The organism is Ectopseudomonas khazarica (assembly GCF_004521985.1).
Classification (GTDB): Bacteria; Pseudomonadota; Gammaproteobacteria; order Pseudomonadales; family Pseudomonadaceae; genus Aquipseudomonas; species Aquipseudomonas khazarica.
On the sequence record NZ_SBHZ01000006.1, the window covers coordinates 1 to 54,375 of the forward strand.

General features: G+C 65.0%; 54 protein-coding genes, 2 tRNA genes and 1 pseudogene (1 of these 57 only partly in view). 26 read left to right on the forward strand and 31 right to left on the reverse strand.

What is annotated here, in order from left to right; genetic code table 11:
• The 4 genes and pseudogenes from EPK82_RS08950 to EPK82_RS08965 form a co-directional block, all read right to left on the reverse strand.
• A pseudogene (locus EPK82_RS08950) lies at positions 1–125 on the reverse strand (C4-dicarboxylate ABC transporter); the annotation flags it as partial.
• A 134-nt stretch (positions 126–259) separates the two neighbouring features.
• Positions 260–1,252, reverse strand: a complete 993-nt coding sequence (gene dctP / locus EPK82_RS08955; RefSeq protein ID WP_037055351.1) for a C4-dicarboxylate TRAP substrate-binding protein DctP — start codon at positions 1,250–1,252, stop codon at positions 260–262.
• Positions 1,253–1,558: 306 nt separating this feature from the next.
• On the reverse strand, positions 1,559–2,944 hold the full coding sequence (locus EPK82_RS08960; protein WP_037055349.1) for a sigma-54-dependent transcriptional regulator: 1,386 nt from the start codon (positions 2,942–2,944) through the stop codon (positions 1,559–1,561).
• Positions 2,941–4,752 carry a sensor histidine kinase gene (locus EPK82_RS08965; RefSeq protein ID WP_134676359.1) on the reverse strand — a complete coding sequence of 604 codons (1,812 nt, stop codon included), beginning with the start codon at positions 4,750–4,752 and terminating at the stop codon, positions 2,941–2,943. The genes EPK82_RS08960 and EPK82_RS08965 overlap by 4 nt, the downstream gene beginning before the upstream one ends.
• 232 nt (positions 4,753–4,984) lie before the next feature.
• On the opposite strand from EPK82_RS08965, the gene EPK82_RS08970 reads away from it, so the two are divergent.
• Positions 4,985–6,610: a methyl-accepting chemotaxis protein gene (locus tag EPK82_RS08970; protein ID WP_134676360.1), complete on the forward strand. Its 1,626-nt coding sequence runs from the start codon at positions 4,985–4,987 to the stop codon at positions 6,608–6,610.
• A 45-nt stretch (positions 6,611–6,655) separates the two neighbouring features.
• On the opposite strand, the gene rfbD is transcribed toward EPK82_RS08970, so the two are convergent.
• The 14 genes from rfbD to EPK82_RS09040 form a co-directional block, all read right to left on the reverse strand.
• Positions 6,656–7,519 carry a dTDP-4-dehydrorhamnose reductase gene (gene rfbD, locus EPK82_RS08975; protein ID WP_037055342.1) on the reverse strand — a complete coding sequence of 288 codons (864 nt, stop codon included), beginning with the start codon at positions 7,517–7,519 and terminating at the stop codon, positions 6,656–6,658.
• Entirely contained in the window at positions 7,516–8,064 is a 549-nt protein-coding gene (rfbC, locus tag EPK82_RS08980; protein ID WP_037055341.1) for a dTDP-4-dehydrorhamnose 3,5-epimerase, read from the reverse strand. The genes rfbD and rfbC overlap by 4 nt, the downstream gene beginning before the upstream one ends.
• A complete protein-coding gene (gene rfbA / locus EPK82_RS08985) occupies positions 8,061–8,933 on the reverse strand; it encodes a glucose-1-phosphate thymidylyltransferase RfbA (protein ID WP_134676361.1) in 873 nt (290 codons plus the stop codon). The genes rfbC and rfbA overlap by 4 nt, the downstream gene beginning before the upstream one ends.
• 9 nt (positions 8,934–8,942) lie before the next feature.
• On the reverse strand, positions 8,943–10,004 hold the full coding sequence (rfbB, locus tag EPK82_RS08990) for a dTDP-glucose 4,6-dehydratase (protein WP_134676362.1): 1,062 nt from the start codon (positions 10,002–10,004) through the stop codon (positions 8,943–8,945).
• Between the two features lie 122 nt (positions 10,005–10,126).
• Positions 10,127–10,202 (reverse strand) — tRNA-Thr (locus EPK82_RS08995).
• A gap of 293 nt (positions 10,203–10,495) precedes the next feature.
• A complete protein-coding gene (locus tag EPK82_RS09000; RefSeq protein ID WP_134676363.1) occupies positions 10,496–11,710 on the reverse strand; it encodes a methyltransferase in 1,215 nt (404 codons plus the stop codon).
• A gap of 49 nt (positions 11,711–11,759) precedes the next feature.
• Positions 11,760–12,449, reverse strand: coding sequence for an ABC transporter permease (locus EPK82_RS09005; RefSeq protein ID WP_134676364.1), 690 nt, complete (start codon positions 12,447–12,449; stop codon positions 11,760–11,762).
• Positions 12,446–13,141 carry an ABC transporter permease gene (locus EPK82_RS09010; RefSeq protein WP_134676365.1) on the reverse strand — a complete coding sequence of 232 codons (696 nt, stop codon included), beginning with the start codon at positions 13,139–13,141 and terminating at the stop codon, positions 12,446–12,448. Before EPK82_RS09010 ends, EPK82_RS09005 begins: the two co-directional genes overlap by 4 nt.
• A gap of 54 nt (positions 13,142–13,195) precedes the next feature.
• Positions 13,196–13,948 (reverse strand): ABC transporter substrate-binding protein, encoded by a 753-nt coding sequence (locus tag EPK82_RS09015; RefSeq protein ID WP_047586557.1) that lies wholly within the window; start codon positions 13,946–13,948, stop codon positions 13,196–13,198.
• A gap of 15 nt (positions 13,949–13,963) precedes the next feature.
• Positions 13,964–14,737, reverse strand: a complete 774-nt coding sequence (locus tag EPK82_RS09020) for an ABC transporter ATP-binding protein (RefSeq protein ID WP_037055322.1) — start codon at positions 14,735–14,737, stop codon at positions 13,964–13,966.
• 247 nt (positions 14,738–14,984) lie between these two features.
• A tRNA-Phe gene (locus EPK82_RS09025) sits at positions 14,985–15,060 on the reverse strand.
• Positions 15,061–15,234: 174 nt separating this feature from the next.
• Positions 15,235–15,507 (reverse strand): oxidative damage protection protein, encoded by a 273-nt coding sequence (locus EPK82_RS09030; RefSeq protein WP_037055319.1) that lies wholly within the window; start codon positions 15,505–15,507, stop codon positions 15,235–15,237.
• On the reverse strand, positions 15,504–16,571 hold the full coding sequence (gene mutY, locus EPK82_RS09035) for an A/G-specific adenine glycosylase (RefSeq protein ID WP_134676366.1): 1,068 nt from the start codon (positions 16,569–16,571) through the stop codon (positions 15,504–15,506). The genes EPK82_RS09030 and mutY overlap by 4 nt, the downstream gene beginning before the upstream one ends.
• Positions 16,568–18,793 carry an AsmA family protein gene (locus EPK82_RS09040; protein ID WP_134676367.1) on the reverse strand — a complete coding sequence of 742 codons (2,226 nt, stop codon included), beginning with the start codon at positions 18,791–18,793 and terminating at the stop codon, positions 16,568–16,570. Before EPK82_RS09040 ends, mutY begins: the two co-directional genes overlap by 4 nt.
• A gap of 411 nt (positions 18,794–19,204) precedes the next feature.
• Here EPK82_RS09040 and EPK82_RS09045 point away from each other — a divergent pair, with 411 nt between their 5' ends.
• The 9 genes from EPK82_RS09045 (at position 19,205) to EPK82_RS09085 (ending at position 26,752) form a co-directional block, all read left to right on the forward strand.
• A complete protein-coding gene (locus EPK82_RS09045) occupies positions 19,205–20,863 on the forward strand; it encodes an OFA family MFS transporter (protein WP_134676368.1) in 1,659 nt (552 codons plus the stop codon).
• A gap of 154 nt (positions 20,864–21,017) precedes the next feature.
• Positions 21,018–21,611 (forward strand): imidazoleglycerol-phosphate dehydratase HisB, encoded by a 594-nt coding sequence (gene hisB, locus EPK82_RS09050; RefSeq protein ID WP_017675949.1) that lies wholly within the window; start codon positions 21,018–21,020, stop codon positions 21,609–21,611.
• On the forward strand, positions 21,612–22,250 hold the full coding sequence (hisH, locus tag EPK82_RS09055) for an imidazole glycerol phosphate synthase subunit HisH (RefSeq protein WP_037055309.1): 639 nt from the start codon (positions 21,612–21,614) through the stop codon (positions 22,248–22,250).
• A complete protein-coding gene (locus EPK82_RS09060) occupies positions 22,250–22,504 on the forward strand; it encodes a DUF2164 domain-containing protein (protein WP_037055307.1) in 255 nt (84 codons plus the stop codon). Before hisH ends, EPK82_RS09060 begins: the two co-directional genes overlap by 1 nt.
• A gap of 37 nt (positions 22,505–22,541) precedes the next feature.
• Positions 22,542–23,279, forward strand: a complete 738-nt coding sequence (hisA, locus tag EPK82_RS09065) for a 1-(5-phosphoribosyl)-5-[(5-phosphoribosylamino)methylideneamino]imidazole-4-carboxamide isomerase (protein ID WP_037055305.1) — start codon at positions 22,542–22,544, stop codon at positions 23,277–23,279.
• Positions 23,280–23,357: 78 nt separating this feature from the next.
• A complete protein-coding gene (hisF, locus tag EPK82_RS09070; RefSeq protein ID WP_037055302.1) occupies positions 23,358–24,128 on the forward strand; it encodes an imidazole glycerol phosphate synthase subunit HisF in 771 nt (256 codons plus the stop codon).
• 158 nt (positions 24,129–24,286) lie between these two features.
• A complete protein-coding gene (locus tag EPK82_RS09075) occupies positions 24,287–25,021 on the forward strand; it encodes a substrate-binding periplasmic protein (protein ID WP_134676369.1) in 735 nt (244 codons plus the stop codon).
• Positions 25,022–25,106: 85 nt separating this feature from the next.
• On the forward strand, positions 25,107–25,862 hold the full coding sequence (locus EPK82_RS09080) for a substrate-binding periplasmic protein (RefSeq protein WP_037055296.1): 756 nt from the start codon (positions 25,107–25,109) through the stop codon (positions 25,860–25,862).
• Positions 25,863–25,996: 134 nt separating this feature from the next.
• Positions 25,997–26,752: a substrate-binding periplasmic protein gene (locus EPK82_RS09085; protein WP_037055293.1), complete on the forward strand. Its 756-nt coding sequence runs from the start codon at positions 25,997–25,999 to the stop codon at positions 26,750–26,752.
• A 124-nt stretch (positions 26,753–26,876) separates the two neighbouring features.
• Here the strand turns inward: EPK82_RS09085 and EPK82_RS09090 are convergent, their stop codons facing one another.
• From EPK82_RS09090 to gpmI, 3 genes are all read right to left on the reverse strand, one after another.
• Complete coding sequence (locus EPK82_RS09090) at positions 26,877–28,193, reverse strand: S41 family peptidase (RefSeq protein WP_134676370.1); 1,317 nt, start codon at positions 28,191–28,193, stop codon at positions 26,877–26,879.
• A 28-nt stretch (positions 28,194–28,221) separates the two neighbouring features.
• Positions 28,222–29,451 (reverse strand): murein hydrolase activator EnvC family protein, encoded by a 1,230-nt coding sequence (locus EPK82_RS09095; RefSeq protein WP_134676371.1) that lies wholly within the window; start codon positions 29,449–29,451, stop codon positions 28,222–28,224.
• Positions 29,452–29,632: 181 nt separating this feature from the next.
• On the reverse strand, positions 29,633–31,165 hold the full coding sequence (gene gpmI, locus EPK82_RS09100; RefSeq protein ID WP_134676372.1) for a 2,3-bisphosphoglycerate-independent phosphoglycerate mutase: 1,533 nt from the start codon (positions 31,163–31,165) through the stop codon (positions 29,633–29,635).
• A 146-nt stretch (positions 31,166–31,311) separates the two neighbouring features.
• On the opposite strand from gpmI, the gene EPK82_RS09105 reads away from it, so the two are divergent.
• From EPK82_RS09105 to secB, 3 genes are read left to right on the forward strand one after another with little or no spacing between them, the layout of a single operon-like run.
• On the forward strand, positions 31,312–31,725 hold the full coding sequence (locus tag EPK82_RS09105; protein WP_134676373.1) for a rhodanese-like domain-containing protein: 414 nt from the start codon (positions 31,312–31,314) through the stop codon (positions 31,723–31,725).
• 1 nt (position 31,726) lies between these two features.
• Entirely contained in the window at positions 31,727–31,987 is a 261-nt protein-coding gene (grxC, locus tag EPK82_RS09110; RefSeq protein WP_037055283.1) for a glutaredoxin 3, read from the forward strand.
• A gap of 28 nt (positions 31,988–32,015) precedes the next feature.
• Complete coding sequence (secB, locus tag EPK82_RS09115; protein ID WP_037055281.1) at positions 32,016–32,507, forward strand: protein-export chaperone SecB; 492 nt, start codon at positions 32,016–32,018, stop codon at positions 32,505–32,507.
• Between the two features lie 56 nt (positions 32,508–32,563).
• On the opposite strand, the gene trmL is transcribed toward secB, so the two are convergent.
• Entirely contained in the window at positions 32,564–33,028 is a 465-nt protein-coding gene (trmL, locus tag EPK82_RS09120) for a tRNA (uridine(34)/cytosine(34)/5-carboxymethylaminomethyluridine(34)-2'-O)-methyltransferase TrmL (protein ID WP_047586526.1), read from the reverse strand.
• Between trmL and EPK82_RS09125 the strand changes: the two genes are divergently transcribed.
• The gene (locus tag EPK82_RS09125; RefSeq protein ID WP_047586524.1) at positions 33,027–33,470 is read left to right on the forward strand and encodes a hypothetical protein; all 444 of its coding nucleotides are present in this window, start codon (positions 33,027–33,029) and stop codon (positions 33,468–33,470) included. The genes trmL and EPK82_RS09125 overlap by 2 nt on opposite strands.
• Before the next feature lie 495 nt (positions 33,471–33,965).
• Here EPK82_RS09125 and EPK82_RS09130 read toward each other — a convergent pair whose 3' ends face one another.
• The gene (locus EPK82_RS09130) at positions 33,966–36,344 is read right to left on the reverse strand and encodes a penicillin acylase family protein (protein ID WP_134676374.1); all 2,379 of its coding nucleotides are present in this window, start codon (positions 36,342–36,344) and stop codon (positions 33,966–33,968) included.
• 123 nt (positions 36,345–36,467) lie between these two features.
• Here EPK82_RS09130 and EPK82_RS09135 point away from each other — a divergent pair, with 123 nt between their 5' ends.
• A complete protein-coding gene (locus EPK82_RS09135; protein ID WP_134676375.1) occupies positions 36,468–37,472 on the forward strand; it encodes an AraC family transcriptional regulator in 1,005 nt (334 codons plus the stop codon).
• Between the two features lie 76 nt (positions 37,473–37,548).
• Here the strand turns inward: EPK82_RS09135 and EPK82_RS09140 are convergent, their stop codons facing one another.
• Positions 37,549–38,130, reverse strand: a complete 582-nt coding sequence (locus EPK82_RS09140; RefSeq protein ID WP_134676376.1) for a DUF6436 domain-containing protein — start codon at positions 38,128–38,130, stop codon at positions 37,549–37,551.
• Between the two features lie 125 nt (positions 38,131–38,255).
• Between EPK82_RS09140 and EPK82_RS09145 the strand changes: the two genes are divergently transcribed.
• Positions 38,256–39,197 (forward strand): alpha/beta hydrolase, encoded by a 942-nt coding sequence (locus EPK82_RS09145; protein ID WP_134676377.1) that lies wholly within the window; start codon positions 38,256–38,258, stop codon positions 39,195–39,197.
• On the opposite strand, the gene EPK82_RS09150 is transcribed toward EPK82_RS09145, so the two are convergent.
• Positions 39,194–39,961, reverse strand: a complete 768-nt coding sequence (locus EPK82_RS09150) for a hypothetical protein (RefSeq protein WP_134676378.1) — start codon at positions 39,959–39,961, stop codon at positions 39,194–39,196. The two genes, EPK82_RS09145 and EPK82_RS09150, sit on opposite strands and share 4 nt — an antisense overlap.
• A 124-nt stretch (positions 39,962–40,085) precedes the next feature.
• Between EPK82_RS09150 and EPK82_RS09155 the strand changes: the two genes are divergently transcribed.
• Positions 40,086–40,709, forward strand: a complete 624-nt coding sequence (locus EPK82_RS09155; protein ID WP_037055264.1) for a 2OG-Fe(II) oxygenase — start codon at positions 40,086–40,088, stop codon at positions 40,707–40,709.
• 394 nt (positions 40,710–41,103) lie between these two features.
• On the opposite strand, the gene EPK82_RS09160 is transcribed toward EPK82_RS09155, so the two are convergent.
• Together EPK82_RS09160 and EPK82_RS09165 are read right to left on the reverse strand one after the other, a co-directional pair.
• Entirely contained in the window at positions 41,104–41,718 is a 615-nt protein-coding gene (locus tag EPK82_RS09160; RefSeq protein ID WP_134676379.1) for a hypothetical protein, read from the reverse strand.
• A 221-nt stretch (positions 41,719–41,939) separates the two neighbouring features.
• Complete coding sequence (locus tag EPK82_RS09165; RefSeq protein ID WP_037055262.1) at positions 41,940–42,476, reverse strand: DUF6160 family protein; 537 nt, start codon at positions 42,474–42,476, stop codon at positions 41,940–41,942.
• Between the two features lie 199 nt (positions 42,477–42,675).
• Between EPK82_RS09165 and EPK82_RS09170 the strand changes: the two genes are divergently transcribed.
• Positions 42,676–43,170, forward strand: a complete 495-nt coding sequence (locus tag EPK82_RS09170; RefSeq protein WP_134676380.1) for a DUF523 domain-containing protein — start codon at positions 42,676–42,678, stop codon at positions 43,168–43,170.
• A 72-nt stretch (positions 43,171–43,242) separates the two neighbouring features.
• Here EPK82_RS09170 and serA read toward each other — a convergent pair whose 3' ends face one another.
• The gene (gene serA, locus EPK82_RS09175) at positions 43,243–44,472 is read right to left on the reverse strand and encodes a phosphoglycerate dehydrogenase (RefSeq protein ID WP_037055255.1); all 1,230 of its coding nucleotides are present in this window, start codon (positions 44,470–44,472) and stop codon (positions 43,243–43,245) included.
• 182 nt (positions 44,473–44,654) lie between these two features.
• Here serA and EPK82_RS09180 point away from each other — a divergent pair, with 182 nt between their 5' ends.
• The 5 genes from EPK82_RS09180 to EPK82_RS09200 all read left to right on the forward strand — a co-directional run bounded on the left by EPK82_RS09180 (position 44,655) and on the right by EPK82_RS09200 (position 49,321).
• Positions 44,655–46,046 (forward strand): FAD-binding oxidoreductase, encoded by a 1,392-nt coding sequence (locus tag EPK82_RS09180; RefSeq protein ID WP_037055252.1) that lies wholly within the window; start codon positions 44,655–44,657, stop codon positions 46,044–46,046.
• A gap of 123 nt (positions 46,047–46,169) precedes the next feature.
• The gene (locus EPK82_RS09185) at positions 46,170–46,835 is read left to right on the forward strand and encodes a fumarylacetoacetate hydrolase family protein (RefSeq protein ID WP_037055251.1); all 666 of its coding nucleotides are present in this window, start codon (positions 46,170–46,172) and stop codon (positions 46,833–46,835) included.
• 134 nt (positions 46,836–46,969) lie between these two features.
• A complete protein-coding gene (locus EPK82_RS09190) occupies positions 46,970–47,896 on the forward strand; it encodes an SdiA-regulated domain-containing protein (protein WP_134676381.1) in 927 nt (308 codons plus the stop codon).
• A 92-nt stretch (positions 47,897–47,988) separates the two neighbouring features.
• Positions 47,989–48,336 (forward strand): NirD/YgiW/YdeI family stress tolerance protein, encoded by a 348-nt coding sequence (locus tag EPK82_RS09195; RefSeq protein WP_037055246.1) that lies wholly within the window; start codon positions 47,989–47,991, stop codon positions 48,334–48,336.
• A gap of 70 nt (positions 48,337–48,406) precedes the next feature.
• Positions 48,407–49,321, forward strand: a complete 915-nt coding sequence (locus EPK82_RS09200; RefSeq protein ID WP_047584790.1) for an SdiA-regulated domain-containing protein — start codon at positions 48,407–48,409, stop codon at positions 49,319–49,321.
• On the opposite strand, the gene EPK82_RS09205 is transcribed toward EPK82_RS09200, so the two are convergent.
• Positions 49,318–49,653: a YegP family protein gene (locus EPK82_RS09205; RefSeq protein ID WP_037055242.1), complete on the reverse strand. Its 336-nt coding sequence runs from the start codon at positions 49,651–49,653 to the stop codon at positions 49,318–49,320. The genes EPK82_RS09200 and EPK82_RS09205 overlap by 4 nt on opposite strands.
• A gap of 106 nt (positions 49,654–49,759) precedes the next feature.
• Positions 49,760–50,212, reverse strand: a complete 453-nt coding sequence (gene cadR / locus EPK82_RS09210; protein ID WP_037055241.1) for a Cd(II)/Pb(II)-responsive transcriptional regulator — start codon at positions 50,210–50,212, stop codon at positions 49,760–49,762.
• 80 nt (positions 50,213–50,292) lie between these two features.
• Between cadR and EPK82_RS09215 the strand changes: the two genes are divergently transcribed.
• Both EPK82_RS09215 and EPK82_RS09220 read left to right on the forward strand, forming a co-directional pair.
• Complete coding sequence (locus EPK82_RS09215) at positions 50,293–52,521, forward strand: heavy metal translocating P-type ATPase (protein ID WP_134676382.1); 2,229 nt, start codon at positions 50,293–50,295, stop codon at positions 52,519–52,521.
• A gap of 11 nt (positions 52,522–52,532) precedes the next feature.
• On the forward strand, positions 52,533–52,880 hold the full coding sequence (locus EPK82_RS09220; protein WP_134676383.1) for a DUF3703 domain-containing protein: 348 nt from the start codon (positions 52,533–52,535) through the stop codon (positions 52,878–52,880).
• A 78-nt stretch (positions 52,881–52,958) separates the two neighbouring features.
• Here EPK82_RS09220 and rpiA read toward each other — a convergent pair whose 3' ends face one another.
• A complete protein-coding gene (gene rpiA / locus EPK82_RS09225; protein WP_037055230.1) occupies positions 52,959–53,630 on the reverse strand; it encodes a ribose-5-phosphate isomerase RpiA in 672 nt (223 codons plus the stop codon).
• A 162-nt stretch (positions 53,631–53,792) separates the two neighbouring features.
• Between rpiA and ilvA the strand changes: the two genes are divergently transcribed.
• A protein-coding gene (gene ilvA, locus EPK82_RS09230) for a threonine ammonia-lyase, biosynthetic (protein ID WP_037055227.1) crosses the window boundary here: on the forward strand, positions 53,793–54,375 show its beginning. 932 nt of this gene lie beyond the right edge of the window; the window shows 583 of its 1,515 coding nt (coding positions 1–583); its start codon is at positions 53,793–53,795; its stop codon lies beyond the right edge, outside the window.

Below are 54,375 nucleotides of genomic sequence, written 5' to 3' on the forward strand. Positions count from 1 at the left end.
CAGTAGAACAGGGTGTAGAAGTTGTTGAGGATCACGTAGACGAAGGTGATCAGGGTCATGGCAGCGAGAAGAAAGGCGATGAAGCCTTCCTCGAAGTGCTCCCAGGCGCGCCGCAAGGCGTTCATGGTCGGGTCTCCCGAATGGAAAGGGCGTAGGGTGGGGCGGTCGTGGCCGACCCACCATGTGCAGCATGTCGGCGTACAGGACGCCGAGGTGGGTCAGTATCTGGCGATACTGCCCACCCTACGGCTCTCCGGCCTTACTGCTGGTTGGCGGCTTGGGCGGCCTTGATCAGGTCGGCACCGATTTCGCCTTCGAACTTCTTCCACACCGGCTGCATGGCGTCGCGCCATTGGCCACGTTGCTCGGGCGTCAGGGTCAGGATCTCGGTGGTGCCGGCGTCCAGGATGCGCTGCTTGTCACCCTGGTTGAGGGCGTCAGCCTGCTTGTTCACCTCGACGGTGACCTCGGCGATGATCTTGTCCAGCTCTTCGCGTACGTCAGCCGGCAGACCGTCCCAGAACTTGGTGTTGGTGATCAGCATGTAGTCCAGCAGGCCATGGTTGGACTCGGTGATGTACTTCTGTACTTCGTGCATCTTCTGGCTGTAGATGTTCGAGTAGGGGTTCTCGGCACCGTTGACCACGCCAGTCTGCAGGCCCTGGTAGACCTCGGCGAAGCTCATCTTGCGCGGGTTGGCGCGCACGGCCTTGAACTGCTCTTCCAGTACGGCGGAAGCCTGTACGCGGAACTTCAGACCACGGGCGTCCTTCGGCTCGCGCAGCGGCTTGTTGGCCGACAGCTGCTTGAGACCGTTGTGCCAGTAGGCCAGGCCGGTGATGCCCTTGTCGGTCATGGAGGTCAGCAGCTTCTGGCCTTCCGGACCTTTCTGGAAGCGATCGACCGCAGCCATGTCGTCGAACAGGAACGGCAGGTCGAATACCTGCAGTTGCTTGGTGTAATGCTCGAACTTGGCCAGGGACGGGGCAATGATCTGCACGTCACCGAGCAGCAGCGCTTCCATTTCCTTGCCGTCGCCGAACAGCGAGGAGTTCGGGTAGACCTCGACCTTGACCTTGTCGCCCAGGCGCTCTTCAGCCAGTTGCTTGAACAGCATGGCACCCTGGCCCTTCGGGGTGTGCTCGGCAACGACGTGGGAGAACTTGATGACGATCGGGTCGGCGGCGTGAACGACGCCAGCGATGGACAGGGACAGGGCGCAAGCCAGCGCCTTGGCAGTCAGTTTGAACATGCGGATGCTTCCTCTTGTTGTGTTTATCGCATTGGCGCCGGGGCGCTGCTGACGAACGGACAAGAGCAAGTCTAGGCGGCTTGGAGAAAAACGCCGGTGGCGTCAGCGAGGCCTGGACTTGTACTTGTGGGTTCGCTTGGGGCAAGTCTAGAGCAACCCTTGTGCCAGGCCTCTGTGGCAGGCGCATGACAAGCGCGCAGAAGCCCATCGCTAGCGGCCTCGATGGCCTCTGGCCAAGCGTGGTCGGGGGCTTTCGAGGCGCTTGCGGCGCTGTCGGGACGGACGAATCTGGCGGTTTGCCGCCAGTCAGTCGAAATCCTCTGGCGAGCTTCCGCCAGCGCCGGAGAAATTCAGGCCGTGCTTGCGCAGTTTGTCGTGCAGGGTCTTGCGCGGCACGCCCAGGGCTTCGGCCAGGCTGCGCAGCGAACCGTGCGGGCGGCTCAGCTCGGCGGCGATCAAGGCACGCTCGAAGGCTTCCACCTGTTCGCTGAGGCCGCCGTTGACCGGTGGCAGGTTCGGCGCGTTGCTGTCCAGCGCCAGCTCCAGGCCGAGGGCGAAGCGTTCGGCGGCATTCTGCAGTTCGCGCACGTTGCCCGGCCATGGATGCCTCAGCAGCAGCGCGCGCTGCCCGGGCTGCAGCTCGCGCGAGGCCAGGGCGTGGCGTGCGGCGGCGCCATCGGCGAAGTGCTGGAACAGCAGCAGGGCATCTTCGCCGCGCTCGCGCAGTGGCGGAATGGACAGCGGTGCGACATTCAGGCGGTAGTAGAGGTCGGCCCGGAAACGCCCGGCATCGGCGGCCTGGCGCAGGTCTTCCTTGGTCGCGGCGATGACGCGGATATCCAGCGGGATCAGCTGGTTGCCGCCGAGGCGTTCGACCACGCGTTCCTGCAGCAGGCGCAGCAACTTGACCTGCACGTCCAGGCTCATGCTCTCGATCTCGTCGAGGAACAGGGTGCCGCCGTTGGCGAACTCGAACTTGCCGATACGGCGTTTCTGCGCCCCGGTGAAGGCCCCGGCCTCATGGCCGAACAGCTCGCTTTCGACCACCGATTCGGCCAGCGCCCCCGCGTTGATGGCGACGAAGGGGCCGTTGCGGCGGTTGGACAGGTCGTGCAGGGCGCGCGCCACCACCTCCTTGCCGGCACCCGTCTCGCCGAGGATCAGCACATCGGTGGCGATGCCGGCGAGGGCGCCGATCTGTTCACGCAGGCGGTGCATGGCCGCCGACTGGCCAACCAGGCGGCTGGCCAGCTGCTGGCGGTCGGTTAGCGCCATGCGCAGGCTGCGGTTGTCCAGGACCAGGCGGCGCAGCTCGAGTGCCCGGCGCACGCTGTCGAGCAGGTCATCGTTGGCGAATGGCTTCTCCAGGAAGTCATAGGCGCCCGCGCGCATCGCCTGCACGGCCAGCGGCACGTCGCCGTGGCCTGTAATCAGCAGCACCGGCAGTTCGGCATCGCGTTCACGCAGTTGCTGCAGCAGCTCCAGGCCATCGATGCCGGGCATGCGGATGTCGCTGACCACCACGCCTGGCCAGCCGGCCGGAATGCGCGCGGCCAGGCCCTGGGCATGGCCCAGGCTGAGGACCTTGAACCCGGCCAGATCCAGCGTCTGGCTGAGTGCCTGGCGCAGATGGGCGTCGTCGTCGATCAGCAATACCTGGATGCGGCTGTCGATGGCGCTGTCGCTGGTCATGGCGAGGGGTCCTCTGAAGGTTGCAGGTTGACGCCTGGGCTGGCCAGGCGCAGGCGCAGGGTGATCAGCGCGCCGCCAGCCGGATGATTGGCCAGCAGCAGCTCGCCGTCCAGGGCGCGTACCAGGCTTTCGCAGATCGCCAGGCCGAGGCCCAGGCCCTGGGCGCTGGTCTTGGTGGTGAAGAAGGGTTCGCGGGCACGCGCCAGGGATTCGGCGGAGAACCCCGGGCCGTTGTCGCGCAGCAGCAGGTCGAGATGATCGGCCTGCTGCTCGACGCTGATCCAGATCCGCCGTGGCGGCGCCTTGTCGACCAGGGCATCGAGGGCATTGCCCAGCAGGTTGCCGAGCACCTGGCGCAGCCGGGTCTCGCCGGCCTGGACCCACAGCGTGGCGTCCGGCAGGTCGCGTATCAGCTCGACATCCATGCTTCTGCGCCGCTTGGCCAGCAGCGATAAGGCATCGTCCAGCGCGGGCTGCAGGGCGACGCGCTCGGGCGCATGACGGTCGCGCCGGGCGAAGGCGCGCAGGTGGGCGATGATCGACGCCATGCGCTCGGTCAGTTCGCTGATCAGCCTGAGGTTGGCGCGGGCGTCGTCACTGCGCTGGTGGTCGAGCAGGGTGCTGGCGTTCTCGGCATAGCTGCGGATGGCGCCCAGCGGCTGATTGAGTTCGTGGCTGATGCTGGCGCTCATGGTGCCGAGCGCGGACAGCTTGCCGGCCTGCACCAGTTCGTCCTGGGCGCGTACCAGCTCCTGCTGGGCGTGCTCGCGCTCCAGCACTTCCTGCTTGAGGCGGCTGTTGAGCAGTTCCAGGTCCTGGGTGCGTTCGGTCACCCGTTGCTCCAGGTCCGCCTTGGTCTGGGTGTCGAAGGCGATGCGTTCGAGGTAGTGGCGACGGCGCTGCATCATCAGGCCGAGCAGCAGCAACAGGGCCAGCAGGGCGGCGGCGCCGACGGCCACGGCAGTACGCACCGGGCGGTCGAGCAGGATGTGCGGGGCGAGGATGCTCACTGTCCAGCCGGTCTCCTCGAGGGCACGGCTCTGCGTCAGCCAGGCGCCCGGGTCGAGGTCCAGCACCGGCGGCGCCTGCGTGGGGTAGGGCTGGTTGGCGGCGATCGCCAGTTGCTCGGCGCGGTCCAGCGGGCGGCTGGCGTGAAAGCGCCAGTCCGGGCGCGAGGTGAGGATCACCACGCCATTGATGTCGGTCACCATCAGCTGCTCCGGGGTGTTGCCCCACAGCGTTTCGGTGTGGTCCAGGTCGACCTTGACCACCAGTGCGCCGATGTTGCGCTCGCCATCGCGTACCGGGTAGGCGAAGTAGTAGCCGCGCTTGCCGGAGGTGGTGCCCAGGCCGAAGAAACGCCCCAGGCGCCCGGCCAGTGCCTCGCGAAAATAGGGGCGGAAGGCGAAGTTGCCCGCGACGAAGCTGTCGGACTGGTCCCAGTTGGAGGCTGCCAGGGTGATGCCGCGCGGATTCATCAGGTAGATCACGTCGGCCCCGGTCTGCTTGCGGATGCGCGCCAGCAGGCGGTTGGCGTCGTCCAGCGCGGCCGGGTCCTGCGGTGCATAGAGGGCGGCGCGCAGCCCCGGCAGGTCACCGAGGATCTGCGGCAGCACCTCGTAGCGGCGCAGGGTGCCGAGCAGGTTGGCCACGTACAGGTCCAGCGTCTGGCGGTTCTGCTCGGTGAGCACGCCGCGGTAGTAGCGTTCGGCGAGAAAGTGCACCGGCCACAGCAGGGGCGCCAGCAGCAGGGCCAGCAGCAACAGGCTGCGCCAGCGGAGACGACGGGGATGGGGAGGCCTGGGCATGGAAGATGACTGTTGAAGGTGGGCGGGCGATGGTCGGTGCAGAATTCAGGATATGGTCGATACTGTAACGTAGCGCCATCGGTAAGTGCGCGTGTTCGTGGCCCGGCGAGGTCGGGTCGCGTGCATCTGCTGCCGAGAGGATGCCTGTTGTCTGGTGGTGCCAGGGATCCATGGGCCACCCGTTGCGCTCCGCAGGGACGATACATGCGCGTTGTCCTGCAGGAGAACAGCCATGCTGTCACGACTCACCGTTCGTATGCGTTTGTTGTTCCTCGCGCTGCTGCCATTGGTGGTGCTGGTGTTGGTGATCGGCATGGCGGTGAACAACGCCAGCCGGCTGAACCAGAGCTTCGAGGAACTGTTCAAGGACCGGATGCAACCGGTCAGCCAGCTCAAGGTCTTCGCCGACGCCTACGCGGTGACCATCGTCGACTCCCTGCACAAATACCGCGCCGAACTCTTCGACGAGGCCAAGCTGCGCGAGGCCCTGGCCTCGGCCCGCCAACGCGGCGACCAGGCCTGGAAGGCCTACCTGGCGACCAACATGACCGCGGACGAAAAGGCCAGGGTCGAACGGGTGCGCGTCGACCTGCAGCAGGTGCAGCAACTGGTGGACCAGTACATGGGCAAACTTGATGGCGGCCAGCTGCGGGCGATCGAGCCGCGCAGCTTCAACCGCGAGCTGTACGGCACCTTCGATCCGCTCGGCAGCGAGCTGGAGCAACTGATCGCCCTGCAGCTCAGCGAGGGGGAAAAGCTCGGGATTCGTACCGGTGAGCTGTACCAGTCGATGCGCAATACCTTCATCGGCATCGGTGTGGTCGCGCTGCTGCTGGTGCTGCTGGTGGCCCTGGTGATCGGCCTGTCGATCATCCGTCCACTGTCGGCCCTGCGCGGTGTGATCAGCGAGGTGCAGGAGAACGCCAACCTGACCCTGCGGGCCAACGCCGATGGTCGCGACGAGGTCGCCGACACGGCGCGGGCCTTCAATACCCTGCTCGAACATCAGCAGGCGTTGATCCGCCACCTGACCGAGACCGCCACCCAGCTGGCTGCGGCTGCCGAGGAAATGAGCGCGATCAGTGCCCAGGCCAGCCAGGCCGCGACCAGCCAGGGCGACCAGACCAACATGGTGGCCACGGCGGTGCACGAGATGAGCGTGGCGGTGCAGGAGGTGGCGCAGAATGCCCAGAGCATGGCTGGCGCAGCGGCGGGTGCCAACCGCGAGGCGCGCCAGGGGCGCGATCTGGTACAGGCCAACCTGAACGCCATTCGCGGCCTGTCCTCGTCGGTGGACGAGGCCGGCAAGGTGATCGACAGCCTGCACAGCCAGAGTGACGAGATCAGCAAGGTGCTGGGCGTGATCCAGAGCATTGCCGAGCAGACCAACCTGTTGGCGCTCAACGCCGCCATCGAAGCGGCGCGTGCGGGCGAGGCCGGGCGTGGCTTCGCCGTGGTGGCCGACGAGGTGCGGGCACTGGCCAGCAATACCCAGAAGGCCACCGAGTCGATCCGCAGCATGATCGAGGGCTTGCAGAGCGGCGCACGCAGTGCGGTCAGCGCCATGCAGCAGTCGCGCGAGCAGGCGCAGAACAGCGTCAGCCACGCCAAGGAGGCCGACGAGGTGCTCAATCACATCGCGCTCGCCATCGAGGGCATTGCCGACGGCAACGTGCAGATATCGGCCGCCACCGAGGAGCAGACGGCGGTGGCCAGCGAGATCAGCCAGAACATCAACGGGCTCAACGACAGCATCGGCGAGGTGGTCAACGGTGCCGAGCAGAGCTCACTGGCCAGCCGCGATCTCGCGCAACTGGCCAGTGGTCTGCAGCAGCAGATTCAGCGCTTCACCGCCTAGGGCAGGGGTGACTGGGCCTGTGCTGGGTGGCCTTGCGCAGAAGGTCTAGGGCGTTTCACCCAGGCACTGTTGCAGTGCCTGGCGCCAGTCGGCCAGGCGCAGGTTCCAGTCGCGCGCCAGGCGCGTGCCGTCCAGGCACGAGTTGAGCGGGCGGCGGGCCGGGGTCGGGTAGTCGCTGCTGGGGATCGGCAGCAGCCTGGCGCAGGGCTTGCCGGCGGCGCGCAGGTGCTCGGCGATGGCCTGAGCGAAGCCGAACCAGCTGGTCTGGCCCTGGTTGGTCAGGTGATAGGTGCCCCAGTGGCGATTGCCCTGCTGCCAGGCCTGGATCAGCTCGGCGCTGGCTGCCGCGATGCTGCCGGCCCAGGTCGGGGCGCCGATCTGATCGTCGACCACCTTCAACTCCTCGCGCTCCTGCAGCAGGCGCTGCATGGTCAGCAGGAAGTTGCGCCCGTGGCGCGAGTAGACCCAGCTGGTGCGCAGGATCAGGTGCTCGCAGCCGCTGGCGGCCACGGCCTGCTCGCCGGCCAGCTTGCTTGCGCCGTATACGCCGAGCGGATTGCTGGCATCGTCTTCCTGGTACGCGCCGTTCTTGCTGCCATCGAAGACGTAATCGGTAGAGTAGTGGATCAGCGGGATACCCAGCTCTGCGCAGGCCTTGGCCATGGCGCCGGGGGCTTCGGCGTTGACGGCGAAGGCGCGTTCGGGCTCCTGCTCGGCCAGATCCACGGCCGTGTAGGCGGCGGCATTGATCAGCAGTTGCGGGCGTTCACGCAGGATCGTCTCGCGCAGGCTGGCGGGTTGTTCCAGGTCGAATGCCTGGCGTCCCAGACTCAGCAGCTGGTGATCGGCGAGTGCGTGCTGCAGGGCTTGGGCAACCTGGCCGGTGTGGCCGCTGAGCAGAATCTTCATGCGAAGGTCTCGGCCTCGCTCAGGCTCACGCCCTGCTGGTCCTTGAGCGACAGCTGTGGCGTCAGGCCGTCGAGCGGCCAGTCGATGGCCAGTTGCGCGTCATCCCAGTAGATGCAGCGTTCGTGGGCCGGTGCGTAGTAGTCAGTGGTCTTGTAGAGGAACTCGGCGTAGTCGCTCAGCACCAGGAAACCGTGGGCGAAACCCTCGGGTACCCAGAGCTGGCGCTTGTTCTCGGCCGACAGGTGTACGCCGACCCATTTGCCGAAGTTCGCCGAGCTGCGGCGCACGTCCACGGCCACGTCGTAGACCTCGCCGGCGCTGACCCGCACCAGCTTGCCCTGGGCCTGCTGCAGTTGATAGTGCAGGCCGCGCAGCACACCGCGCGCCGAGCGCGAGTGATTGTCCTGCACGAAGTCGCGCTGCAGGCCGGTGGCCTCGGCGAAGCGCCTGGCATTGAAACTCTCGAAGAAGAAGCCGCGTTCGTCACCGAACACCTGGGGCTCCAGGATCAGCACTTCCGGCAGTGCGGTCTCGATCACCTTCACTGCGATTCCTCCGCCAGTTTGTACAGGTATTGGCCGTAGCCGGTCTTGCCCAGCGCCTTGGCGCACCTCAGCAGCTGGTCCCGGTCGATCCAGCCCTGCTGGTAGGCGATCTCCTCGAGGCAGGCGACTTTCAGACCCTGGCGCTTTTCCACCGTCTGCACGTACTGCGAGGCGTCGATCAGGCTGTCGTGGGTGCCGGTGTCGAGCCAGGCGAAGCCACGGCCGAAACGCTCCACGCGCAGATCGCCACGGGCCAGGTAGGCGTTGTTGACGTCGGTGATCTCCAGTTCGCCACGTGCCGAGGGTTTGACGGCCTTGGCGATGCGCACCACGTCGTTGTCATAGAAGTACAGGCCGGTCACGGCGAAGCTCGACTTCGGCTTGGCCGGTTTCTCCTCGATCGACAGGGCGTTGCCAGCGGCATCGAACTCCACCACGCCGAAGCGCTCGGGGTCGCTGACCCAGTAGCCGAACACGGTGGCGCCGCTGTCGTGGCTGGCGGCACGCAGCAGCATCTCGGTGAAGTGCTGGCCGTGGAAGATGTTGTCGCCGAGGATCAGGCACACCGAGTCACTGCCGATGAACGACTCGCCGATCAGGAAGGCCTGAGCCAGGCCATCGGGCGAGGGTTGTTCGGCGTACTGCAAGGTGATGCCGAACTGGCTGCCGTCGCCGAGCATCTTGCTGAAGTTCGGCAGGTCCTCGGGGGTGGAGATGATCAGGATCTCGCGAATGCCGGCGAGCATCAGCACCGACAGCGGGTAGTAGATCATCGGCTTGTCGTAGATCGGCAGCAGCTGCTTGGACACGCCGAGGGTAATGGGGTGCAGACGCGTGCCGGAGCCGCCGGCGAGGATGATGCCTTTCATTGAGACTCCTTAAAGTGCGCCGAGCCGCTGGCCCTGATAGCTACCATCCTGCACGCGGCGGCACCAGTCGAGGTTGTCCAGGTACCACTGCACCGTCTTGCGCAGGCCGCTGGCGAAGGTTTCCTCTGGTACCCAACCCAGCTCGCGCTCGATCTTGCTGGCGTCGATGGCGTAGCGCAGGTCATGACCGGGGCGATCTTGCACGTAGGTGATCAGCTCCTCGTAGCGGGCAATGCCGGCCGGTTTCTGCGGCGTCAGTTCTTCCAGCAGCGCGCAGATGGCATGCACCACGTCGAGATTCTTCTGCTCGTTGTGCCCGCCAATGTTGTAGGTCTCGCCCACCTGGCCCTCGCTGACCACCTTGAGCAGCGCGCGGGCGTGGTCTTCGACATAGAGCCAGTCGCGCACCTGCTGGCCATTCCCGTAGACCGGCAGTGGCTTGCCGGCCAGGGCGTTGAGGATCATCAGCGGGATGAGCTTCTCGGGGAAGTGGTACGGGCCGTAGTTGTTCGAGCAGTTGGTGATCAGCACCGGCAGGCCATAGGTGCGCAGCCAGGCGCGCACCAGGTGGTCGGACGCCGCCTTGCTGGCCGAGTACGGGGAGCTGGGTGCGTAGGGCGTGGTCTCGCTGAACAGGTCGTCGACGCCGTGCAGGTCGCCGTACACCTCGTCGGTGGAGATGTGGTGGAAGCGGAAGGCGGCCTGGCGTTCGGCATCGAGCCCGAGCCAGTAGCTGCGGACACTTTCCAGCAGGCTGTAGGTGCCGACGATGTTGGTCTGGATGAATGCGGCCGGGCCGTCGATGGAGCGGTCGACATGCGATTCCGCGGCCAGGTGCATCACGGCATCCGGCTGGAACTCGGCCAGCGTCGCGGCGACCTGCTCACTATCGGCGATGTCCGCCTGCACGAAACGGTAGCGCGGGCTGTCGGCGACTGTCTCCAGCGACTCCAGGTTACCGGCATAGGTCAGCTTGTCGAGGTTGAGCACCTCGTGATCAGTCTGCCGGATCAGGTGGCGAATCAGGGCCGAACCGATGAAGCCGGCACCGCCGGTGATCAGGATGCGCATACATCTACCTCGTGCTCTTGCGGCCGCTCCCGCCAGCTGCATGTGGAGCCGAAGCCGTTCTAGAAGACTGGTCGCTGTAAAAACAAAAAAGGCCTGCATGAGAGCAGGCCTTTGATACTAAATGGTGCCGGCACCAGGAGTCGAACCCGGGACCTACTGATTACAAGTCAGTTGCTCTACCAGCTGAGCTATACCGGCTTAGTGGGGGCGCCATTATATCCATTCATCGGCACGAGTAAAGCCACCTTCAAGCCGCATGTTTACGGGCCTGGCTATCAGCAGCGGTTCTTTTATGCACAAAGAGAAGGCATCGCCGAGCAGTACGCACCGCTGCTGTGCGCTTCGTCACGGTTTTTCGCAAGTCTTTGTTTTTCTGCAACTTATTTTTGTGGTCGAAAAATAGCCAGATGTCCGCAGGGCAATTCCCTCGGGTGCTGGGTGCTTTTGCCCAGAAAGCATCAACAGAGTTATCCACAGCTTCTGTGTGCAACTCAGGCGTGCTCGGCGACCAGCAGCAGGTTGCGTGGAGTCAGCTGGTAGTCGCAGAAGCTGCCCAGCTTCACGTCATAGCCCTGCTCCTGCAGGTACAGGGCGCGATCGAGCAGCAGCCAGAGCTCCAGCGGGCGACGGAACAGGTTGCGCAGCAGTTCGAGGTTGCGCACCTCGGCCAGGCGTTGCCAGCCGCGGGCCTCCAGCGCCTGCCAGTCCTGCTCGCCGGGAGCGGGCACCTCACGCAGTGCGGCCAGGTCCTGGCAGAAGCTGGCGAACGGCTTGCTGAACCACTCACTGGGCAGCGAGGGGGTCGGCAGGTACTCGTCGACGTCCCTGAGCTGGCGTTGCAGTAGGTCGAAGGCCAGGCGCCAGGCCATCGACTGATTGCGCTGGCGACGTACGCGGGCGCCCGCCGTTACGGTTTCGCTGAGCGGCAGGCCGAGGTCGTCACGTGACAGGCGCAGCGCCGATGCCTGCGCCAGCTGCGACAGGGCCTGGTAGTGCGAGGCGGCAATGCGGTTGTAGCAGCAGGGCGCGACCGCCAGCTGTGTACAGCCTTTCTGCCTGGCCAGTTGCAGCAGGCGTACGTGGAGGTCGCCGCAGGCATGCAGGGCGACGGGCGTCTGTCCGGCATCGAGTCGCTCGGCGACGTCGTCGCGGAGCACATCCTGATGCAGATGCGCCGCCTGCACGCCCAGGCGGCGGCTGAGCAGGTCACCGGCCTGCACCAGCGCCGGGTCGTACTCCAGGCACGTCAGTCGTTGCTCGTCCTGGGTCAGCCAGCGACCGAGATGGCCCTTGCCCGAGCACCAGTCGAGCCAGTGGCGCGGGCGCTGGTCGAACGACAGGTGGCTGGCGAAGGCCTGGATCTGCGCCATCTTGCGCCCGGGGACATCGACGCCGAACGCGTGCGAGCGCTGTGTGCCGGCTGCGTTCGGCAGTTCGCCCAGGGCGCTCAGCTCGCGCGCCTGGCGCGCCAGCTCGGCGAAAGGCGCGGGTGCTGCGAGCTGATAGGGGGCATTGTCGGCGGCCTCTGCCTGCTCCAGCGAGCGGCCGCGCAACCAGTTGGCGAGCTCGGGGAGCTGGCTCTCCCAGGGCAGTTGCAGGTGATGAAACGGCCTGGGGCGCCACAGGTCCTGGTGCTGCAGGAGGAAGCCGTCCAGCGCCTGGAAGCGGATGAGCAGATCGCCGGAGGTGAGGAAGGGCTCTGACATGATGCTCGTGACGGGCGAGGGGCCGTCCGCAAAGGACGGCCCGAACGGCTCAGCGACCCTGGCAGGCGTCGACGCGCAGCCAGCGTTCCAGCAGGCGGAAGGCCCTTACCAGAACAAAGGCGATGGCCAGGTAGAACAGGCCGGCCGCGAAGAAGATCTCGACCGGCAGGTAGGTGCGGGCAATGATGGTGCGCGCCATGCCGGTCAGTTCCAGCAGGGTGACGGTGCTGGCCAGGGCGCTGGCCTTGAGCATCAGGATCACTTCGTTGCTGTAGGCCGGCAAGCCGATGCGCGCGGCGCGCGGCAGGATGATGTAGAACATCGCCTGCGTCCGTGACATGCCCAGTGCACGGGCGGCCTCGACCTCGCCCTGCGGCACGGCCTGGATGGCGCCGCGCAGGATCTCGGCAATGTAGGCTGCGGTATGCAGGGTCATGGTGATGATTGCGCACCAGTAGGGGTCACGCAGGTAGGGCCACAGCGGGCCATGGCGCACGGCATCGAACTGCGCCAGGCCGTAGTAGACCAGAAACAGCTGCACCAGCAGCGGCGTGCCACGGAAGAAGAAGATGTAGCCGTAGGGTAGGGCGCGTACATACCAGTGCTTGGACGCGCGGGCGATGCCCATGGGCAATGCGACGATCAGGCCGGCCACGACGGCAATGGCCACCAGTTCGAGTGTCAGCAGCGCGCCTTCGGACAGGCGCGGCAGCCATTTGATGATGACTTCCCAGTTCATGAGGCGCTCCGGACGAAGCCACGGCTAGCGCGCTTCTCGAGGAAATGCAGGCCGATCATGGCGAGAACGGTCAGGCCCAGGTAGATGAAGGCGGCGACCATATAGAAGGTGAAGGGCTCCTTGCTCGCGGTCACGGCGATCTGCGAGCGGCGCATGATCTCTTCCAGGCCGATCACCGAGACCAGCGCGGTGTCCTTCATCAGGATCATGAACAGGTTGCCCAGGCCGGGCAGGGCGATGCGCCACATCTGCGGCAGGACCAGCTTCCAGAGAATCCGCCCGCTGGACATGCCCAGTGCCTGGCCCGCTTCGCGGTGGCCTTTGGGGATGGCGAGGATGGCGCCGCGGAACACTTCGGTGGCATAGGCACCAAAACACAGGCCGAGGGCGATGGTGCCCGCAGCGAAGGCGGAAAGCTCGAGGCTCTCGACGCCAAGCAGGTCGGCCAGGCTGCGCATCAGGCCGACGGTGCCGAAATAGATCAGCAGCACCCAGAGCAGCTCGGGCACGCCGCGCACGATGGTGGAATAGCTGCCGCCGAGCCACTGCAGTGGCTTGTACGGCGAAGTCTTGGCCAGCGCACCCAGCAGGCCCAGCACCAGACCGACCGACAGCGCGGACAGCGCCAGTTTGACGGTCATCAGGGTGCCGGCGGCCAGGGCGGGGCCGAATCCGTGGAGTTCGAAAATCATCGGAGGGCTCGGGCAGTTGCGCCGCCGCGTGGGCGGCGCAATGCCTTCAGGTCATCAATAGATGCTGAATGGGAAGTACTTGTCGTTGATCTGCTTGTAGGTGCCGTCTTCGATGATGGCTTGCAGAGCGGTGTTCAGCTTCTCGCGCAGCGGGTCGCCCTTGCGCACGGCGATGCCGATCTTGTCGTTGTCGAATACCGGGTCGCCCTTGAACTCGAAGTCCTTGCCGGCATCGCTCTTGAGCCATTCCCAGTTGACGAAGGTGTCGGCCAGCACGCCATCGAGACGGCCGGAGGCCAGGTCGAGGTAGGCGTTTTCCTGGGTGTCATACAGCTTGATGTCGACGACCTTGCCGAGGTTGTCTTCCAGCCAGGTGCCGGCGATGGTGGCGCGCTGGGCACCAATCACCTTGCCCTTGAGGCTGGCTTCGTCGGTCTTGAAGTCGGCGGACTTGGGCGCGATGAACTGCAGCTTGTTGGTGTAGTACGCATCGGTGAAGTCGACGGCCTGCTTGCGTTCGTCGGTGATCGACATGGAGGCGATCAGGAAGTCGAACTTCTTGGCGTTCAGGGCCGGGATGATGCCGTCCCAGTCGGAGGTAACCACTTCGCACTCGGCTTTCATCTTGGCGCACAGTGCCTGGCCGATTTCCACGTCGAAGCCGGTGACCTTGCCGCTGGCGTCGATCAGGTTGAAGGGCGGGTAGGCGCCTTCGGTGCCGAGTTTCAGTTTGTCAGCGGCGACAGCGCTGGTGCCGAAGGCCAGAGTGGCGGCCGCGGCCAGCAGGATCTTCTTATAGTTCTGCATGCATGTTGCTCCGTGTTAGCGATTGCTGGACATGAATTGTTTACAGCGTGCCGATTGCGGGTTTTCGAACACCTGGGCGGGTGGCCCCTGCTCCTCGACCAGGCCCTGGTGGAGGAACACCACCTCGCTGGACACCTGGCGAGCGAAACTCATTTCGTGGGTAACCAGCAGCATGGTGCGACCCTCGTCGGCAAGCGCGCGAATCACATTAAGCACTTCTTGTACCATCTCCGGGTCGAGGGCCGAAGTCGGTTCATCGAAGAGGATCACCTTCGGTTGCATGGCCAGGGTGCGGGCGATGGCTGCACGCTGCTGCTGGCCGCCGGAAAGCTGGTTGGGATAGACATGACGCTTGTCGGCGATGCCGACCTTGGCCAGCAGCGCCTCGGCCACCTCGGTGGCTTCGGCCTTGCTCTGGCCCAGTACGCGGCGCGGCGCCTCGATGATGTTGTCGAGCACGCTCATGTGCGGCCACAGATTGAAATTCTGGAAGACGAAGCCGATCTCGCTGCGCAGGCGGTTGATCTGCTTGTTGTCGGCGGCGATCAGGTCGCCGTTCTTCGCGGCCTTGAGCTTGAGCTCCTCGCCAGCGACGAAGATCTGACCCTCGTGCGGGTTTTCCAGCAGGTTGATGCAGCGCAGGAAGGTGGACTTGCCGGAGCCGGAAGAACCGAGGATGGAGATGACGTCACCGTCCCTGGCCGTCAGGGAAATGCCCTTGAGCACTTCGAGATCGCCGTAGCGTTTGTGCAGGTTGCGGATTTCCAGCGCGGGCGTCGCCTCGGCCATGGGGTGTGATCCTCTTCTTCTTCGAATGCGCTCCGGCGTACGGCGGGCCATCCTGGCTGGCGGCCAAGCTAGCATAGCGTTTCCGTGACCGCCAAGCCGTTTGCCGGGCGATAGCAGGTCGCCGGGTCGCAGGTGTCGCCTGGTTACAGTTGCTTGTCGCGCAGGCGAAACAATGGCACGAGAAATTTGCGGGAGGCAGAAAGCAAAAAGCCCCAGCACGTGGCTGAGGCTCTTTGTCATGTATCAGTGGTGCCCAGGGACGGAATCGAACCGCCGACACGGGGATTTTCAATCCCCTGCTCTACCAACTGAGCTACCTGGGCCAACGGGGCGCTATTAGACGGATTTGCAGGATCAGTGTCAAGCGCGAGTTGGAAAAATATTTAAATATTTCGGGCGCTTAGGTTCGTGAGCGAGAAAAGCGGGGAGGGCCGGCCGGGTCGCGCGTGGGCAACGTGCGAAGGTTGCCGTGGCCAAGGCCCCTCCCTCCAGCATGCTTATTCGCTGGGCGGCACGTAGCCTTCGGCTTGGGCGTATTCCTCGCCGGAGAGGAACTTGTCCATCTCGGCCTGGAGGAACTTGCGATCCTCGGCGTTCATCATGTTCAGGCGACGCTCGTTGATCAGCATGGTCTGGTGCTTCTGCCACTCGTCCCAGGCCTGCCTGGAGACGTTGTTGAAGATGTCTTCGCCTTTGGCGCCGGGGTAGGGCGCGCGATCCAGGCCGGGCAGTTCCTGTTTGTATTTGCGGCACAGCACGGTGCGGGTCATGTCGGTTCTCCAGCGGTAATGGCTTGCGCCGCGCGTTTCAGCAGCTTCTTCACCGGGGCAGCAAGGCCCAGGCGCGGCGGGGTGGCGAGGTTATACCAGAGCCAGTCGTCCTCGGCCACGCGGCTCGGCTGCTCGGTCACCCGCACCAGCCAGGGTTCGATCGCCAGCTGGAAGTGGCTGAAGGTGTGGGTCAGGCCTTCCAGTTCACGGCGTGTGCCGAGGTCGAGCTGGCGCTGCTGGCCGAGCGCGCCGAGCTGCTCGAGGTCGTCCAGTTCCGGCAGGCTCCACAGCCCGCCCCACAGTCCCGTCGACGGCCGGCGATAGAGCAGGATGTCGCCGTCAGCGTTGACCAGCAGTGGCATCAGGGTGCGTTTCTGCGGCAGGGCCTTGCGCGGCTTGGCCACCGGGTAGCGGATTTCCAGGCCGAGCAGGTGCGCCTGGCAGCCGCTGCGCACCGGGCACAGCAGGCAGGTCGGCTTGCTGCGGGTGCACAGGGTGGCGCCGAGGTCCATCATCGCCTGGGTGTAATGGTTGACGCGCTCGTGCGGGGTCAGGCGCTCGGCCACGTCCCACAGCTGCCTGGCCACCTTCGGCTCACCGGGGTAGCCCTCCTGCGCCACGTAGCGTGCCAGTACCCGCTTGACGTTGCCGTCGAGGATCGGCGCGCGCAGGCCCATGCTCAGGCTGGCGATGGCACCGGCGGTGGAGCGGCCGATGCCGGGCAGTTCGCTGAGGGCGTCGACACTGCGCGGAAACTCGCCGCCGTGCTCGCGCATGATGATCTGCGCGGTCTTCTGCAGGTTGCGTGCGCGGGTGTAGTAGCCCAGGCCGGTCCACAGGTGCAGCACTTCGTCTTCCGCCGCCTCGGCCAGGTCCTTCACGGTCGGCAGGGCGGCCATGAAGCGGTCGAAGTAGCCGAGCACGGTGCTGACCTGGGTCTGCTGCAGCATGATTTCCGACACCCAGACACGGTAGGGCGTGATGCCCTGCTGCCAGGGCAGGTCCTTGCGTCCGTGCTGGTCGTACCAGGCCAGCACGGCGCCGTTGAACTGCTCGGGGCTCATCGGTTGAACAGGCCCTTGAGTGCGTCTTTCAGCTCCGGGCTGACCTTGTCGCCGAGTTTCTCTTCGAGTTTCTCGGTCAGCTTGTTGCCGGCCAGGCGCGCAGCGATCTTGCCGAGGCCGTCCTGGTCAAGGCGACAGGCCTTGGCGCCAAGCTCCAGCGGGCCACGGCAGCGCAGCGGCCATTCGATGCCGACATAGCGCTCGTTGACCTGGCAGGCCGGGTCGGGCATCTCGCGTTGGTCGCCTTCGATGGTGATGCCGACCTGGTAGTCGATGCCGAGCACGCGCAGGTCGAGGTCGCCCTTGCCGCTTACCGCCAGGCCCGGGATCTGCGCCTTCATGTCCGGGTTGTGCGCTACGCCGTTGCGCACGCTCAGGCTGCCCTTGAGCTCGCGGAAGGGGGTGTCCTTGCCGGTCGGCGGGTTGCTCATGGCCTTGCGGTTGAGGGTGGCGATGCCACGGCAGAGCTGCTGCTCGAGGTTGGCATCGACCAGCACGCCATCGTTGAGCACGAAGCTGGCGGTGCCGTTGAGCGCTTCGACCCAGGCCTTCTGGCTGTTGCCACGGGTGTTGAACTTGGCGTCGAGGTCGAGCAGGCCACGGATCGGCGCGGGCTGGCCGTCCTTCTTCAGGAAGGGTTCGACGGGCATGCGGCTGAGGCGTTTCTCCACGCTGAGCATGGGCTCGGCCTGGCGCACGTCGATGCGGCCATTGCCGCTGAAGCTGCCGCCCTGCAGCTTGCCGCGAACCTCCTGCAGGGTGATCAGGCCGCCGCGACCGTTGGCTTTCAGGGTCACGTCGGTGAAGGGCTGCTGGTCGAAGGTCAGTTGCCCCAGGCTCAGGGCCAGCTGCAGGTCGAGCTTGCGCAGTTGATCGACCGGCAGGACCTTGTCGTCGCTCCAGGCCTGCTGGGTCGGCGCATTGGGCAGTGGTGTGCTGCCGTCCTTGCCGGCGCTGGAGATGCTGTCCTTGACCTCGGCCTGGCGCGCGGCTGCGGCCTTGTCCTTGGTCTCCGGCGGCAGGTAACCGTCCAGGTTGAGCGTGTCGCCCTTGAGGTCGGCGCGCAGCGCCTGACGGGCGAAGTCGGCCACGCCCAGGCTGCCGGTGAAGGTGCTGCCGTCGAGCTTGAGGGTGAGGTCTTCGAGCATCATGCCGTTGCTCGATCCATTCAGGCGGCTGACCAGTTCGAACTGGTTGAGGCTGTTGGCGTCACGGGTCTTCGGCAGCTCCACGCCGATGCCATCGAGGAACTCGCGCAGGTTGAGCGGCGCGATGGACAGGCCGCCGGACAGCTTGGCGTCCTTGTCCAGCTCGCGGGCCTTGAGTTCGCCCAGGGCGCGCAGCTGGTTGGCGGAGAGCTTCAGGCTGTTCCATTCGGCGATGTTGGCCGCCAGATCGACCAGCAGCTGGCCTTGTGCGGAGAAGTTCAGGGTCTTGCCCTTGAGCGGTTCGCCCGAGACTTCGCCGGCCAGCTTCAGGTCTTCGAACTGGTAGCGCTTGAGGGCCCGGTCGAAGCGCAGTTGGCCTTCCACTTCGCTGCGCGCACGCAGCACCGGTTGGTTGGTGCCGAAGAAGGCGCTGAGCGTGAGCGGAATGCTCGCGCCTTCGCGGATGGCGCCGGTCTTCAGTTCGATGTTCTCCAGGGTGAACTGCTGGCCTTTCTGTGCATCGCTGTAGTCGATGCGCGAATTGCTCAGGCTCAGGCTGTCGATGTCCAGCTTCAGCGGTTGGCCGGCGGGTTTTTCCCCCGGCTGCTCGGCGGGGGTGTCTTCGCTCGGGGCGGGTTCGCCAGGCGCTTGCTGCGCCACGGTGGTCTCGGCGGGGCGGCCAACGCCTTCCCAGTTGCCGTGGCCCTTGTCGTCACGCTGCAGGTTGAGGTTGAGGCCGTCGATGCGGATATCGCTCATCTGCACTTCCTTGCGCAGCAACGGCATCACGCGCACGGAGAGCCCGATCAGGCGCAGGTCGGCGAAGGGTTTGTCCGGCGTATCGGCGCTGGCCAGGGTGGCGTCGGTCAGCTCCAGGCCCAGCCAGGGGAACAGGCTCCAGCCGATGTCACCCTTGAGTTGCAGGTCGAGGTTGGCCTTGTCGTGGGCGATCTGGCGAATCTCGTCCTTGTAGTCGTTGGGGTCGAACAGGTGGGTCAGGGCAAACAGCAGCGCCACTATGATCAGTAGCAAGCCGAGAAAGAAAAGGCCCAGGATCTTGCCTAGCGCTTTCATGAGCGGGGTCCTTGGTTTCGATGGCTGGAATGGCGGGAAACAGACGGTCGCCGATTATAGCCTCATGTGCAGTCGCGAGGCGTTCGCAGTGGGCGGGTCGCGGTGCTCGGCTGGGTGTTGGATAGAAAACCCGGCAAGCGGTTCCCGCTGATCATGCGGGCCTGGTCGTCGTCGAGTGATCGGCCTGGCGTTCGTGGCGGAAACGGCAGGGGCATCGACGCCATCTATCGGTCGATAGATGCGGCCTTTTGCTTTTTTGCTGAAATCACATGAAAAGTGCGTGAAACGCTAAAAAAACTTCAGCTGCGCGGCGATTTGTCGCGCCTGGGTGCTACTCTCTGCAAACTTTGGCTGCGGTGCATTGTCGCGCCTGCCTTGGTTCGCTTGCCAACATAAAAAGAGAAACTCCCTATGACTGACGCCTTTGCATTGGACGGTGTTGCGGCAAAGCCTGCATTTCTGTCCAAGGAACGCATCATCGCGAAAACCGGTTTCAACCGCTGGCTGGTTCCGCCTGCTGCCCTCGCCATCCACCTCTGCATCGGGATGGCCTACGGCTTCTCCGTCTTCTGGCTGCCGCTGTCCAAGGCCGTGGGCATCACCGCTGCCACGGCCTGTGCGCCCGACATGGGCTTCTTCGAGCAGGTGTTCGCCAGCAACTGCGACTGGCAGATCTCCATGCTCGGCTGGGTCTACACCCTGTTCTTCGTCTTTCTCGGTTGCTCGGCTGCCATCTGGGGTGGCTGGCTGGAGCATGCCGGCCCGCGCAAGGCTGGCATCGTGTCCGCGCTGTGCTGGTGCGGTGGTCTGCTGATTTCCGCGCTGGGCATCTATACCCACCAGATCTGGCTGTTGTGGCTGGGCTCCGGGGTCATCGGCGGTATCGGCCTGGGACTGGGCTACATCTCTCCGGTGTCGACCCTGATCAAGTGGTTCCCGGACAAGCGCGGCATGGCCACCGGCATGGCGATCATGGGCTTCGGCGGTGGTGCGATGGTCGGTGCGCCGCTGGCGGCGATGCTGATGAACCACTTCGCCACGCCGGACAGCGTCGGTGTCTGGCAGAGCTTCGTGGTGATGGCGGCGATCTACTTCGTCTTCATGATGGGCGGCGCCCTGGCGTACCGCGTACCGCCGACCGGCTGGAAACCGGCTGGCTGGACCGCCCCGGCGGCCAAGGCCAACAACGCCATGATCACCAAGGGTCACGTGCACGTTAATACCGCCTGGAAGACGCCGCAGTTCTGGCTGGTCTGGGCCGTTCTGTGCCTGAACGTTTCGGCGGGCATCGGCATCATCGGCATGGCTTCGCCGCTGCTGCAGGAAGTCTTCGCCGGCAGGCTGATCGGTGTCGACCTGGCCTTCAACGAACTCAGCGCTGCGCAACTGGCGGAGATCGCCGCCATCGCCGCCGGTTTCACCGGCCTGCTCAGCCTGTTCAACATCGGTGGGCGCTTCTTCTGGGCGTCCTGCTCGGACTTCATCGGGCGCAAGGGCACCTATTTCGTGTTCTTCGGCCTGGGGCTGGCGCTCTACGCCTCGGTGCCGATGCTCGGCCACCTGGGCAGCCTGGCGCTGTTCGTCCTGGCATTCTGCGTGATCCTGTCGATGTATGGCGGCGGCTTCGCCACCGTGCCGGCCTACCTGGCCGACCTGTTCGGCACGCAGAACGTCGGCGCCATCCATGGCCGCCTGCTGACCGCCTGGGCCGTGGCCGGCGTGCTGGGTCCGGTGCTGGTCAACTACCTGCGCGAGTACCAGCTGAGCATCGGTGTGGAGAAGGCCGCGGCCTACGACATCACCCTGTACATCCTCTCCGGCCTGCTGGTGCTGGGCTTCATCTGCAACGCCCTGGTGCGTCCGGTGGCGCCGAAGTACTTCATGAACGAAGCCGAGCTGGCTGCCGAGCGCGCCCATGGCGAGAAGTCGGCGCCGGCGGCGAGCGAGCTGGAGTGGGCGGCTGATCCGTCGAGCAAGCCGGTGGCGGTGTTCGCCTGGCTGGTGGTCGGCGTGCCGCTGGCCTGGGGTGTATGGATCACCCTGCAGAAGACGGTCGTGCTGTTCCAGTAACCCGTCCTGGTAACGAAAAGCCCGCGCCGGTCTGCGACCTGCGCGGGCTTTTTCGTTTGCCGGTTGTACCCGCCCGACCATCGCCGGTAGCCGTTGCGCCCCCGGCACGCCTATAATATCGGCCTTTTTCCGTTGGTAATTCGTGGAGCTGGTGATGGCCGAACGTACGGCATTCGTCGAGCGCAACACCCTCGAGACCCAGGTCAAGGTCTCGATCAACCTGGATGGCACCGGCAAGGCGCGCTTCGACATCGGTGTGCCCTTTCTCGAGCACATGCTCGACCAGATCGCCCGTCATGGTCTGATCGACCTCGATATCGAGTGCAAGGGCGATCTGCACATCGACGATCACCACACCGTCGAGGACGTCGGCATCACCCTGGGCCAGGCCTTCACCAAGGCCATCGGCGACAAGAAGGGCATGACCCGCTATGGCCATTCCTATGTGCCGCTGGACGAGGCGCTGTCGCGCGTGGTGATCGACTTCTCCGGTCGTCCCGGCCTGCAGATGCACGTGCCGTTCACCCGCGCGGTGGTCGGCAACTTCGATGTCGACCTGTTCCAGGAGTTCTTCCAGGGCTTCGTCAACCACGCGCTGGTGTCGCTGCACATCGACAACCTGCGTGGGCACAACACCCACCACCAGATCGAGACCGTATTCAAGGCCTTCGGCCGCGCGCTGCGCATGGCCGTCGAGCTGGACCCGCGCATGGCCGGGCAGATGCCGTCGACCAAGGGTTGCCTGTAAATGCAGACGGTAGCCGTAATCGACTATGGCATGGGCAACCTGCACTCGGTGGCCAAGGCGCTCGAACACGTCGGCGCTGGCCGCGTACTGGTGACCAGCGATGCCAAGGTGATCCGCGAGGCGGATCGCGTGGTATTCCCCGGTGTGGGGGCGATCCGCGATTGCATGGGCGAGATCAGACGCCTGGGCTTCGATGCGCTGGTGCGTGAGGTCAGCGCCGACCGGCCGTTCCTGGGTATCTGCGTCGGCATGCAGGCGCTGCTCGAACGCAGCGAAGAGAACGACGGTGTGGATTGCATCGGCCTGTTCCCCGGTCAGGTGCGTTTCTTCGGCAAGGACCTGGCCGAGGACGGCGAGCGCCTGAAGGTGCCGCACATGGGCTGGAACGAAGTCAGCCAGGCGGTCAAGCACCCGCTGTGGCACGACATTCCCGACCAGGCGCGCTTCTACTTCGTGCACAGCTACTACATCGAGGCCGGTAAGCCACAGCAGGTGGTCGGCCGTGGCCACTATGGCAAGGACTTCGCCGCCGCGCTGGCCGAGGGTTCGCGCTTCGCCGTGCAGTTCCACCCGGAGAAGAGCCACACTCATGGCCTGCAGTTGCTGCAGAACTTCATCGCCTGGGACGGTCGCTGGTAATGGCGCGGGCCAAGGTCCCCAGTCTGGCGCTCGAACCAGCCCAGGAGCAGGCGGCGCTGTTGCTGTTGCAGCGTTTTCTCGATGAACGTTTCGAGCTGCAGTTGGGCACCTTCGAGGTTCAGGAAGTGCTGGACCTGATCACCCGCGAGCTGGCACCGCACTACTACAACAAGGCCATTCTCGATGTGCAGGCGCACCTGAAAGACAGGTTCGAGAGCATCGAGAGCGACCTCTGGGCGCTCGAGAAGAACTGAGCGCCTTATCGAATTCAAACTTGAGCAGGTTCAACCGATGCTGATTATCCCCGCTATCGATCTGAAGGACGGCGCCTGCGTGCGCCTGCGCCAGGGCCGCATGGAAGATTCCACGGTGTTCTCCGATGACCCGGTGAGCATGGCGGCCAAGTGGGTCGAGGGCGGCTGCCGCCGTCTGCACCTGGTCGACCTGAACGGCGCCTTCGAAGGTCAGCCGGTCAATGGCGAAGTGGTCACCGCCATCGCCAAGCGCTACCCCAACCTGCCGATCCAGATCGGCGGCGGCATCCGTACCCTGGAAACCATCGAGCACTACGTGCGCGCCGGCGTCAGCTACGTGATCATCGGCACCAAGGCAGTCAAAGAGCCCGAGTTCGTCAGCGAAGCGTGCAAGGCCTTCCCGGGCAAGGTCATCGTCGGCCTGGATGCCAAGGACGGCTTCGTCGCCACCGACGGCTGGGCCGAGGTCTCCAGCGTGCAGGCCACCGACCTGGCCAGGCGTTTCGAGGCAGACGGCGTGTCCGCCATCGTTTATACCGACATCGCCAAAGACGGCATGATGCAGGGCTGCAACGTCGAAGCCACTGCCGCACTGGCTGCCGCCAGCAAGATCCCGGTGATCGCCTCCGGCGGCATCCACAACCTCGGCGATATCGAGAAACTGCTGCTGGCGCGTTCGCCAGGCATCATCGGCGCCATCACCGGGCGTGCCATCTATGAAGGCACCCTGGACGTGGCCGAGGCGCAGCGCTTCTGCGACGGCTTCAAGGGCTGAACCGTAGGGCGGGGTGAAACCCGCCGCAACTGACGCAATCTTTATCGGTGGGTTGCACCCACCCTACGGGAGCACCGTATGGCACTGGCTAAACGCATCATCCCCTGCCTCGACGTCGACAACGGCCGCGTGGTCAAGGGCGTCAAGTTCGAGAACATCCGCGATGCCGGCGATCCGGTGGAGATCGCTCGCCGCTACGACGAGCAGGGCGCCGACGAGATCACCTTTCTCGACATCACCGCCAGCGTCGACAACCGCGATACCACGCTGCATACCGTCGAGCGCATGGCCAGCCAGGTCTTCATTCCGCTGACCGTCGGCGGTGGCGTGCGTACCGTGCAGGACATCCGCAACCTGCTCAATGCCGGTGCCGACAAGGTCTCGATCAACACCGCCGCGGTGTTCAACCCCGAGTTCGTCGGTGAGGCAGCCGCGCGCTTCGGCTCGCAGTGCATCGTCGTCGCCATCGACGCCAAGCGCGTATCGGCGCCGGGCGAGCCGGGACGCTGGGAGATCTTCACGCATGGCGGGCGCAAACCGACCGGCCTCGATGCCGTGGAGTGGGCGCGCAAGATGGAAGGGCTGGGCGCCGGGGAAATCCTCCTCACCAGCATGGACCAGGATGGCGTGAAGAGCGGCTACGACCTGGGCGTGACCCGTGCCATCAGCGAAGCGGTACGCGTGCCGGTGATCGCCTCCGGTGGTGTCGGCAACCTGCAGCACCTGGCCGATGGCATCCTCGAAGGCAAGGCCGATGCCGTGCTCGCCGCGAGCATCTTCCATTTCGGCGAGTACACCGTGCCGGAAGCCAAGGCCTACCTGGCCAGCCGCGGTATCGTCGTACGCTGATTGCCGTCACTTCGACCTGCCCGCTGCGCAAAGCTGCGGGCGAGTCGACGGCAAAGTGCCAGCGATCCAGCTAGCATTAATCATCATCTCTAAAACCCTGACTCTCTGCCCTTGGTGGAGGGTTGCCCTTTGTCGAACATCTTCGACATGGAGTCTTCATGTTCCTTCTTCGATTCGTGACTATTTTCGTCCTGTCGTGTGGTCTCAGCATTGCGCGTGCCGAGCCGCTGGTGCTGCTCACGGAAAACATGCCGCCCTTCAACATGTCGGTCTCCGGCACCAACTACGCCCGTGACGACGGGATCACGGGTATCAGCTCCGACATCCTGCGCGCGGTATGCGAGCGTGCCGAGGTCGAGTGCCAGCAGATCCTGCGCTTCCCTTGGCAGCGCGTGTACCAGCAGACACTGGACGATGCGGGTTATGGAGTGTTTTCCACCGCGCGTACCGCCGAGCGTGAGGGGCTGTTCAAATGGGTTGGGCCCATCGCCAGGTACGACTGGGTGCTGTTCGCCAAGGGCGATAGCCCGATCCAGCTGGCCAGCATCGAAGACGCGCGGCGTTATCGGATCGGGGGCTACAAGGGCGATGCCAAGACCCAGTTCCTGCTGGACAGGGGCCTGGAGGTAACGACCGCGCTGCGTGATGCGGAAAACGTCAGGAAGCTCGACAAAGGTCAGATCGATCTGTGGATTGCTTCCAGCCAGGCCGGGCCGCTTACCGCCCGTCAGGAAGGCGTCGAGAACCTCAAGGTGGTTCAGCACCTGAACTCGGTCGACCTCTACCTTGCGCTGAATCTGCAGACGTCGGACGAGCTGGTGCAGAAGTTGCAGAAGGCATTGGAGTCGCTGCGTGCGGAAGGTGCACTGAAGAGCATCGAAGCGCGCTATTGAGGCAATCGGCCAGTAATCGCTGGGCCGGGGAGGGCATGGCGGTTATCCTGATGCAGTCTGCCTTATTCACAGAAAGAGAAACGCCATGCTCAAACGCCTGCTGATCGCAATGGCCGGCACCCTTGTGGTGCTGTCTGGCGCTGCGCGCGCCGAAGTGGACCCCGACTACAGCGTGGTTCTGCTGACCGAGAACTTCCCGCCCTACAACATGGCCATCAATGGCAAGAACTTCGCCCAGGAAGACAATATCGACGGTATCGCCGTGGATATCATCAAGGAGATGTTCAAGCGTGCGGGCGTCAAGTACAGCCTGACGCTGCGCTTCCCCTGGGATCGGATCTACAACCTGGCGCTGGAAAAACCGGGCTACGGTGTGTTCGTCGCCGCCCGCCTGCCCGAGCGCGAGGAGCTGTTCAAGTGGGTGGGGCCGATCGGCCCGGACGATTGGGTCCTGCTGGCCAAGGGCGACAACCCGATCAGCCTGACCAGCCTGGACCAGGCCAAGAAGTACCGCATCGGCGCGTACAAGGGCGATGCCATCTCCGAGTACCTGACCGAGAAGGGCGTCGAGCACAGCACCTCGTTGCGTGACCAGGAAAATGCTCGCAAGCTGATGGCCGGGCAGATCGACCTCTGGGCCACGGGTGATCCCGCCGGGCGCTACCTGGCCAAGCAGGAAGGTATCTCCGGCCTGAGGACTGTCCTGCGTTTCGACAGTGCCGAGCTGTATCTGGCGCTGAACAAGGATATCCCCGACGAGATCGTCAGCAAGCTGCAGGCTGCGCTGGATCAGATGCGCGCCGAAGGCTTCGTCGACGACATTCTCAACAGTTACCTGTAAGTACCGAACATGCGTCCGGCCATGAGCCGGGCGCTCGCCATGGATGGCAGAGCCACTGAGTGCCAATGACCGGGCTCGGTCCCATGCAAGGATGCCGCTAGCCATAACCAAAAATCATGCGAGCGGTACGTCTTATGCTGAAAACTCTGAAGAAAAGCCTGTTTGTCGCCCTGTTTCTCGCTTGCGGTTCCGTGCACGCGGAACTCCCGCAGGATTACAAGGTGGTGCTGCTGACCGAGAATTTCCCGCCCTTCAACATGGCGGTGGACGACAAGAACTTCGCCCGTGACGACGGCATCGACGGCATCAGCGCCGACATCGTGCGTGAGATGTTCAAGCGCGCCGGCATCGAGTACACCCTGACCCTGCGCTTCCCCTGGGACCGCCTCTACCGCCTGACCCTGGACAAGCCCAACTACGGCCTGTTCTCCACCACCTACACGGCCGAGCGTCAGCCGCTGTTCAAGTGGGTCGGCCCGATCGCCAAGACCGGCTGGGTACTGCTCGCCGCGCCGGGTAACGACATCAAGGTGTCGAGCCTCAAGGATGCCGCCAAGTACCGCGTCGGCGCGTACAAGAACGATGCGGTCAGCCAGCACCTGGAGAGCCAGGGCCTGCAGCCGATCAACGCCCTGCGTGATCAGGAGAACGTGAAGAAGCTGGTGCGCGGGCAGATCGACCTGTGGGCCACCACCGATCCGGTGGGCCGCTACCTGGCCAAGCAGGAAGATGTCAGCGGCCTCAACACCGTGCTGCGCTTCAACGATGCCGAGCTGTACCTGGCGCTGAACAAGGACACGCCCGACGAGGTCATCGAACGCTTGCAGAAGGCGCTCGACGAACTGCGCAACGAAGGCTTCATCGACGATATCACCAACAGCTATCTGTAAGCCGGCCGGTTCGGGCGGTCGTTCGCACCGCCCGCCAGCTGCGCCTGGCGGCCGCTGTTTCTGGCAGCAATGAAAACGCCGCAGTTTCGCGAGAAGCTGCGGCGTTCTTGCATCACGACCCGCTTCAGTCGCCGCGGGTGACGCTCAGCCCCTTGAGCAGGTTGAGTGCCTGGCTCAGCTGGTAGTCCTGATCCTGCGGGCGGTCCGTGCGTGCGGCCTGTGCGCCCCGGCTCGGGCGGTCCGCGCCGCCATTGCCGTTGCCCAGGTGGCCTTGCAGGTCGGCTTCCTTGACGCCTTCGTTGTCCTGCTCGCGGGTGAGCTTGGCGCGTGCCACCTCGATGTCCGGGATGATGCCCTGAGCCTGGATCGAGCGGCCGTTCGGGGTGAAGTACAACGCGGTGGTGAGCTTCAGCGCGCGATCGTTGTTCAGCGGCAGCACCGTCTGTACCGAGCCCTTGCCGAAGCTGTCGGTGCCCATCAGCACGGCGCGCTTGTGGTCCTGCAGGGCGCCGGCGACGATTTCCGATGCCGAGGCGCTGCCGCCGTTGATCAGCACCACCAGCGGCACGCCCTCGCTGGCATCGGCCGGGTCGGCATTGAAGCGCAGTTCGGAGTTGGCCAGGCGGCCCTCGGTGTAGACGATCAGCCCGCTCTTGAGGAAGTGGTCGGCCACTTCCACGGCCGCCTGCAGCACGCCGCCGGGGTTGTTGCGCAGGTCCATGACCAGGCCGCGCAGCTTCTTGTTGCCGTTTTCCTTGCGCAGCTTGTTCAGGGCCTTGCCGACTTCCTCGCCGGTGTTGACCTGGAACTGCGAGATGCGCAGGTAGCCGTAGCCGTCCTCGAGCATCTGGCTCTTCACGCTGCGTACCTTGATCACGGCGCGGGTCAGGGTCAGCTCGAACGGCCGGCCGCCGTCGCGTACCAGGGTCAGCTCGATCTTGCTGCCGGCCTTGCCGCGCATCTTCTCTACCGCTTCCATCATCGACAGGCCCTTGGTCGGCTGGCCGTCGATCTTGACGATCAGGTCGCCGGCCTCGATGCCGGCCTTGGACGCCGGGGTGTCGTCGATGGGCGAGACCACCTTGACGAAGCCGTCCTCCATGCCGACCTCGATGCCCAGGCCGCCGAATTCGCCGCTGGTGCTTTCCTGCAGCTCGGCGAATGCCTCGGGCTCGAGGTAGGCCGAGTGCGGGTCGAGGTTGCTGAGCATGCCCTTGATGGCGTTCTCCAGCAGCGTCTTGTCGCTGACCGGCTCGACGTAGGCGGCCTTGATGCGGTCCATCACCTCGGCGAAGGTGCGTAGCTCATCCAGGGGCAGGGGCGCCTTGCTGCTCGCCGCCGCTGCCGGCGCGGGGGCAGGCTCGGCAGCCTGCAGGGCTGGAGCGCCGAGCAGCAGCCCAAGGGCCAGGGCCAGGCAGGTGGGGCGAAAGCGATGAGACATTAAGACAACTCCTAAATGGATGAAGCGCTTATCCCTGCGCGCGGCACCACTGTGCCGGATCACTCGGGCGACCGTTCTGGCGAATGGCGAAGTACAGCGCCGATGTTTCCTGGCCACCGCTCTTGCCAACGGTGGCGATGGGGTCGCCGGCCTTGACCACGTCACCTGCATTCCTGAGCAGGCTCTGATTATGGCCGTACAGGCTCAGATAACCATTGCCGTGATCGAGAATGACCAACAGGCCGGCGCCACGCAACCAGTCGGCGAACACCACGCGGCCACCATGCACGGCACGCACCTGGCTGCCGGCGGGTGCACCGATCAGCACGCCGTCCCACTTAGTACGAGCGTCGCCGCCGCGTGGGGTTCCGTAGCGTGCTACCAAACGGCCATCGACGGGCCATGGCAGTTTGCCGCGAGCGCTGGAAAAGGGGCCGCCGTAGGTGGCGCCGGACGTGACCACGGGGCCGCTGGCGGAGCTGTTCGGCCGGGTCTGCTGAGCGACCAGGGCGCGCTTGCGTGCCTCTTCCGCTTCGCGGGCCTGGCGCGCCAGAGTTTCCTCGATGGTCTTGAGCACGCGGCCAAGCTCCGCCTGCTCCTGCTGGCGGGCCTTGAGCCGCTGGTCGCGGTTGGCGAACTCGCTGTTGAGCTTGGCCAGCGCCTGCTGGCGCTGCTTGCGCACGTCGGCGAGCTTGGCGTGGCGCTCATCCAGGCCGGCTTTCTGCGTCTGCAGCTGAGCCTGGTGGCTGGCGATTTCCTGTTCGACGTTGGCCAGCTGGCGCAGGGTTTCGTTGAATGCCGAGAGCTGTTCGAGGCGGGCGTGGCTGAGGTAGTCGTAATAGGTCAGGGTGCGCGAGAACTTTTCCGGGTTCTGCTGGTTGAGCAGCAGCTTGACGTACTCCTGGCGCCCGCTCTGGTAGGCGGCCCGCGCCTGGATGGCGATCAGTCGCTGCTGTTCAGTGCGCGCGCTCTGGAGTTTTTTTTTCTCCTGATCCAGACGCTGGATTTCCTGCTCGCTGTCCTTGAGCTCGTGCTGCAGGTCCTTGACCTGGCTTTCCAGATCGCCCATCTCGGTCTCGGTCTTCTTCAGCTGCTGCTGGACGCCGGATTTCTCCTGCTGCAGTTTTTCCAGCATCTTCTTCAGTTCGGCGACATCCTGGCGCGCGGCTTCCAGCTGGCGCTGGGTATCGGCGCGCTGATCGGCGAAGGCGGGTGCGATCAGGCTGCTGAGCAGGATCAGGGCGAGAATGCGAAGCATGGGCGGGGCGGCACCGGAAGGTGGATTGAGGCTGAGGCCTAGTATGCCCGCGCCGCCGGGCAAAAAAAACGCCCCAGGCCTCATGGCGCGGGGCGTTTCTTGTTTTCTGTCGATCAGCGCTGCTTCACGCCGTCTGCGCCTGGCCGACGAGCGTGACGTGCAGCGGCCCGCGACCTGCGTGCTAGTCGAGTTCGACGATGCTCTTGCCGGTCATCTCCGCCGGCTGCTCGAGGCCCATCAGCTTCAGCAGGGTGGGCGCCACGTCAGCCAGCACGCCGCCTTCGCGGATACGCGCCGGGCGCTTGCCGACGTAGATGAACGGCACGGGCTCGCAGGTGTGGGCCGTGTGCGCCTGGCCGGTGCACTCGTCTTCCATCTGCTCGACGTTGCCATGGTCGGCGGTGATCAGCGCTTCGCCGCCGACCTTCTCCAACGCCTCGGCAATGCGGCCGACGCAGCTGTCCAGGGTCTCCACGGCCTTGACCGCAGCCTCGAACACGCCGGTATGGCCGACCATGTCGCCGTTGGCGTAGTTGACGATGATCACGTCGAAGCGCTGGTTCTCGATGGCGTCGACGATCCTGTCGGTCACTTCCGGCGCGCTCATTTCCGGCTTGAGGTCGTAGGTGGCGACGTCCGGAGAGGGAATGAGGATGCGCTCTTCGCCCTCGAACGGCTCTTCACGGCCGCCGGAGAAGAAGAAGGTGACGTGGGCGTATTTCTCGGTTTCGGCGATGCGCAGCTGGGTCTTGCCGTTCTTCGCCAGGTACTCGCCGAGCACGTTGGTCAATGCTTCCGGCGCGAATGCCGCAGGCGCCGGGATGCTCGCCGCGTACTGGGTGAGCATGACGAAGCCGACCTGTGGCGCGCGCTTGCGCTCGAATTCCTTGAAGCCGGGCTCGACGAAGGCGCGGGTCAGCTCGCGTGCACGGTCGGCGCGGAAGTTCATGAACACCACGGCGTCGCCGTCTTCGACCTGTATCGCGTCGCCGATGGTGGTGGCCTTGACGAATTCGTCGCTCTCGCCACGTGCGTAGGCGGCCTGCAGGCCTGCCACGGCATCGACGGCGTTGAACTGGCCGGCACCGTCGACGATCAGGTTGTAGGCCTGCTCCACGCGGTCCCAGCGGTTGTCGCGGTCCATGGCGAAGTAGCGGCCCGTGAGGCTGGCGATGCGGCCCTTGCCGAGGCGGGCGAAGGCGGCGTCGAGCAGCTCGATGGACGGCTGCGCGCTCTTCGGCGGGGTGTCGCGACCGTCGAGGAACGCGTGCAGGTAGATCTTCTCGGCGCCACGCTTGGCGGCCAGTTCGGCCATGGCGACGATGTGATCCTGATGGCTGTGCACGCCACCATCGGAGAGCAGGCCGAGGATGTGCACGGCCTTGCCGGCGGCCACGGCCTTGTCCACGGCCTGGTTGATCGTGGCGTTGTCGAAGAACTCGCCGTCACGGATGGCCTTGGTCACGCGGGTGAAGTCCTGATACACCACGCGCCCGGCGCCGAGGTTCATGTGGCCGACCTCGGAGTTGCCCATCTGCCCATCCGGCAGACCGACGTCCATGCCGCTGCCCGAGATCAGGCCGTGCGGGAAGGTGGCGCGCAGGCGATCGTAGACCGGCGTGTTGGCGGCGTGGATGGCGTTGTACTCGGGGTTGTCGCTGTGACCGAAGCCGTCGAGGATGATCAGAACCAAGGGTTTGGGCGTGGCGCTCATTAAGCTGGCTCGCTCTGGGTCGATGGACGGGAAACAAAGCCGGGCATTCTACGGCCAAGCGCCTGGCGCGTCACTGCCGGACGGGGTTTGGCCGACCTGTGGGGCTGTGTATACTGGCCGGCATTTTACCGTCCTGGGCCCTACAGATGTTCGCCAACCTGATTGAATTCATCATTAACCACTATGTACTGAGTGGATTGTTCGCCGTTCTGCTGGTGCTGCTGATCGTCACCGAGATGCGCAAGGGCGGCCAGAGCCTGTCGAGCCGCGAGCTGACCGCGCTGGTCAACTCCGACAAGGGCGTGGTGCTCGATGTGCGGGGCCAGAAGGAATTCTCCGCCGGGCATATCGTCGACGCGCTGCACATCCCCTACGACAAGGTGACTGCACGCATCGCCGAGCTGGAAAAACACAAGGCCAGGACCATCGTCGTCGTCGACGCCGCTGGCCAGCACGCCGGCACCATCGCCCGCGAGCTGCAGAAGGCCGGCTACACCGCTGCCAAGCTGTCCGGCGGCATCGCGACCTGGCGCGCCGACAACCTGCCGCTGGTGAAGTGACATGAGCACGGTGGTCATCTACTCCAGCGACTGGTGCCCCTACTGCATGCGGGCCAAGCAACTGCTGGCCAGCAAAGGGGTGGATTTCGACGAGATTCGTGTCGACGGCCAGCCGGCCGTGCGCGCGGAGATGACCCGCAAGGCCGGACGCACCTCGGTGCCGCAAATCTGGATCGGCAGCACCCATGTCGGTGGCTGTGACGATCTCTATGCCCTGGAGCGCGCCGGCAAGCTCGACGCCCTGCTGCAGAGCCCCGCTTGAAACCGCAACGTTAAGGAAGGCAAACGCCATGACCGAGCAAGCCAACAGCGGCGCCGCCGCTGCCGAGTCGCAAAACCCGCAATTCTCTCTGCAGCGTATCTACGTCAAGGATCTGTCCTTCGAAGCGCCGAAGAGCCCGGAAATCTTCCGCCAGGAGTGGACGCCGAGCGTCGGTCTGGACCTGAACACGCGCCAGAAGGCCCTGGAAGGTGACTTCCACGAAGTGGTGCTGACCCTGTCGGTGACCGTCAAGAACGGTGAAGAAGTGGCCTTCATCGCCGAAGTGCAGCAGGCCGGCATCTTCCTGATCAAGGGCCTGGACGCCGCGTCCATGAGCCACACCCTCGGCGCCTTCTGCCCGAACATCCTGTTCCCTTACGCTCGTGAAGCGCTGGACAGCCTGGTGACCCGTGGTTCGTTCCCGGCACTGATGCTCTCTCCGGTCAACTTCGATGCCCTGTACGCCCAGGAACTGCAGCGCATGCAGCAGGAAGGCCAGGCCGAGACCACTGCCCACTGAGGCGAGCGGCTCGGATGAAAAAAAGCGCCCTCAGGGGCGCTTTTTCTTTATCGGCTTCATTCGCTGTCGGCGAAGCCGTTCTGGCGCCAGGCCTCGTAGACGGTCACCGCCACGGTGTTGGACAGGTTCAGGCTGCGGCAGCCGGCGCGCATCGGCAGGCGCACGCGTCGCTCCACCGGCAGAGCGTTACGCACCTCTTCCGGCAGGCCCCGGCTTTCCGGGCCGAACAGGAAGGCGTCGCCGGGCTGGTAGGCGACCTCGTGGAACGGCTGCGAGCCCTTGGTGGTGAAGGCGAACACGCGCGGCTGGCCGATGCTGTCCAGGCAGCTCTGCAGATCGGCGTGGCGTTCGAGCGTGGCATATTCGTGGTAATCCAGCCCGGCGCGACGCAGGCGCTTGTCGTCCAGCTCGAAACCCAGTGGTTCGATCAGGTGCAACCGACAGCCGCTGTTGGCGCACAGCCTGATAATGTTGCCGGTATTGGGCGGGATTTCCGGTTGAAAGAGGATGACGTGGAACATGCAGCACTCCGAGCACTGGGATGAGCGCCATTCTACGCCGCCTGAGGATCCACGGCCGCGTTTGCGCTGGCGTTTCATGGCCTCGGTGATGCTCATCGCCTTTCTCGTCGGCAGCATGATCGGCCGCGCGTTCGACCCGCCCCGCTTGCGTATCGAGCAGGTCGAGCCCTGGGAGCAGGGGGTACAGCTCTGGTTCAACCGCGAGCCGCAGGCGCTGGCCGAGCACGCCGACGGCGCGCTGAGGTATCGCTTCGAGGATGCCTATGGACGTGTCCGCGAGGGGCGCCTGAGCTTGCCGCTGGGCTTGGTGAACTGGCGGGTGGAGCGCGACGGGCGGGACCTGCTGCTGGTACTGGTGTCGCCCCGTCCGCTGGACGGGGAGTGGCGCGGTGCGCAGGAGGATGGACGCTGGCGCGTGCAGCTGGCGCTGCGTCCCAGATAAAGAAGGGGATTCCCCGGCCTGCCTGTACCAAGGTCCCCGAAACGGGTAACGCCGTGCCCATGGATGAGCGGCGGCGGACTGCCATGACGCGGCGTTCGCGTCGAATAAAGAGGGGATTCCCCGGCCTGCCTGTACCAAGGTCCCCGAAACGGGTGACGCCGTGCCCGTGGATCAGCGGCGGCGTACTGCGGTGACGCGGCGTCCGCGTCGAATAAAGAAGGGGATTCCCCGGCCTGCCTGTACCAAGGCCCCCAAAACCTGGATTGCCTTAGCCTATGCAGGGCGTGTGCCAGTTTTCTTACATGGGCGTGAAGCCCTTGTTTCCTGGGGTTTGCGGCGCACTGGGGAGCGCAGAAGGGCGGTCTTTGCGGGTGCTGTGCACCAGCGTGCAGCGTGATGCACCGGTGGCGCACCACGCTGTGAGTGGGGCAGGCAGGCCCGGCTGCGCGGGGGAGGCTGGTCGTTGCGACGCAGCAGGCGCAGGCCGGGCGGTGCTCAGCGGGGCAGCAGCCTGAGCGTGCCCTGGCTGTTGGCCGTCACGTCCGCTTCGCTCAGGTGCTGCGGCCGGTAGACGCCCAGTACATGGCCGGCGGCCTGGTCGGCGTAATGCGGGTCGAACGGCACGCCGCTCTGGCCCACGGGGTTGCTGCCGAGTGCCGTGCTGGCATCGGCCAGGTCGACCAGACGGCGGGTCGAGGGGCCGTAGACCACTTGCCAGGGGGCCGGACCGATCTTGTGCGAGAGGTTGTTCGGCACCTCGTGGCTGCCCGGGGCGGCATACGGGCCGGCATTCAGCAGCCAGGCCAGCGGCTGCTGCTGGCCCAGCGGGTGCGTGTGGGTCAGGGTATGGGCGCGTCCCCATTGCCAGGCGGCAGGATCATCACCGAACTGCTCGCGCAGATGTGCCAGGCTGGCGCGCCAGGCGTCGGCGACGATCTGCGCACGGGTTTCCTCGCCGCTGCCACCCTGGCGATGCCACCAGGGCGACGTCGCATCGGCGGTCAGGCGCGGCAGGGCGACGTCGAGCACGCGGCTTTGCAGCAGGCTGTCGAAGAAGGCGTCGCCCAGCTCATCGGCCATGGCCTCGTGAGCCAGCTGATAGAGCAGCTGGTTGAACAGGGTGGCGCTCACCGAGTCCAGCGGATGTTCACCGTTCCAGTCGGCGAGGGCCTGCACCATGGCCTGCTCCTGCTCGCCCTGGGTGGCGGCGCGCAGCTCGTCGAGGATCGGCGTGAGCACGCGCATGGGGTAATCGGTGCCGGTATCGAGCTGCAGGGCCTGGCTGTTGTGCAGGTCCCACTTCACCGAGGCGTCGCTCAGGCGCTGATTGAGGCGCTGGCCACGGTCGGGCAGGTTGTAGTAACCGGGAATCTCGATGCCGCTGGCCGGCACCGGCTGGTAGTTGGCCGAGACGATATAGCCGCGTGCCGGGTTCTCTTCCTGCGGGTTGGCGCTGAAGGGGTGGTAGCCGAGCTTGTCCGCCTCGGCGCTGGCACCGTCGAGAATGAAGGTCGGGTTGACCCCGGCCGGGCGCAGCGGCAGCTTGGCGGCCGCCCACCAGCCGATGTCACCGGCGGCATTGGCCCAGACCACGTTGAGGCCGGGCGCTTCGATCTTCTCGGCGGCGGCGCGGGCCTTGTCCAGGGTATTGGCACGGTTCAACTGGTAGAAGGCGTCGAGGATCGGGTTGTCGGTCTCCAGGAAGGCCCACCACATGGCGATTGGCGTACTGCCGCTGGTCTGGCCCAGGGCGTCGTTGATGATCGGTCCGTGCGGCGAGCGGCGCAGGGTGAGCTGCACGGGCGCAGCATTCTTGACCTGAATGGTCTCCGTGCGCTGCTCCAGGTCGACCCAGCGGCCCTGGTACCAGACCTGGTTGGGGTTGTCCGGGTTGACGCGCTCGGCGATCAGGTCGAGGTCGTCGTTCTGGAACATGGTCAGGCTCCAGGCGAAGTCCCGGTTGTGACCGAGCATGGCACTGGGGATCAGTGCGTGGTGGTAACCGTAGAGTTCGTAGCCGGGCGCCTGCAGATGCGCCTCGTACCACACCGCCGGCAGCGAGAAGCGAATGTGCGGATCGCCGGCCAGCAGGGGTTTGCCGCTGGCGGTGCGGCTGCCGGACACGGCCCAGGCGTTGCTGCCTTCGAACTGCGGCAGGCCGCTGTCGGCCAGGGCCGTGTCGCTGAGCTGGGCGAGGGCGGAGAGGTCCTTCCAGTCGCCGGCGCTCAGGGCACTGCCGACTACACCGTCCGGGTGCCAGTCGAGATCGAAGACCTTGAGGTAATCCGCGCCCAGGCTGTCGCGCACGTGGCTCATCAACGGCTCGGTGCGCAGCGCAGCGGCGAAGCTGTAGGCCATGTAGCCAGCGACACTCAGGGTGTCGGCGACGGTGAAGGGGCGCGGCTCGATGCCCAGCAGGTCGAATTCGACCGGTAGTGGGCGGCTGGCCTGGTACTGGTTGATGCCATTGAGGTAGTTCTGCAGGGCCTGCACGGACGGGCTGTCGGCATCCAGGCGGGTGGCATAGGTATCGGCGTGGCGACCCAGCTCCAGGGTGCGGAACAGGCGGTCGGTAGGCACAAGCTTCTCGCCCAGCACTTCGGCCAGTTCGCCACGGGCCAGACGCCGCAGCAGCTCCATCTGGAACAGGCGGTCCTGGGCGTGCACGTAGCCCAGGGCGCGATACAGGTCGGCCTCGTTCTCGGCACGGATGTGCGGGACGCCCAGTTCGTCGTAGTTGACCGTGACCGGGGCGTGCAGCTCGCTGAGCACCAACTCGCCATCGCGCTGCGGTTGCTTGTCGTGCAGATACCAGGTCAGGCCGCCCGCTGCGGCGGCAACGAGCAGGGCAAGGGCGGTCAGGGAGCGTTTCATCGAGCGGTCCTTGTTGTTATGGGAGATGCGTCGGGCTGCATTCTGCGCAGAAGCCGTGGCGACAACATTGACCAGATGCTGCAGTGGTGAAAGTCTATGGTCAATTCATGCCGAGGAGCCAGCATGGCCACCCACGAGTTCGTCGCCCTGACCCATTCGTCGACGTTGCGCCGCCTGCTCTACGAGACCCTGACGGCACTCGGGCTCGACCCGACCCACACCTATCGGCAGGCATATGCCGGTGTGGCCCTGGCCGCGCCGCTGCTGGAAGCGCGTGAGGACCACGACAACGCGCCGCGCTTCTGGCAGGCGCTGGAGGGTATCACCGGCGATGCCGACATCGGCCTGCACCTGGGGGAAATGATGCAGCCACGGCCGATGGACGTGGTCGGCTACCTGCTCCTGGCCGCCCGTGATCTGCGCCAGGGGCTGCAGGCCTTCGTGCGCTTCCAGCACATCCTCTCCGGTGGTTTCGCCGCGCGGCTGGAGGAGGAGGGCGAGCAGGTGCGCCTGGTGATCGACCTCAACTACCGCGAGGTCGGCTCGTTGCGTCAGCAGATGGAATGCCTGGCGGTGCTGCTGATGAAGATGCTCGCCGCTGCCAGCGGTGAACTGCCGCTGCTCGGCGTCGACTTTCGTCACCGCGCGCCACGCAGGCTGGGCGAGCATCGGCGCCTGCTCGGCGTCGAACCGCGCTTCGCGCAGGTGCACGATGCGCTGATTTTGCCCCGTGCGCTGCTGGCGCGACCGTCGCGCAGCGCCAGCCCACGCTTGTTCGAGGTGCTCAGCGAGGAAGCCGAGAAGCAGCTGGCCGGGTTGGTGGAGAACCAGCTGCTGGCACGGGTGCGCTACTGGCTGGAGCTCAATATCGGCGCCACGACCTGCACGCTGCAGGCGTGCGCGCAGGCCCTGGGCAGCAACCGCAGTGCCTTGCAGCGAGCGCTGAGCGAGCAGGGCAGCAGCTTTCGGCTGCTGCACGATGAAGTGCGGCGGTTGTGTGCGTTGCGCCTGCTGGATCAGGGCCTGAGCGTGCGAGAGGTCGCACGGGCCTGCGGCTTCGCCGAACTGTCACCGTTCTACCGGGCCTTCCGCCGCTGGCAGGGCGGCACGCCACGTGGTCGAGGCTGATGACGGGCAGTCGAGGCGCTGATGCAAGGTGGCTTGGCGGTCGACGTTCTGGTGGTGGCGTAACCCAGCCTGCGGGTCAGTCGTTGCTTGCTTCGGCCCATTCGCAGAAGCACCCGACCGCCAGTGTGTTGCTGGCGTCGACCTTGCGCCCGGCCTCCAGGGCTTCGAGTATGGGCTCGATGAAGCTGTTGCTGGAGTTGCACACCAGCCCTTCGCTGTAGGGGCCGAAGTAGGCCAGCTGGCCCTCGCGGTCCCAGATCGCCACCGCCGGGCTGGCGGGCAGCTCGGCGCTGCCAGGCATCTCGTCGATCGGTTGCAGCGCCGCCAGTTCGGCGGGCAGGCGACCCCGGCTGCCGGGCTTCTGTACCACGTGGAACTGTACGCCTCTGGGGGCGTAGTGCTCGATCAGCTCGGCCAGGTGCTGCTGGTTGCCGACGTTGCAGGGGCAGGCCGGGTCCCAGAAGTGCACCAGGCGAATCTCGCCAGGGCCGGACAGCGCTGCGGGCAGTTGCAGTGCGGCGCCGGAGAACACCGCCGCGCGCTCGTCGAAGGTGCGCAGGTAGCGGGTCTCGAACCAGCGATAGGCCAGCAGCAGGCCGACCAGGCAGGCCAGGACGAACAGGGCGACGAGCAGGTTCTTGCGTGACAGGCGAGGCATGGTGCGGATCGCGACGAAAAAAGGGCGTGTAGCTTGCCACGATGCGCCGGGCAGCTGAATATCGCAGCATTCGAGGAGATGTCGACGGGATCGCCCCTGGCAACCTGCAACTTACGGAAAGCCTCATGTCTGAGCCGTTTCAACCCGAACAACTGCGCCCCCTGCTGCGACCCTTGGCCGCAGCGCGCCTGGACCTGCCGGCGCTGCAGGCCTACCGCAGCTTCTATGGCCTGGATCTGGGCGGTCGCTACGCCGGGCTGGACAGCCGACTCGGCAGCTTCAATGCCGCCGGCTATCAGATTGCCGTGCAACTCTGGGCACCGGCCGAGCCCCGCGCGACCGTACTGCTGTTGCATGGCTACTACGACCACATGGGGCTCTATCGCCATGTGATCGATTGGGCGCTGGCCATGAATTTCGCCGTGCTGGCCTGTGACCTGCCCGGTCATGGCCTGTCCAGCGGGGCGCGGGCCAGCATCGGTGACTTCGCCGAGTACCAGCAGGTGCTCGCCGGTCTGTTCGAGCAGGCCGCCGAACTGGACCTGCCGCAGCCCTGGCACCTGTGTGGGCAGAGCACGGGTGGGGCGATTGCGCTGGATTACCTGTTGGCCGACGGCAAGCGGCCGGAACTGGGCCAGAGCATTCTGCTCGCGCCGCTGGTGCGGCCGCGTGCCTGGGGCTGGTCGAAGCTCAGCTACCGTCTGCTCAGCCCGTTCGTACGCGAGATTCCGCGGCGCTTCAGCGACAACTCCAGCGACGCGACCTTCATCGACTTCGTGCACAACCTCGACCCCTTGCAGCCGCGCAGCCTGCCGACCTCCTGGGTCGGCGCGCTCACCCAGTGGGTGCCGCGCATCGAGGCTGCCGGGCGCAGCCAGCACAGCCCGCTGATCGTGCAGGGCGAGCAGGACATGACGGTGGACTGGCACTACAACCTCGGGATTCTGCAGGACAAGTTCCAGCAGCCGAGCATCCTGCGCCTGCCCGAAGCGCGTCATCACCTGGCCAACGAGAGCGAGGCGTTGCGGAAACGCTACTTCGACTTTCTCCGTGAGCGCCTGGCCTAGATGCCCTGTGGCGCCGGCTCCAGGTCGGCGCTGCTCATGCCCACGGCAAGGCCGGCGCGCAGGGCCTTGAGGGCGGCCTGGTAGTAGGCCTTGCCCGCTGCCGACTGGGCGAACTCGACGAACTGCTCCAGTTCGGGATCGCTCAGGTCGCGATAGACGTGCAGCAGGGTGTTGTCCAGGTCCTGCTCGATCTGCCCCATCAGCCGTTCCCGCTGGCCGTTGAGCAGGCCTTGCGCCTGAGCGCCGCCGAGCAGGCCGGGGATCATCTGGCTGAGACTGTCGGCCGCCACGCCGGCGAGCGCCAGGCTGACCTCGGCTCCGGCTTCCTTGGCCGGCAGTGCCTGGGCCAGGTGGCGGATCAGCAGGCGGCGGGTGGCGTCGGCCTCGGTGCGCGGCAGGCCGTTGGCGTACTTGGCCAGCTGATCGCTGCGCGTGGCCAGTTGTTCGGCGGCGACGATCTTGCGCCCCAGTTCGCCCTGGAAGAAGGTCAGCGCCGGTTGCGGGTCGGCCAGCTCCATGCGCAGGGCATGCTGGGCGCGCTGATCGATGGCGGTGGCGGCGAAGCGGCGGTTGCTGTTGTCCACCAGCGCCTGATAGACCGCTGGCGGCAGGGTGCTGCGGTAGCGTTGCTGGGCGGCATCGAGGGCCTGGTTGAAGTGCTCACGCTGTTGCGGCCAGCCGGCGGCCTGGTACAGGCGCAGATGTTCATCGGCCAGGGCCGGCAGAGCCAGGCCGATCAGCAACAGGGCAAACAAAACGCGCATCGAGAAACTCCTTGGCAAACTATCCTGGCCGGCTGCATGGCCCTGCGGCCGGCTATTTTCGGTGGCTGGCGGAGGCTTGTCGAGCTATGTCTGGCGGGCTATCCGGCGCTGTACAATCGCCGCCATGAACGACATCGACCTGCAACACCGCTTTGCCAACCTCATCGACGACCTCGCCAGCCAGGGCTGGTCGTTGCGGGAGCTTTTCGCCCCTGAGGTTCTGACCCGCGAACTGGCCGCAGAGTGCCGTAAGCGTGAGCGCCGTGGTGAGCTGAGTGCTGCCAGCGTCGGTCGTGGTGACGCCCAGCAGGTGCAGGAAGGCATCCGCGGGGATCGCATCCAGTGGCTGGAGCCGGGGCAGAGCGCCGCGTGCGACCAGTATCTGCAACTGATGGACGAGCTGCGCCTGACCCTCAACCGGGAGTTGTTCCTCGGGCTCGAGGACTTCGAGTGCCACTTCGCCTGTTATGAACCGGGGGCTTTCTACCTGCGCCATCTCGACCGCTTCCGTGACGACGATCGGCGCACGGTGTCGGCGGCGTTCTACCTCAATGACGACTGGCAGGTCGAGCAGGGTGGCGCGCTGCGCCTGTACCTGCATGACGGCCGTGAGCATGACGTCATGCCGCAGGCTGGCACCCTGGCGCTGTTCCTGTCCGGTGACATGCCCCATGAGGTGCTGCCGGCCAGCCGTGAACGCCTGTCGCTGACCGGCTGGTTCAGGCGCCGCAGCACCGACGTGCTCTGAGTCGACGGGCCGCCTGGCGAGTCCCCTGGCGGGGTGCAGCGGCTTGCCGGGACGTTCAAATGCCTATCTCTCTATACTGAGATGCTATGACTTTGGATGTTTGTGCGCGATCTCATTGGTTGAGTTCCTGCGGGAGTGTTTCTTGTGGTATTTGCCATTGTGTGTCTATCTGTTCTTGGAGCTCGCCTCTGCTTCGCTGGTCTAAATTGTTTTTGTTTAACTCGCCTTGAATCGGTTCTGTTGTCTGACTACTGCTTCCACAATCTGAGTTTGTGCCACATAGTATCTCGTGGCATGTTACCTCTCCGTTCTCATAGTCGCATTTGAGTGCCGCATTGGTGGCGATCGGGAGGGCTGTGGATAATGCAATTAATGTTCTTGCTATTGTTTTCATTTATATATCCGTATGGATTTGTTTAAACATGGCAAGAAAGCACTCTTCTGTTTTTACGTCTTTTTGTAGTCTGCAATCTTCAAGGTAGCCTTTTAGCCTTTCTAAGGCTGCAGTGTCGTTGGGGAAGTGGTATTTCGGGATGGGGACTGTTCCATAGTCGTTCTTTAAAACTCCTCCTAAAGTAGCCATGGTTGTGCCTGCAACGAAGACAACCACTCCTGTGGAGGCGGTTTTGAAGTTAATTTTTACCCCAGCTATGTCGGAGGTGCCTTCCGCGCCGCCAGCATCTATCCCAAGAACGATAAACATCATGCCTATGCTGATAACGGCGAAACCAATCTGCATTATGGAAACCTTCATGGTTTGCTTATTTACCATTGTATTCTGATTGGCGTGCTCGGTGTAGATCAAGGAAAACAGGTAGTAATCATTGCCTTCTTTAATTATTTCTTTTGCCTCTTTGAGTAACTCTACCGTGCTTTTGGGGTCGGAAGTGAAGGAGATGCTGGTAGATAGAGTTGAAATATTCTGAAAGGCTAAGCTCAGTGCGATAAGCGGCACTATGATCCCTAGTAATAATATTGAGAGCTGTCTTGCGTAGAGTTTGATTGACATTCAAACCTCCCTGTTGGCAAATCCAATTTTCGCGATCCTGCAGCAGTGGCTGGCACACTGCCATCCTGTGATAGTAGCCTTGCTGTAGAATCTGTCGAGCTAGAGAGGTGTTCAGAAAGTGTCGAAAGCACTGATCCGGATAGCTACGAAATGGGCGGGTGAGTCGGCGGGAAACCTTGTCTTGAGAGTATTTGCGACGTATTGGAACGACAAAATAGGGTTCAGTGCCCCCAGACCTTGATGGTGCCGTTGATGTCGCGCAGGTCGCGCACGGCGACGTTGCCGATGCTGTTGTCGCCGATGTACAGGTCGCTGGCCACGCGGGCGCGGATCACCAGTTTGCCCAGCGGGCCGAGTTGCTGGTTGATCGCGGTCAGGTTGGGCAGCTTCAGCTGTAGCTGGCTCTGGCCGCCGCTGCCCTTGACCACATCCACTTCCAGGGTCGGCACCTCGATGCCCAGGGCCGGAATGCTGGCGCCAAGCTGGGCCGGGCCGAGGATGTAGCCGTCGCAATCGACAGGGGTGAGGCAGCCGTTGTCGATCTTCACGTTGCGCAGCGACAGGCTGCCGCCGTCGTCCTGCCAGCGTACTTCGTCGATGCGCGCCATCAGGTCGAGGCGAATGGTGATGCCGGCCTGGCCGCTGATCTGGCTCAGGCTCTCGTCCTCCAGTGCGCGCAGGTCGGCCTGGGCGAAAGGGGCAAACAATGCCGCGTGACACAGCAGCGGCAGGACAAGCGTACGAAGTGCGATGGACATGAACGGGAACCTCCCTGGTTGGCCGCGCAAGTCTGGTGTGGCGCCGCCTGCCGCGCCATGGGCGAACGCCGTTTCCCGCCGAAGGATAGGTCCGTGCGTCGCGTGAACAGCGGCCAGCAGGCCCTTTGCCGAACCCCTCGGCCTGGGCTGACAAGGGTGTTACCGCTGGTTACTCTGGTGGCAGCAAAGGAGAGAGTCGATGCAGAAGATCCTGGTCAGTCGCTGCCTGCTCGGGCATCGCGTGCGCTATGACGGAGGTGCCCATGGCCCCTTCGATCAGTTGCAGCGATGGCTGGACGAGGGGCGGGTCGTGGCATTGTGTCCGGAGGTGGCGGGTGGTCTGCCGACCCCGCGCGCACCGGCGGAAATCCGTGGCGGTCGTGGCGGTGCGGTGCTGGACGGTGAGCTGGCGGTGCTGACCGTCGAGGGCGAGGATGTCACCGCCGCGTTCGTCGACGGGGCCGAGCAGGCGCTGGCGCTGGTGCGTGAGCATGGCATCCGCCTGGCCCTGCTCAAGGCGCGGAGCCCGTCGTGCGGCAACCTGGAGAACTATGACGGCAGCTTCAGCGGCGTGCGGGTGGCGGGGGAAGGCGTCACGGCGGCCTTGCTGAAACGCGCCGGGGTGAAGGTATTCAATGAAACGCAGCTGGACGAGGCGAGGGCCGAGCTGGTGCGGCTGGAGGCGTCCCGCTAGCCCGGGCCGGCGTGGCGTGCGCGCAATGAAAAAGGGAGGCCGAGGCCTCCCTTCTTGCTGGCTGCGGCGTGCTTAGAACAGTACGCGGCTGCGGATGGTGCCGTTGACGTGCTGCAGTTTTTCCAGCGCCAGGTCGGAGTACTCGGCGTCGACGTCGATCACCACGTAGCCGACCTTCTCGTTGGTCTGCAGGAACTGGCCGGAGATGTTGATACCGTTGTCGGCGAACACCTTGTTGATTTCGCTCATAACGCCCGGAACGTTCTCGTGGATGTGCAGCAGACGGTGCTTGCCCGGGTGTGCCGGCAGGGCCACCTCAGGGAAGTTGACCGAGGACACCGAGGTGCCGTTGTCGCTGTACTTGACCAGCTTCTCGGCGACTTCCAGGCCGATGTTGGCCTGCGCCTCGGCGGTGGAACCACCGATGTGCGGGGTCAGGATCACGCGGTCCAGGCCACGCAGCGGGCTGGCGAACTCCTCGTCGTTGGACTTGGGCTCGACCGGGAACACGTCGATGGCGGCGCCGATCAGGTGCTCGTCCTTGATGGCATTGGCCAGATGGTCCAGCTCGACCACGGTGCCGCGTGCCGCGTTGATCAGGATGCCGCCCTTCTTCATGGCGCGGATTTCCTTCTCGCCGATCATCCACTGGGTGGAGGGCAGTTCCGGCACGTGCAGCGAGACGATGTCGCACAGGCCCAGCAGCTCGTACAGATCGCCGATCTGCGTGGCGTTGCCCAGCGGCAGCTTGGTCACGGTGTCGTAGAAGAACACCTGCATGCCCAGTGCCTCGGCGAGGACCGAGAGCTGGGTGCCGATGGAGCCGTAGCCGACGATCCCCAGCTTCTTGCCACGGATTTCGAAGGAGTTGGCCGCCGACTTGATCCAGCCACCGCGATGGCAGGAGGCATTCTTCTCGGGGATGCCGCGCAGCAGCAGGATGGCCTCGGCCAGCACCAGTTCGGCGACCGAGCGGGTGTTGGAATAGGGGGCGTTGAACACGGCGATACCGCGCTCGCGGGCCGCGTCCAGGTCGACCTGGTTGGTGCCGATGCAGAAGCAGCCGACGGCGACCAGTTTCTTCGCACAGTCGAAGACCTCGGCGGTCAGCTGGGTGCGTGAACGGATCCCGATGAAGTGGGCGTCGGCGATCTTCTCTTTCAGCTCCTCACCCGACAGGGCCGTCTTGAGGTACTCGATGTTGGTGTAGCCGGCGGCCTTCAACGTGTCCACGGCGTTCTGGTGAACGCCTTCGAGAAGAAGGAACTTGATCTTGCTCTTGTCGAGAGAGGTCTTGCTCATCGGAGTACCTGTTGTCCCACGGGATGTTTTCAGGGAAGGGCTGAGAGGCTCAGCCAACGCCCGCGGATCGCTGCGTCGCTCGATTCACGGGGGGCGTATGCTAGCATGTTCGCCATTTTCAATGCTCGGTTGCGACCTGAATGGTTCTCAGGGCGACCATGAATCCTTTGCGAGTTCACGTGATGACTACCGCGGCCCAGATCGAAGAACTGAAGACGCTGGTCGAGTCCGGCAAGGTGCTGACCGATGCCGACGCGCTGCAGACCTACGGCAAGGACTGGACCAAGCAGTACACTCCAGCCCCTTCGGCCATCGTGTTTCCCAAGACCACTGAGCAGGTCCAGGCCATCGTGCGCTGGGCCAATCAGCACAGGATTGCCCTGGTCCCGTCCGGTGGCCGTACCGGCCTGTCCGCCGCTGCCGTGGCCGCCCATGGCGAAGTGGTGGTGTCCTTCGACTACATGAACCGCATCGTCGAATTCAACGAGTACGATCGCACCGTGGTCTGCCAGCCGGGCGTGGTGACCAAGCAACTGCAGCTGTTCGCCGAGGAACAGGGCCTGTACTACCCGGTGGACTTCGCCTCCTCGGGTTCCAGCCAGATTGGCGGCAACATCGGCACCAATGCCGGCGGTATCAAGGTGATTCGCTACGGCATGACGCGCAACTGGGTCGCCGGCCTGAAGGTCGTCACCGGCAGCGGCGAGCTGCTCGAACTCAACCGTGACCTGATCAAGAACGCCACCGGTTACGACCTGCGCCAGCTGTTCATCGGTGCCGAGGGCACCCTGGGCTTCGTCGTCGAAGCCACCATGCGCCTGGAGCGCGCGCCGAAGAACCTCACCGCGATGGTCCTCGGCACACCCGACTTCGACTCGATCATGCCGGTGCTGCATGCCTTCCAGGGCAAGCTCGACCTGACCGCGTTCGAGTTCTTCTCCGACAAGTGTCTGGACAAGATTCTCGCCCGTGGCGACGTGCCGGCGCCGTTCGAGAGCCGCACGCCGTTCTATGCCCTGCTGGAGTTCGAGGCGCTCAACGAGGACGTGGCCAACGGGGCCCTGGCCACCTTCGAGCATTGCGTCGAGCAGGGCTGGGTCCTCGACGGCGTGATGAGCCAGAGCCAGCAGCAGCTGGAAAACCTGTGGAAGCTGCGCGAGTACATCTCCGAGACCATCAGCCACTTCACGCCGTACAAGAACGACATTTCCGTCACGGTCGGCCAGGTGCCGTCGTTCCTCAGGGACATCGACGACATCGTCTCGGCCAACTACCCGGACTTCGACGTGCTCTGGTACGGCCATATCGGCGACGGCAACCTGCACCTGAACATCCTCAAGCCCGAGGCGCTGGGCAAGGAAGACTTCTTCGCCAGGTGCGCGGTGGTCAACAAGTGGGTGTTCGAGATCGTCGAGAAGTACAACGGCTCGATCAGCGCCGAGCACGGCGTCGGCATGACCAAGCGCGATTACCTGCAGTACAGCCGTTCCGAGGCGGAAATCGCCTGCATGAAGGCGATCAAGGCGGTGTTCGATCCCAACGGGATCATGAACCCCGGCAAGATCTTCGCCTGACCCGAACGCCCATCCACACGATGGGCGTTTTCGTATGCCGTGCAGGCCGCCCCGAGCTTGGTTAATGTACGACCTCTGGCCACAAGCCAGGCATCCACGAACAACAACACACAGGAGTCGGTGATGAGCTATCAGCACCAGTACGTCGACGGAACCACCGTCCACTTTCCCCTTGGCAAGGTCGTCTGCATCGGCCGCAACTACGCGGAGCACGCCAGGGAGCTGAACAACCCGGTACCCAGCGAACCGCTGCTGTTCATCAAGCCGGGCTCCTGCGTGGTTCCTCTCGACGATGGCTTCAGCATCCCCGAGGAACGTGGTTCGGTGCACTATGAGGCGGAGATCGCCGTGCTGATCGGCAAGCCTCTGTCGAAGAAGCCGGATGCCGAGGAAGTGCGCGATGCGATCAGCGGTTTCGCCCCGGCATTGGACCTGACCCTGCGTGACGTCCAGGCCAAGCTCAAGGAGAAAGGCTACCCCTGGGAAATCGCCAAGAGCTTCGACGGTGCCTGCGTGCTGGCGCCGTTCGTGCCGGGCGACGCCATCGAGGACCTGGCCGACATCGGCATTCGCCTGGAGATCAACGGCGAGACCCGTCAGGACGGCAACAGCCGTGACATGCTCAACCCCATCCTGTCGATGATCCAGCACATGGCCGGGCACTTCTCCCTGCAGCCGGGCGATGTGATCCTGACCGGTACGCCGGTTGGCGTCGGCGCGCTGAACAAGGGTGACGAGCTGGTGCTGGAGCTGGTCGGTCACAGTCGTTTCACCAGCCGCGTGCTATAAGGCTTCGGCACGCACTGTCGCGCCGGGTCCCGCTGCGGCCCGCTCGCCAGTGCGTGAGCAGGTTGCGCCCTGGCCGGTGCAACTTCTGGCGACAGTGGACGTCGTATCGTTCCCATGCAGTCGAGTAGTCGCCGATGTCCTCATCCTTCCCGCGTATTCGCCGCCAGGGCCTTTGCCTGGCGGCCCTGGCGTTCGTGGCGCTAGGCGCTCTGGTACTCACCCAGCATTGGGATGATCGTGCCCGGCTCTGGCTGCAGGAGCGCTCCACGCCCCTGGTCGATCGCCTGGCCAGCGTGTGGCTGCCGGGCTACCGCGCGGTGATCCAGGCCAAGGCCCTGAGCGGCCTGGACAAGGATGAGACCTCCGGGCTGACCTACAACCCGGTGACCAGGACCCTGTTCACCGTCACGGGCAAGCATCCCCTGCTGGTGGAGCTGTCGCTCCAGGGCGAGATTCTGCGGCGCATCGAGCTGAAAGGCTTCGCCAACCCGGAAGGCGTCGAGGTGATGGACAACGGCCTGATGGGCATCGTCGACGAACGTCGCCGCCAGCTCACCACCTTCACCCTGAAGGACGATGATCTGGCGCTCGATGCCGCCGGTCTTGCCGGCTTCGACCTGGGCTTCGCCGATGCCGGCAACAAGGGCTTCGAAGGGCTGGGCTGGGATTCGCGCAGCCACAGCGTGATCCTGGGCAAGGAGCGTGGGCCGCTGGGCCTGTTCAGCCTGCCGTTCCCGGGCGAGGACGGCAGCGTCGGGGCGCTGCAGCCCCTGGCGGCGCAACATCTCGGGTTGCGCGACATCTCCTCGCTGAGCGTCGACGGGCGTACCGGCCACCTGCTGGTGCTGTCCGACGAGTCGCGCATGCTGCTGGAAGTGGATCGTGCCGGCAGGCCGGTCAGCTTTCTCAGCCTCAATGGCGGTCTCAACGGGCTGGAGGACGGGATCGAGCAGGCCGAGGGCGTGGCCATGGACGAGGACGGCAACATCTATATCGTCGCCGAACCCAACCTGTTCTACGTGTTCAGCAAGCCCGTCGCGAAGGTTGGCCGAGCGGGGTGACGGATTAAGCTTGGCTTAAGCGCCGATTCAGTCTGGCTTCAGCTAGCGGCACTAATCTGACCCCGTCACTTACGAACAACGAGGTTCACGCCATGAAACGTACCGCTCTCGCCCTGCTGGTCCTGCCGCTGCTCAGCACTGCCGCTTTCGCCACCGGCTACACCGGCCCCGGCGCCACGCCGCAGGTCACCACCGTATCCGCCGCGCTGCAGGCTGCCGACGATACCCAGGTGGTGCTGGAAGGGCAGATCGTCAAGCGCCTGCAGGACGAACTCTATGAATTCAAGGACGCCACCGGCACCATTCAGGTCGAGATCGACGACGAAGACTGGCCGGCCCAGAAGGTCTCGGAAACCGCCAAGGTGCGCCTGACCGGTGAAGTCGACAAGGACTTCAACAGCCGTGAGATCGACGTCGACCGGGTCGAGCTGATCAACTGATCGTGATGTTATGCATGCCCGCCGCAGCAACGCTGTGGCGGGCTTTTCCGTGGTCGTAAGAGAAACCGCCATGCGCCGTCTGCTTTCCATCAACCCCTGGCTCTACCTGCTGCTGTTCGTCCTGCTGGGCGGTGCCGTGCTGGCCCAGCAGTACCGGCTGTTCGAGCGCGCCTGGTTCTCGGTGCAGGAATGGCAGCATGGCGCGCAGTGGCGCGAGCAGTCGTTGTGGCTCGGCGACTACCGGGTGGTGATCGAGGCCAGGCCCATCGCCGATATCCGCGACGTTTCGGCACTGACCTACGATCCGGACCGGCGCAGTCTGTTCAGCGTCACCAACAAGCCGGCCAGGGTGATCGAGCTGAACCTGCAGGGCGAGCTCCTGCGCACGATCGATCTGCAGGGGTTCGGCGATCCCGAGGCCATCGAGTACGTGGGACCTGGCACCTACGTGATCGCCGACGAGCGCGAGCAGCGTCTGGTCAAGGTGCGGATCGACGATGACACCGCGGTGCTCGACGCCGCCGACTTCCAGCAGCTGTCACTGGGCATCGGGCGCAACGGCAACAAGGGCTTCGAGGGACTGGCCTACGACGCGCAGGGCCAGCGTTTGCTGGTGGCCAAGGAGCGTGACCCGGTGCGGATCTTCGAAGTGCTGGGTTTCCCGCACATCGACGAGAGCAAGCCGCTGGCGTTGCAGGTCAACACCGACCCGAAACGCGACGCGCGCCTGTTCGTCCGTGACCTGTCGAGCCTGGATTTCGATTCGGCCACCGGCCACCTGCTGGCCTTGTCCGACGAATCGCGGCTGGTGATCGAACTGAATGCGGCAGGTGAGCCGGTCAGCACCCTGTCGCTGCTGCGCGGCCAGCATGGCCTGCAGCACGGCGTACCGCAGGCCGAGGGCATCGCTTCGGACCAGGCGGGCAATCTCTACCTGATCAGCGAGCCCAATCTCTTCTACCTGTTCAGGAAACCGGCAGACTAGGCGCTCTGGTCGTCCGTCTCGGCGCCGGGTGCGTTGTTCTGCACGGACTCGATGCCGCCTTTGCAGGCCGAGGCGCTGCTGTACATCTGGCTTTGCCCGACGACCTGGCCGTTGGTGGCCTTGAGCACGAAATAGTGTTTGTCGTTACTCGAGATCTTGGTCTCGAACGCCCCTTCGCGCTGGGCATTCTTCTTGACCGAGTCGATGCCGTTGAGTGCCGAGTCCTTGGCCTTGTACATCTCGCTGCTGAGAATGACCTGGCCATTGCCGGCCAGCAGATTGAAATAGAACTGGCCGTCTTTGGCCTTCTTCAGTTCGAACTTTCCAGACATGCGTATCTTCCTCTGGGAACCGGTGACATACCGTGGGTGTTGCGCTGTGCAGAGCAAGCCTAGCCCAGTTCCCGCGATATGCGCGGATCGCTCGTGGTCGACAGGCTCAGTGCGAGTGGCTCTTGCCTACGTGGGTGTGGCCGTCATCCGGCAGCGGCTGCACGCCGCCGCTGGCGTTGAGCTGGCGCAGGATGCCGCAGTCCTCGGCCTCCTGCGGGCCGTTGCAGCGGTCACGCAGCTCGCTCAACTGGTCGCGCAACGCGAGCAGGCTGTTGATGCGCGCTTCCACGTGCTCGATGTGTTCGTCCACCAGGCTGTTGATGCCGGCGCAGCTCTCGTGGGGCAGGTCGCGCAGGGACAGCAGGCGCTGGATCTCGTCCAGCGTCATGTCCAGCGTACGGCAGTTGCGGATGAACACCAGGCGCTCGAGGTGCTCGCTGCCGTACAGGCGATAGTTGCCTTCGCTCCGCGCGGGTGCCGGCAACAGGCCCTCGCGCTCGTAGTAGCGGACCGTCTCGACCTGGCAGCCAGCCTTCTTCGCCAATTCGCCAATCTTCATGCGCAAGCCTCCTTTGGGGGTTGACCCTATAGTGACTACAGGGTGTGTACTCGGCAACACTCACTTGAAGGAGAGTTGCCATGAGTCGTTGTTGCGACCATTCGCCCGAACCGTCACCCGTTCGTCATGAGCACGGCCACGATCACGATCATGCCGGGCATGAGCACGGCGCCGCGCAGTCGTCGTTCGCCGACGAGCCGCTGACCGGGGCGGTCAATACGCGTATCCGCATCGAGCAGATGGATTGCCCCACGGAAGAACGCCTGATCCGCGATGCGCTGGGGCGTCTGCCCGGTGTGGCGGGGCTGCAGTTCAACCTGCTGCAGCGGGTGCTGACCGTCAGCCATGACGACGGTGCGCTGGCCCAGGTGTTGCCGGCCATTCGCGGCCTGGGCTTCACCCCGCAGCTGGAACAGGACGATGCCGCGCAGGCAGCGGCCGCCGAGCCCGTGAAGAAGTCCGCCTGGCCGCTGCTGCTGGCTGCTGTCGCGGCGACCGCCTCGGAGGGGGTGCACTTCGCGACGCTGGGGCCTGACTGGCTGGTGGCGCTGCTGGCCATCACCGCCATCGGCCTGTGTGGCCTGACCACCTACAAGAAGGGCTGGATCGCCCTGAAGAACCGCAACCTCAACATCAATGCGCTGATGAGCATCGCCGTGACCGGTGCGGTGCTCATCGGTCAGTGGCCCGAGGCGGCGATGGTGATGGTGCTGTTCACCCTGGCCGAGCTGATCGAGGCGCGCTCGCTGGACCGGGCGCGCAATGCCATTCGCGGGCTGATGGACCTGGCCCCGCCGCGCGCCACGGTCAGGCAGGCCGACGGCAGCTGGCAGGAGGTGGACGTGCAGGGCATCACCGTGGATGCGCTGGTGCGCGTGCGCCCCGGCGAGCGCATCAGCCTCGACGGCGAGGTCGTTGGCGGCAGCTCGACGGTCAACCAGGCGCCGATCACCGGAGAAAGCCTGCCGGTTGAGAAGCGCGTGGGCGATCCGCTGTTCGCTGGCACCATCAACGAAGCCGGTTCGCTGGAGTTCCGCGTAACGGCGGCGGCGCGCGATACCACGCTGGCGCGCATCATCCATGCGGTGGAGGAGGCACAAGGCTCGCGTGCACCGACCCAGCGCTTCGTCGACCAGTTCTCGCGCATCTACACCCCGGCGGTCTTCGCCTTCGCCCTGGCGGTCGCGGTGCTGCCGCCGCTGGTCATCGGCGGCGCCTGGCTCGACTGGATCTACCGCGCCCTGGTGTTGCTGGTGGTGGCTTGCCCCTGTGCACTGGTGATCTCCACTCCGGTGACCATCGTCAGTGGCCTGGCCGCCGCCGCGCGCAAGGGCATCCTGGTCAAGGGTGGCGTGTACCTGGAGAACGGCCGTCATCTGGCCATGCTGGCGCTGGACAAGACCGGCACCCTGACCCACGGCAAGCCGGTGCAGACCGACAGCCTCCACTTGCTGGAGGCGGAGCAGCCGCTGCACGCCGTGTGGGCGGCGAGCCTGGCCGCACGTTCCGATCACCCGGTGTCACGGGCGCTGGCCCTGCATGCCGAGGAGCAGGGGCGGGTGCTGCGCGAGGTCGAGGCGTTCGCGGCACTGCCGGGGCGGGGCACCCAGGGGGTGGTCGACGGTACCCTGCTGTACCTGGGCAATCACCGTCTGGTCGAAGACCTCGGGCTCTGCTCGGCGCAGCTGGAAGAGCGCCTGGAAACCCTGGAACGGCAGGGCAAGAGCGTGGTGGTGCTGTGCGACGAGCAGCGCGCGCTGATGCTCTTCGCCGTGGCCGATACGGTGCGCCAGAGCAGCCGCGAGGCGGTCGGTGAATTGCACGAACTGGGCGTGCGTACCTGCATGCTCACCGGCGACAACGCCCACACGGCCGCCGCCATCGCCGAGCAGGTCGGTGTCGATGAGGCGCGTGGCGACCTGCTGCCGGCGGACAAGCTGGCCTGGGTCGAGGCGCGGCAGGCGCAGGGCAAGGTGGTCGGCATGGTCGGCGACGGCATCAACGACGCACCGGCGCTGGCCAGGGCGGAGATTGGCTTCGCCATGGGCGCCGCCGGAACCGATACCGCCATCGAGACGGCGGATGTCGCCCTGATGGACGACGATCTGCGCAAGATTCCCGCATTCGTCCGCCTGTCGCGGCAGACTCACGCGATCCTGCTGCAGAACATCGTGCTGGCGCTGGGGATCAAGGCGGTCTTCCTGGGCATGACCTTGGCGGGCGAGGCGACCATGTGGATGGCGGTGTTCGCCGACATGGGGGTGAGCCTGATGGTGGTGTTCAACGGCCTGCGCCTGCTGCGCAAATGAGGGCATCGAGGATGAACGAGAACTGGCAACTGGCCGTCGACGAGGCCTTCGCCCAGGCCCTGGCCGCCCTGGCCGGCGCGCGGGCTGCCGAGGCACTGCCCTGGCTGGAGCGTGCGCATGTCCTGACCCAGCGTTGTCCCTGGCTGCATGCCCGTGCGCACTGGCTGATGCTGCGCGCCGGTTGGCAGCTGGGTGATGTGCGCGAGGTGCTGGGGCAGCTGCCGCGTATCCTGGCGGCGTTGCTGTTCTCGCGCCTCTGGGTGCCGCTGGGCAACAGCGGGCGGGCGCGGGTCAGTGCCTTCAAGCCGATGCCTCTCAGCGAAGAGCTGCGCCGCCTGCTCGATCAGGCGACGCCGTAGCCCGGATGCAATCCGGGGGTGTCCGATGCGCTTGCCCCGGATGTCATCCGGAGCACGATCGAAGCACCTGCTGGCGCCTCAGGGCTTGAGCGTCTTCACGCCTTCGGCGGTGCCGAGCAGCAGCAGGTCGGCCGGGCGGGCGGCGAACAGGCCATTGGTGACCACGCCGACGATGGCGTTGATATCGGCTTCCAGCTTCACCGGATCGGTGATCGACATGTTGTGCACGTCGAGGATGATGTTGCCGTTGTCGGTCAGCACGCCCTCGCGGTACACCGGGTCGCCGCCCAGCTTGACCAGCTCGCGGGCCACGTGGCTGCGCGCCATGGGGATGACTTCCACCGGCAGCGGGAAGGCGCCCAGCACCGGCACCAGCTTGCTGGCGTCGGCGATGCAGATGAAGGTCTTGGCCACGGCAGCGACGATCTTCTCGCGGGTCAGGGCGGCGCCACCGCCCTTGATCAGATTGAGGTGCTCGTCGCTCTCGTCGGCGCCGTCGACGTAGAACTCCAGGTCACTGACGGCGTTGAGGTCGTAGACCGGGATGCCGTGACCCTTCAGGCGGGCAGCGGTGGCCTCCGAGCTGGCCACTGCGCCGTCGAAGTCCATCTTGTGCTTGGCCAGGGCGTCGATGAAGAAGTTGGCGGTGGAGCCGGTGCCGACGCCGACGATGCTCTTGCTGTCGAGGCGGGGAAGAATGTGGTCGACGGCGGCCTGGGCCACGGCCTGTTTCAGCTGATCCTGGTTCATCGCGGGTCTGTGCCTGGGAGTGAGGGAGACTTGAGGCGCGAATTATAGCCGCAAGTGCTGCGCCGACGGGGGCAAAACCCGCGTGTTTCGTATGGTCGCCCGGCGCGGCGCTGGGGTAGACTCGGCAGTCCCTTCCCAAGCCCGAACGCCTGCGAAATCGCCATGCTCGAACAGTACGTGAAGAAGACCCTCACCTCGCGCGTCTATGACGTCGCGGTGGAAACCCCGCTGCAACCCGCCCGTCAGCTCAGCGAGCGACTGGGCAGCCAGATTCTGCTCAAGCGCGAGGATCTGCAGCCGGTGTACTCGTTCAAGATTCGTGGCGCCTACAACAAGCTGGCGCAGCTGTCGCCGGAGGAGCTGGCACGCGGCGTGGTCACCGCCTCGGCAGGCAACCACGCGCAGGGCCTGGCCCTGGCCGCCAAGCACCTGGGCGTCAAGGCCACCATCGTCATGCCGCGCACCACGCCGGAGCTGAAGGTGCAGGGCGTGCGCTCGCGGGGCGGCAAGGTGGTGCTGCACGGCGACGCCTTCCCCGAGGCGCTGGCCCATTCGCTGAAGCTGGTGGAGGAGAAGGGCTACACCTACATCCATCCCTACGACGACCCGCTGGTGATCGCCGGGCAGGGCACCGTGGCCATGGAGGTGCTGCGTCAGCACCAGGGGCATATCGATGCCATCTTCGTGCCGGTCGGCGGCGGCGGCCTGATCGCCGGTATCGCGGCCTACGTGAAGTACCTGCGCC

Bases quoted from the DNA above. Each gene is read 5' to 3' on its own strand.
- EPK82_RS09205 (WP_037055242.1), bottom strand. From the start codon at position 49,653: ATGTCTGGAAAGTTCGAACTGAAGAAGGCCAAAGACGGCCAGTTCTAT.
- EPK82_RS09165 (WP_037055262.1), bottom strand. From the start codon at position 42,476: ATGTCCATCGCACTTCGTACGCTTGTCCTGCCGCTGCTGTGTCACGCG.
- EPK82_RS09190 (WP_134676381.1), top strand. From the start codon at position 46,970: ATGTCCTCATCCTTCCCGCGTATTCGCCGCCAGGGCCTTTGCCTGGCG.
- EPK82_RS09090 (WP_134676370.1), bottom strand. From the start codon at position 28,193: ATGTCTCATCGCTTTCGCCCCACCTGCCTGGCCCTGGCCCTTGGGCTG.
- EPK82_RS09095 (WP_134676371.1), bottom strand. From the start codon at position 29,451: ATGCTTCGCATTCTCGCCCTGATCCTGCTCAGCAGCCTGATCGCACCC.
- EPK82_RS09015 (WP_047586557.1), bottom strand. From the start codon at position 13,948: ATGCAGAACTATAAGAAGATCCTGCTGGCCGCGGCCGCCACTCTGGCC.
- EPK82_RS09040 (WP_134676367.1), bottom strand. From the start codon at position 18,793: ATGAAAGCGCTAGGCAAGATCCTGGGCCTTTTCTTTCTCGGCTTGCTA.
- EPK82_RS09075 (WP_134676369.1), top strand. From the start codon at position 24,287: ATGTTCCTTCTTCGATTCGTGACTATTTTCGTCCTGTCGTGTGGTCTC.
- trmL (WP_047586526.1), bottom strand. From the start codon at position 33,028: ATGTTCCACGTCATCCTCTTTCAACCGGAAATCCCGCCCAATACCGGC.
- EPK82_RS08970 (WP_134676360.1), top strand. From the start codon at position 4,985: ATGCTGTCACGACTCACCGTTCGTATGCGTTTGTTGTTCCTCGCGCTG.
- hisA (WP_037055305.1), top strand. From the start codon at position 22,542: ATGCTGATTATCCCCGCTATCGATCTGAAGGACGGCGCCTGCGTGCGC.
- rfbB (WP_134676362.1), bottom strand. From the start codon at position 10,004: ATGCGCATCCTGATCACCGGCGGTGCCGGCTTCATCGGTTCGGCCCTG.
- gpmI (WP_134676372.1), bottom strand. From the start codon at position 31,165: ATGAGCGCCACGCCCAAACCCTTGGTTCTGATCATCCTCGACGGCTTC.
- EPK82_RS08960 (WP_037055349.1), bottom strand. From the start codon at position 2,944: ATGACCAGCGACAGCGCCATCGACAGCCGCATCCAGGTATTGCTGATC.
- EPK82_RS09150 (WP_134676378.1), bottom strand. From the start codon at position 39,961: ATGCGCGTTTTGTTTGCCCTGTTGCTGATCGGCCTGGCTCTGCCGGCC.
- rpiA (WP_037055230.1), bottom strand. From the start codon at position 53,630: ATGAACCAGGATCAGCTGAAACAGGCCGTGGCCCAGGCCGCCGTCGAC.
- cadR (WP_037055241.1), bottom strand. From the start codon at position 50,212: ATGAAGATTGGCGAATTGGCGAAGAAGGCTGGCTGCCAGGTCGAGACG.
- dctP (WP_037055351.1), bottom strand. From the start codon at position 1,252: ATGTTCAAACTGACTGCCAAGGCGCTGGCTTGCGCCCTGTCCCTGTCC.
- EPK82_RS09130 (WP_134676374.1), bottom strand. From the start codon at position 36,344: ATGAAACGCTCCCTGACCGCCCTTGCCCTGCTCGTTGCCGCCGCAGCG.
- hisB (WP_017675949.1), top strand. From the start codon at position 21,018: ATGGCCGAACGTACGGCATTCGTCGAGCGCAACACCCTCGAGACCCAG.
- EPK82_RS09195 (WP_037055246.1), top strand. From the start codon at position 47,989: ATGAAACGTACCGCTCTCGCCCTGCTGGTCCTGCCGCTGCTCAGCACT.
- EPK82_RS09170 (WP_134676380.1), top strand. From the start codon at position 42,676: ATGCAGAAGATCCTGGTCAGTCGCTGCCTGCTCGGGCATCGCGTGCGC.
- EPK82_RS09060 (WP_037055307.1), top strand. From the start codon at position 22,250: ATGGCGCGGGCCAAGGTCCCCAGTCTGGCGCTCGAACCAGCCCAGGAG.
- hisF (WP_037055302.1), top strand. From the start codon at position 23,358: ATGGCACTGGCTAAACGCATCATCCCCTGCCTCGACGTCGACAACGGC.
- EPK82_RS09085 (WP_037055293.1), top strand. From the start codon at position 25,997: ATGCTGAAAACTCTGAAGAAAAGCCTGTTTGTCGCCCTGTTTCTCGCT.
- EPK82_RS09185 (WP_037055251.1), top strand. From the start codon at position 46,170: ATGAGCTATCAGCACCAGTACGTCGACGGAACCACCGTCCACTTTCCC.
- EPK82_RS09145 (WP_134676377.1), top strand. From the start codon at position 38,256: ATGTCTGAGCCGTTTCAACCCGAACAACTGCGCCCCCTGCTGCGACCC.
- mutY (WP_134676366.1), bottom strand. From the start codon at position 16,571: ATGAGCCCCGAGCAGTTCAACGGCGCCGTGCTGGCCTGGTACGACCAG.
- EPK82_RS09140 (WP_134676376.1), bottom strand. From the start codon at position 38,130: ATGCCTCGCCTGTCACGCAAGAACCTGCTCGTCGCCCTGTTCGTCCTG.
- EPK82_RS09135 (WP_134676375.1), top strand. From the start codon at position 36,468: ATGGCCACCCACGAGTTCGTCGCCCTGACCCATTCGTCGACGTTGCGC.
- EPK82_RS09030 (WP_037055319.1), bottom strand. From the start codon at position 15,507: ATGACCCGCACCGTGCTGTGCCGCAAATACAAACAGGAACTGCCCGGC.
- EPK82_RS09160 (WP_134676379.1), bottom strand. From the start codon at position 41,718: ATGTCAATCAAACTCTACGCAAGACAGCTCTCAATATTATTACTAGGG.
- EPK82_RS09000 (WP_134676363.1), bottom strand. From the start codon at position 11,710: ATGTCAGAGCCCTTCCTCACCTCCGGCGATCTGCTCATCCGCTTCCAG.
- rfbA (WP_134676361.1), bottom strand. From the start codon at position 8,933: ATGAAAGGCATCATCCTCGCCGGCGGCTCCGGCACGCGTCTGCACCCC.
- EPK82_RS09005 (WP_134676364.1), bottom strand. From the start codon at position 12,449: ATGAACTGGGAAGTCATCATCAAATGGCTGCCGCGCCTGTCCGAAGGC.
- EPK82_RS09105 (WP_134676373.1), top strand. From the start codon at position 31,312: ATGTTCGCCAACCTGATTGAATTCATCATTAACCACTATGTACTGAGT.
- EPK82_RS09200 (WP_047584790.1), top strand. From the start codon at position 48,407: ATGCGCCGTCTGCTTTCCATCAACCCCTGGCTCTACCTGCTGCTGTTC.
- EPK82_RS09155 (WP_037055264.1), top strand. From the start codon at position 40,086: ATGAACGACATCGACCTGCAACACCGCTTTGCCAACCTCATCGACGAC.
- EPK82_RS09080 (WP_037055296.1), top strand. From the start codon at position 25,107: ATGCTCAAACGCCTGCTGATCGCAATGGCCGGCACCCTTGTGGTGCTG.
- EPK82_RS09045 (WP_134676368.1), top strand. From the start codon at position 19,205: ATGACTGACGCCTTTGCATTGGACGGTGTTGCGGCAAAGCCTGCATTT.
- rfbD (WP_037055342.1), bottom strand. From the start codon at position 7,519: ATGAAGATTCTGCTCAGCGGCCACACCGGCCAGGTTGCCCAAGCCCTG.
- EPK82_RS09220 (WP_134676383.1), top strand. From the start codon at position 52,533: ATGAACGAGAACTGGCAACTGGCCGTCGACGAGGCCTTCGCCCAGGCC.
- grxC (WP_037055283.1), top strand. From the start codon at position 31,727: ATGAGCACGGTGGTCATCTACTCCAGCGACTGGTGCCCCTACTGCATG.
- EPK82_RS09180 (WP_037055252.1), top strand. From the start codon at position 44,655: ATGACTACCGCGGCCCAGATCGAAGAACTGAAGACGCTGGTCGAGTCC.
- EPK82_RS09215 (WP_134676382.1), top strand. From the start codon at position 50,293: ATGAGTCGTTGTTGCGACCATTCGCCCGAACCGTCACCCGTTCGTCAT.
- serA (WP_037055255.1), bottom strand. From the start codon at position 44,472: ATGAGCAAGACCTCTCTCGACAAGAGCAAGATCAAGTTCCTTCTTCTC.
- EPK82_RS09125 (WP_047586524.1), top strand. From the start codon at position 33,027: ATGCAGCACTCCGAGCACTGGGATGAGCGCCATTCTACGCCGCCTGAG.
- EPK82_RS09020 (WP_037055322.1), bottom strand. From the start codon at position 14,737: ATGGCCGAGGCGACGCCCGCGCTGGAAATCCGCAACCTGCACAAACGC.
- secB (WP_037055281.1), top strand. From the start codon at position 32,016: ATGACCGAGCAAGCCAACAGCGGCGCCGCCGCTGCCGAGTCGCAAAAC.
- EPK82_RS09010 (WP_134676365.1), bottom strand. From the start codon at position 13,141: ATGATTTTCGAACTCCACGGATTCGGCCCCGCCCTGGCCGCCGGCACC.
- EPK82_RS08965 (WP_134676359.1), bottom strand. From the start codon at position 4,752: ATGCCCAGGCCTCCCCATCCCCGTCGTCTCCGCTGGCGCAGCCTGTTG.
- hisH (WP_037055309.1), top strand. From the start codon at position 21,612: ATGCAGACGGTAGCCGTAATCGACTATGGCATGGGCAACCTGCACTCG.